This is a genomic window from Altibacter sp., assembly GCF_019913785.1.
Lineage (GTDB): Bacteria > Bacteroidota > Bacteroidia > Flavobacteriales > Flavobacteriaceae > Altibacter.
In genome coordinates this window covers 1-57671 of record NZ_JAIOHK010000026.1, presented here as the reverse complement: position 1 = coordinate 57671, position 57671 = coordinate 1, and the positions used below count along the sequence as shown (strand labels likewise).

At 42.6% G+C, this 57671-nt stretch carries 50 protein-coding genes and 3 tRNA genes (1 of these 53 running past the window's edge); 34 read left to right on the top strand and 19 right to left on the bottom strand.

The window, feature by feature from the left end; all coding sequences use genetic code 11:
* A protein-coding gene (locus tag K8F54_RS03465) for a hypothetical protein (protein ID WP_290787057.1) crosses the window boundary here: on the bottom strand, positions 1-2223 show its 5' portion. It extends 516 nt beyond the left edge of the window; the window shows 2223 of its 2739 coding nt (coding positions 1-2223); it begins with the start codon at positions 2221-2223; its stop codon lies beyond the left edge, outside the window.
* A gap of 569 nt (positions 2224-2792) precedes the next feature.
* On the opposite strand from K8F54_RS03465, the gene K8F54_RS03460 reads away from it, so the two are divergent.
* From K8F54_RS03460 to K8F54_RS03450, 3 genes are all read left to right on the top strand, one after another.
* Positions 2793-2876, top strand: a tRNA-Ser gene (locus K8F54_RS03460).
* A 35-nt stretch (positions 2877-2911) separates the two neighbouring features.
* Positions 2912-2986 (top strand) — tRNA-Pro (locus K8F54_RS03455).
* Positions 2987-3035: 49 nt separating this feature from the next.
* A tRNA-Arg gene (locus K8F54_RS03450) sits at positions 3036-3109 on the top strand.
* Between the two features lie 143 nt (positions 3110-3252).
* Here K8F54_RS03450 and K8F54_RS03445 read toward each other — a convergent pair.
* The 7 genes from K8F54_RS03445 to tsaD form a co-directional block, all read right to left on the bottom strand.
* On the bottom strand, positions 3253-4425 hold the full coding sequence (locus K8F54_RS03445; RefSeq protein ID WP_290787054.1) for a class I SAM-dependent methyltransferase: 1173 nt from the start codon (positions 4423-4425) through the stop codon (positions 3253-3255).
* On the bottom strand, positions 4418-4939 hold the full coding sequence (locus K8F54_RS03440) for a TrmH family RNA methyltransferase (RefSeq protein ID WP_290787050.1): 522 nt from the start codon (positions 4937-4939) through the stop codon (positions 4418-4420). Before K8F54_RS03440 ends, K8F54_RS03445 begins: the two co-directional genes overlap by 8 nt.
* 2 nt (positions 4940-4941) lie before the next feature.
* A complete protein-coding gene (locus K8F54_RS03435; RefSeq protein WP_290787047.1) occupies positions 4942-5586 on the bottom strand; it encodes a DUF4159 domain-containing protein in 645 nt (214 codons plus the stop codon).
* A gap of 46 nt (positions 5587-5632) precedes the next feature.
* Positions 5633-5857, bottom strand: coding sequence for a hypothetical protein (locus K8F54_RS03430; protein WP_290787044.1), 225 nt, complete (start codon positions 5855-5857; stop codon positions 5633-5635).
* Positions 5858-6160: 303 nt separating this feature from the next.
* On the bottom strand, positions 6161-6874 hold the full coding sequence (locus tag K8F54_RS03425) for a 16S rRNA (uracil(1498)-N(3))-methyltransferase (RefSeq protein WP_290787041.1): 714 nt from the start codon (positions 6872-6874) through the stop codon (positions 6161-6163).
* Between the two features lies 1 nt (position 6875).
* Entirely contained in the window at positions 6876-7208 is a 333-nt protein-coding gene (locus tag K8F54_RS03420; protein ID WP_290787038.1) for a TfoX/Sxy family protein, read from the bottom strand.
* Complete coding sequence (gene tsaD / locus K8F54_RS03415) at positions 7208-8230, bottom strand: tRNA (adenosine(37)-N6)-threonylcarbamoyltransferase complex transferase subunit TsaD (protein ID WP_290787036.1); 1023 nt, start codon at positions 8228-8230, stop codon at positions 7208-7210. Before tsaD ends, K8F54_RS03420 begins: the two co-directional genes overlap by 1 nt.
* Before the next feature lie 105 nt (positions 8231-8335).
* Here tsaD and K8F54_RS03410 point away from each other — a divergent pair, with 105 nt between their 5' ends.
* On the top strand, positions 8336-12721 hold the full coding sequence (locus tag K8F54_RS03410; RefSeq protein WP_290787032.1) for a translocation/assembly module TamB: 4386 nt from the start codon (positions 8336-8338) through the stop codon (positions 12719-12721).
* A 1-nt stretch (position 12722) separates the two neighbouring features.
* Here the strand turns inward: K8F54_RS03410 and K8F54_RS03405 are convergent, their stop codons facing one another.
* Both K8F54_RS03405 and K8F54_RS03400 read right to left on the bottom strand, forming a co-directional pair.
* Positions 12723-13103, bottom strand: coding sequence for a RidA family protein (locus K8F54_RS03405; RefSeq protein ID WP_290787028.1), 381 nt, complete (start codon positions 13101-13103; stop codon positions 12723-12725).
* 13 nt (positions 13104-13116) lie between these two features.
* Positions 13117-15885: a putative LPS assembly protein LptD gene (locus tag K8F54_RS03400; protein WP_290787025.1), complete on the bottom strand. Its 2769-nt coding sequence runs from the start codon at positions 15883-15885 to the stop codon at positions 13117-13119.
* Between the two features lie 68 nt (positions 15886-15953).
* Here K8F54_RS03400 and K8F54_RS03395 point away from each other — a divergent pair, with 68 nt between their 5' ends.
* Genes K8F54_RS03395 through K8F54_RS03355 form a run of 9 tightly spaced genes read left to right on the top strand, consistent with a single transcriptional unit; the run spans position 15954 to position 25668 of the window.
* Entirely contained in the window at positions 15954-17075 is a 1122-nt protein-coding gene (locus K8F54_RS03395; protein ID WP_290787022.1) for an N-acetylmuramoyl-L-alanine amidase, read from the top strand.
* Between the two features lie 54 nt (positions 17076-17129).
* Positions 17130-18080: an MlaD family protein gene (locus K8F54_RS03390; RefSeq protein WP_290787020.1), complete on the top strand. Its 951-nt coding sequence runs from the start codon at positions 17130-17132 to the stop codon at positions 18078-18080.
* A gap of 3 nt (positions 18081-18083) precedes the next feature.
* On the top strand, positions 18084-19406 hold the full coding sequence (locus tag K8F54_RS03385) for a (Fe-S)-binding protein (protein ID WP_290787017.1): 1323 nt from the start codon (positions 18084-18086) through the stop codon (positions 19404-19406).
* Positions 19407-19841, top strand: a complete 435-nt coding sequence (locus K8F54_RS03380) for a phosphoheptose isomerase (RefSeq protein WP_290787014.1) — start codon at positions 19407-19409, stop codon at positions 19839-19841.
* A 9-nt stretch (positions 19842-19850) separates the two neighbouring features.
* The gene (locus K8F54_RS03375) at positions 19851-20642 is read left to right on the top strand and encodes a (Fe-S)-binding protein (protein WP_290787011.1); all 792 of its coding nucleotides are present in this window, start codon (positions 19851-19853) and stop codon (positions 20640-20642) included.
* A 3-nt stretch (positions 20643-20645) separates the two neighbouring features.
* Positions 20646-21131, top strand: a complete 486-nt coding sequence (locus tag K8F54_RS03370) for an ABC transporter ATPase (RefSeq protein ID WP_290787008.1) — start codon at positions 20646-20648, stop codon at positions 21129-21131.
* Positions 21132-21150: 19 nt separating this feature from the next.
* The gene (locus tag K8F54_RS03365; protein WP_290787005.1) at positions 21151-24069 is read left to right on the top strand and encodes a glycoside hydrolase family 3 N-terminal domain-containing protein; all 2919 of its coding nucleotides are present in this window, start codon (positions 21151-21153) and stop codon (positions 24067-24069) included.
* An 8-nt stretch (positions 24070-24077) separates the two neighbouring features.
* On the top strand, positions 24078-25208 hold the full coding sequence (gene bshA, locus K8F54_RS03360) for an N-acetyl-alpha-D-glucosaminyl L-malate synthase BshA (RefSeq protein ID WP_290787002.1): 1131 nt from the start codon (positions 24078-24080) through the stop codon (positions 25206-25208).
* Positions 25180-25668 carry a protease complex subunit PrcB family protein gene (locus K8F54_RS03355; RefSeq protein ID WP_290786998.1) on the top strand — a complete coding sequence of 163 codons (489 nt, stop codon included), beginning with the start codon at positions 25180-25182 and terminating at the stop codon, positions 25666-25668. Before bshA ends, K8F54_RS03355 begins: the two co-directional genes overlap by 29 nt.
* A gap of 92 nt (positions 25669-25760) precedes the next feature.
* On the opposite strand, the gene K8F54_RS03350 is transcribed toward K8F54_RS03355, so the two are convergent.
* On the bottom strand, positions 25761-26246 hold the full coding sequence (locus tag K8F54_RS03350; RefSeq protein WP_290786995.1) for a hypothetical protein: 486 nt from the start codon (positions 26244-26246) through the stop codon (positions 25761-25763).
* A gap of 142 nt (positions 26247-26388) precedes the next feature.
* Here K8F54_RS03350 and K8F54_RS03345 point away from each other — a divergent pair, with 142 nt between their 5' ends.
* The 7 genes from K8F54_RS03345 to K8F54_RS03315 all read left to right on the top strand — a co-directional run bounded on the left by K8F54_RS03345 (position 26389) and on the right by K8F54_RS03315 (position 35793).
* Complete coding sequence (locus tag K8F54_RS03345; RefSeq protein WP_290786992.1) at positions 26389-29298, top strand: FAD-binding and (Fe-S)-binding domain-containing protein; 2910 nt, start codon at positions 26389-26391, stop codon at positions 29296-29298.
* 100 nt (positions 29299-29398) lie between these two features.
* Positions 29399-30463 carry a chorismate synthase gene (gene aroC, locus K8F54_RS03340; protein ID WP_290786989.1) on the top strand — a complete coding sequence of 355 codons (1065 nt, stop codon included), beginning with the start codon at positions 29399-29401 and terminating at the stop codon, positions 30461-30463.
* A 15-nt stretch (positions 30464-30478) separates the two neighbouring features.
* A complete protein-coding gene (locus K8F54_RS03335; RefSeq protein WP_290786986.1) occupies positions 30479-31786 on the top strand; it encodes a dicarboxylate/amino acid:cation symporter in 1308 nt (435 codons plus the stop codon).
* A 121-nt stretch (positions 31787-31907) separates the two neighbouring features.
* Positions 31908-32696, top strand: a complete 789-nt coding sequence (locus K8F54_RS03330) for a hypothetical protein (protein ID WP_290786983.1) — start codon at positions 31908-31910, stop codon at positions 32694-32696.
* Between the two features lie 72 nt (positions 32697-32768).
* The gene (gene gshB / locus K8F54_RS03325; protein ID WP_290786981.1) at positions 32769-33797 is read left to right on the top strand and encodes a glutathione synthase; all 1029 of its coding nucleotides are present in this window, start codon (positions 32769-32771) and stop codon (positions 33795-33797) included.
* Complete coding sequence (locus tag K8F54_RS03320) at positions 33797-34633, top strand: N-formylglutamate amidohydrolase (RefSeq protein WP_290786978.1); 837 nt, start codon at positions 33797-33799, stop codon at positions 34631-34633. The genes gshB and K8F54_RS03320 overlap by 1 nt, the downstream gene beginning before the upstream one ends.
* Positions 34630-35793 (top strand): tyrosine/phenylalanine carboxypeptidase domain-containing protein, encoded by a 1164-nt coding sequence (locus K8F54_RS03315; protein WP_290786976.1) that lies wholly within the window; start codon positions 34630-34632, stop codon positions 35791-35793. The genes K8F54_RS03320 and K8F54_RS03315 overlap by 4 nt, the downstream gene beginning before the upstream one ends.
* On the opposite strand, the gene K8F54_RS03310 is transcribed toward K8F54_RS03315, so the two are convergent.
* On the bottom strand, positions 35794-36201 hold the full coding sequence (locus K8F54_RS03310; RefSeq protein WP_290786973.1) for a thiol-disulfide oxidoreductase DCC family protein: 408 nt from the start codon (positions 36199-36201) through the stop codon (positions 35794-35796).
* On the bottom strand, positions 36201-38360 hold the full coding sequence (locus tag K8F54_RS03305; protein ID WP_290786970.1) for a DNA mismatch repair protein MutS: 2160 nt from the start codon (positions 38358-38360) through the stop codon (positions 36201-36203). Before K8F54_RS03305 ends, K8F54_RS03310 begins: the two co-directional genes overlap by 1 nt.
* Positions 38361-38410: 50 nt before the next feature.
* Between K8F54_RS03305 and ung the strand changes: the two genes are divergently transcribed.
* A complete protein-coding gene (gene ung, locus K8F54_RS03300; protein ID WP_290786967.1) occupies positions 38411-39076 on the top strand; it encodes a uracil-DNA glycosylase in 666 nt (221 codons plus the stop codon).
* 224 nt (positions 39077-39300) lie between these two features.
* Here ung and K8F54_RS03295 read toward each other — a convergent pair whose 3' ends face one another.
* The 4 genes from K8F54_RS03295 to K8F54_RS03280 are packed head-to-tail and all read right to left on the bottom strand — an operon-like array spanning position 39301 to position 42305.
* Positions 39301-40155, bottom strand: coding sequence for a substrate-binding domain-containing protein (locus tag K8F54_RS03295; protein WP_290786965.1), 855 nt, complete (start codon positions 40153-40155; stop codon positions 39301-39303).
* Complete coding sequence (locus tag K8F54_RS03290; RefSeq protein WP_290786962.1) at positions 40152-41039, bottom strand: nucleoside phosphorylase; 888 nt, start codon at positions 41037-41039, stop codon at positions 40152-40154. Before K8F54_RS03290 ends, K8F54_RS03295 begins: the two co-directional genes overlap by 4 nt.
* Positions 41029-41355, bottom strand: coding sequence for a translation initiation factor (locus K8F54_RS03285; protein ID WP_290786959.1), 327 nt, complete (start codon positions 41353-41355; stop codon positions 41029-41031). The genes K8F54_RS03290 and K8F54_RS03285 overlap by 11 nt, the downstream gene beginning before the upstream one ends.
* The gene (locus tag K8F54_RS03280) at positions 41355-42305 is read right to left on the bottom strand and encodes a 2-oxoglutarate and iron-dependent oxygenase domain-containing protein (protein ID WP_290786956.1); all 951 of its coding nucleotides are present in this window, start codon (positions 42303-42305) and stop codon (positions 41355-41357) included. Before K8F54_RS03280 ends, K8F54_RS03285 begins: the two co-directional genes overlap by 1 nt.
* 123 nt (positions 42306-42428) lie before the next feature.
* On the opposite strand from K8F54_RS03280, the gene K8F54_RS03275 reads away from it, so the two are divergent.
* The 12 genes from K8F54_RS03275 (at position 42429) to K8F54_RS03220 (ending at position 53712) form a co-directional block, all read left to right on the top strand.
* Entirely contained in the window at positions 42429-44435 is a 2007-nt protein-coding gene (locus K8F54_RS03275; protein ID WP_290786954.1) for a dehydrogenase E1 component subunit alpha/beta, read from the top strand.
* 98 nt (positions 44436-44533) lie between these two features.
* Complete coding sequence (locus tag K8F54_RS03270; protein WP_290786951.1) at positions 44534-44695, top strand: DUF1328 domain-containing protein; 162 nt, start codon at positions 44534-44536, stop codon at positions 44693-44695.
* A gap of 38 nt (positions 44696-44733) precedes the next feature.
* On the top strand, positions 44734-45213 hold the full coding sequence (locus tag K8F54_RS03265; protein ID WP_290786949.1) for a lipocalin family protein: 480 nt from the start codon (positions 44734-44736) through the stop codon (positions 45211-45213).
* Positions 45213-45923, top strand: a complete 711-nt coding sequence (locus K8F54_RS03260) for an OmpA family protein (RefSeq protein WP_290786946.1) — start codon at positions 45213-45215, stop codon at positions 45921-45923. The genes K8F54_RS03265 and K8F54_RS03260 overlap by 1 nt, the downstream gene beginning before the upstream one ends.
* An 84-nt stretch (positions 45924-46007) precedes the next feature.
* Positions 46008-47132: an NAD(P)/FAD-dependent oxidoreductase gene (locus K8F54_RS03255; protein ID WP_290786943.1), complete on the top strand. Its 1125-nt coding sequence runs from the start codon at positions 46008-46010 to the stop codon at positions 47130-47132.
* On the top strand, positions 47133-47852 hold the full coding sequence (locus K8F54_RS03250; RefSeq protein WP_290786940.1) for a methyltransferase domain-containing protein: 720 nt from the start codon (positions 47133-47135) through the stop codon (positions 47850-47852). It abuts the gene before it with no gap.
* Positions 47849-48901, top strand: coding sequence for a type III polyketide synthase (locus K8F54_RS03245; protein WP_290786937.1), 1053 nt, complete (start codon positions 47849-47851; stop codon positions 48899-48901). The genes K8F54_RS03250 and K8F54_RS03245 overlap by 4 nt, the downstream gene beginning before the upstream one ends.
* Positions 48902-49678 (top strand): SDR family oxidoreductase, encoded by a 777-nt coding sequence (locus K8F54_RS03240; protein ID WP_290786934.1) that lies wholly within the window; start codon positions 48902-48904, stop codon positions 49676-49678.
* Entirely contained in the window at positions 49678-50112 is a 435-nt protein-coding gene (locus K8F54_RS03235; protein WP_290786931.1) for a hydroxymyristoyl-ACP dehydratase, read from the top strand. Before K8F54_RS03240 ends, K8F54_RS03235 begins: the two co-directional genes overlap by 1 nt.
* A 148-nt stretch (positions 50113-50260) precedes the next feature.
* Positions 50261-51532: a beta-ketoacyl-[acyl-carrier-protein] synthase family protein gene (locus K8F54_RS03230; RefSeq protein ID WP_290786928.1), complete on the top strand. Its 1272-nt coding sequence runs from the start codon at positions 50261-50263 to the stop codon at positions 51530-51532.
* A gap of 7 nt (positions 51533-51539) precedes the next feature.
* Entirely contained in the window at positions 51540-51794 is a 255-nt protein-coding gene (locus K8F54_RS03225; RefSeq protein ID WP_290786925.1) for a phosphopantetheine-binding protein, read from the top strand.
* Positions 51795-52491: 697 nt separating this feature from the next.
* Positions 52492-53712, top strand: a complete 1221-nt coding sequence (locus tag K8F54_RS03220) for a class I SAM-dependent rRNA methyltransferase (protein WP_290786923.1) — start codon at positions 52492-52494, stop codon at positions 53710-53712.
* Here the strand turns inward: K8F54_RS03220 and K8F54_RS03215 are convergent.
* Positions 53709-54668: a TerC family protein gene (locus K8F54_RS03215; protein ID WP_290786920.1), complete on the bottom strand. Its 960-nt coding sequence runs from the start codon at positions 54666-54668 to the stop codon at positions 53709-53711. The two genes, K8F54_RS03220 and K8F54_RS03215, sit on opposite strands and share 4 nt — an antisense overlap.
* Before the next feature lie 226 nt (positions 54669-54894).
* Here K8F54_RS03215 and K8F54_RS03210 point away from each other — a divergent pair, with 226 nt between their 5' ends.
* A complete protein-coding gene (locus K8F54_RS03210) occupies positions 54895-55275 on the top strand; it encodes a hypothetical protein (RefSeq protein ID WP_290786918.1) in 381 nt (126 codons plus the stop codon).
* Positions 55276-55648: 373 nt separating this feature from the next.
* Here K8F54_RS03210 and K8F54_RS03205 read toward each other — a convergent pair.
* A partial coding sequence (locus K8F54_RS03205; RefSeq protein WP_290786915.1) for a choice-of-anchor D domain-containing protein occupies positions 55649-57671 on the bottom strand: 2023 nt, incomplete at its 5' end.

Below are 57671 nucleotides of genomic sequence, written 5' to 3'. Positions count from 1 at the left end.
ATTGGCAGTACCGTCGGTGGCTGGGAGTTGATATCCTGTTGCAGCAGGATTGTTAATTTGTAAAGCACCATTTACCCGAAGCTGGTTGGCAGCAAAGTCTCCCCAGACAAGTGGAGTAGCTGTATTTGTATTGTCGATAAACAGTTGATCATTATATACTTGTCCACTTCCGGCTTGATAGCCTATTGCAATACTTCTGGAATTGGTTGAAGCACTGCCCGAATTTCCAGCGTTGAAACCAACAAAAACATTATCACTTCCGTTTACGTTTCTTCCAGCGCCACCACCAATCGCAATATTGTCATCTCCGGTAGTATTATCGGCCATGGCAGAATGTCCCATCACCACATTACCTGCCCCAGATATGTTATCTTCTAGTGCATACCTTCCGAAGGCATTATTGAAAAAACCATTGGTATTACTTCGCAATGCATAAGAACCAACAGCCGTATTTTCTACACCGGTAGTATTGGAATACATTGTGTCGTATCCAATCCCCACATTATTATTTCCGGTAGTATTTGTATAGAACGTATGAAAACCAATTCCTACATTGGAATTCCCTGTAGTATTGTACATAGATTCATAACCAATAGCGACATTTGAGAACCCCGAATTAAGCAAGGCAAGCGCATTTCTGCCAATGCCTATATTGTATGCGCCAGTTGTATTGGAAAAAAGACTACTTCGGCCAATCGCAACATTAGAACTACCGGTGGTATTTCCAATAAGTGCAGATCTCCCAACGGCAACATTTGAATTTCCATCTGTATTAGCAGCTAAAGCATTTATGCCCATGGCTGTATTGGCATATCCAATGGTGTTATTTTGTAAGGCAGCATAACCAACAGCAGTATTTTCAATTCCGGTGGTGTTGTTTCGCAGCGCACTATATCCCACTCCCGTATTGTTATCCGCTGTGTTGTTTTCCAGTGCGAACCTACCTACGGCACTGTTATACGATCCTGTGCTATTATTGCGGAGTGCATAGGACCCAATTGCGGTGTTTTCAACTCCGGTAGTATTGGCATTCATAGTATCATATCCAACAGCGGTATTGTCATTTCCGGTGGTGTTCGAGAATAGTGTGTGAAATCCAATGCCAATATTGGCACTTCCGGACGTATTATACATTGATTCAAACCCAATGGCGACGTTTGAAAAACCACCGTTAAGTAGTAATAACGTATTTCTTCCTATTCCTACATTATAAGCTCCGGTAGTATTAGTAAACAAACTACTCCGACCAATCCCGATATTGGACTGTCCCGTAGTATTTCCATAAAGGGCGGTCCTTCCCAGCGCAACATTGGAGTCTCCCGTCGTATTTCCAGCCAAAGAGTTTATACCCAATGCCGTATTTCCAAACCCACTACTGTTGTTTAACAATGCGTAATTTCCAATAGCGGTGTTTTCACTTCCTGAGGTGTTATTTGTAAGTGACATATATCCAGTTGCTGTATTATCTATGCCATCAATATTGTTTTCAAGTGAATATCTACCATAGGCATTATTTCGTGTCCCAATGGTGTTTAATCGCAGTGCTTGTGAACCCATGGCAGTATTACTACCGCCAGTTGTATTATTGCTCATTGCATCAAAGCCAATTGCCATATTGTCGTTCCCACTTGTATTCGAAAATAATGCGTGAAACCCAATACCTACATTGCCATTACCAAGATTGTTATATAAAGTTTCCCGACCAATCCCAATATTTGAAAAGCCTGAAATATTTGCGGCAAGTGAATTATTTCCAATCGCAATATTATCGGCGCCAGTTGTGCTTGACATAAGGGCTTCCCAGCCAATGCCAATATTTCTGTTGTCGGTTCCATCATCATTTGTTCCGGCATTTATCCCTAAAAAGATAGAAGACCCATCATTAGTACCGTCCAAGTCACTTTTCCCGTCACTCAACTCGTTAATCGATTTAGCCCCACCTACTGTTGTCCAAGTAGTATTGCTGTTATCCCAAAAATAGAAACCCTTGGCTGGTGCTCCGTTCCCGGTTGCAAAGACCATCATACCATCCTGAACAACGGTTGGATCAGTAACAGGAAAATCATCCACTTTAGGGATTAGAATACCATCGGTATTGGCGGGAGTGGCGACGTTGCTGGAAGTAATTTCCAATGATGCATTAGGGTTGGTATTTCCAATGCCTACCTGTGAAAAAGACATGCTAAAACAAAGTAGTAGCATTCCAATTAATAAACTTCTCATAATTTTATTTTTAAAGCGTTCATAGAGTACTTAGTTTTGAACCACAATTTTTATTCATATTGTTGTTGTCCATAACTTTTGCAGGCTTTAATTAATTGGGATGTGTAAATATAAATGTCACTAAGAAGGAAGAATAGAACGCATGTAACAAATGATAACACTGGTGTAACCGATTGAAGTGTTTCACCATTTTTAAAGGTCGCCGGTATCGTATGGGAAGATGGACAGAAGGCCTTTAACAGTATATAGTCCAATGCTACAAGCTATTTTGGGATAGCCCTTCCCGCACCATATATCTCAATGTTATATGTTTTTTAACCTGTGAAAAGCTAAAAGGTGAAACACATAAAAGAAGTATAAAAAATAAGCGTCTCTAGTTGGGGAAGTAAGGTATTTCTGTCTTATGGATTTAATAAATTAGTTTTTAGTCACTAGCCAAAACGCAACATATTATATGGTTAGCATTTTGTTATCATTATGTTTCTAAAAAACAAGTTATTTTTTTGCGTTATAACAATTGAAAAGTTACATTTGCATCCGCATTAAAAAAGGAATGTTCTTAACAAATTGGAGAGGTGCCAGAGTGGTAATGGAGCAGATTGCTAATCTGTCAACGGGTAACCGTTGCCGGGGTTCGAATCCCCGTCTCTCCGCAGTGTTGACATTGTAGTACCTCTGCAATTGTTTACGGGGTGTAGCGTAGCCCGGTTATCGCGCCTGCTTTGGGAGCAGGAGGTCGCAGGTTCGAATCCTGCCACCCCGACAAAAACCGGACAATTTGTTCGGTTTTTTTTATAATTTAGAGACTCAAGGGTCGCATAGCTCAGCTGGATAGAGCACCTGCCTTCTAAGCAGGCGGTCCCAGGTTCGAATCCTGGTGCGATCACGGATAAATAAAAAACGTACGTCAAATCAAACTTGTTTGAATTTGTTAGTGCGTTTTTTTATTTTCAAAACGGAGCGCTATCAGGAGCAACGATGTTAATCTTCAGAGGATTATATTCAACACTTCCTTCTAATCTTTGTTTTTTATAACTCTCGCTTGCTACAAACAAGCATGACTTTCTTATCATCCAATATCTTTGTAAAGAAAAGATATAGCGTGCCGCCATCCTTTAATTTCCACTTTTTCCGAAGTGAGGCCACCGATTCCGGAAAATTTCGTGTGGCAATATGGGCTTTTTCAAAAGTGAGCGCCTGCTTTATCGCTTTCTTGGAATAGGACACAACATTTTCGATTTTAAAACAGCGCCCCGGAAAATCAACGAATGCATCGCTGGTATACAGATGCGAATTTTGATGCAACTTGTCAACGCTGAAGGCCGTTGAAAGCTCATTGAAACCACCGCTTTTCATTAGTGCGGCATTGGGTTCATACAAAAACTGCCGCGGCAGGCTGTATGTAGCCGAAACAGCAGCATCCCGTGAAAATTCAAATACTTGATGCCCCAATTTAGAGAAGTTAATGGTTTTTATCACAGGGGCCTCAGAAAAACCGCTCCGAAGTAACCACAACAACTCTTTAACCTCATTGTCCACCGCCACAATATGGATTTCATACACGGAAGCTAATTCAGACAAGCCCACCGAAATATCCAACATAGGCGATGTTTTTAGTAACAAGATCTTACATCGAGCGAGTAAAAAGGGCAAATGAGTAGGTACGTTGGGTTCACAATCGGCCAAATAAAAAACCTTACCCTTGCTGTCATGCCGTCTCGAGGGGTCTATATAGAGTATGTCGAACTCTTTATCGGCCACAGCATCTAACCCATTCTGCGGAAAACAGTGGATATTCTGAGCATTGAGTATTTCAAAATTATGCTTTGCAATGGCCGATAGTTCTTCGTTCTTCTCAAAATGGTATACCCATGCCATTTGCTTCGAAAAGTAATACGTATCCACACCAAAACCACCTGTTAGATCGGCAAGACTGTCGCCATACACGAGTGTAGCTTTATAGCTCGCGGTAATTTCGGAAGAAGTTTGTTCCAGATTTATCTTGGGAGGATAATATATACCCGTTTTATGATACCAAGAAGGAAGTTTTTTTTCAATCCTTCGTCTGCTTTCAATCTGTTGTAACAGCTGCTGGGTGCTAATGGTTGGAAACGGACTTCCGGCAAAAGCAAGTTTCGAGCTGTCTTCTTTAAAATTAATTATAAACTCCTGTGTTTCTTTATGTAAGATGTCTTTATTCAACTAATTGCTTTAAAGTATTTGTCATCGAATACAAGGCAATTCCGGTTGCTTGTACTACATTCATACTGCTATTTTGCCCATACATTTCAATATGTACTCTATGGTCTGCCTGTTCTAAAAGCGCATCGCTAATACCCACTTGTTCATTTCCAATAATAAGCAGCGTTTGCTTGACTTTTGAAAGCGTTAGTGCTTCTAATGGGATGCTGTCTCGAGTCACTTCCAATGCTATTACAAGTGTGCCTTTCGCTTTTAGTTGTTGTATTTCTGAAAGCACATCGTGCGTCTCTCTAAAGGCCGTCTTTGCCACAGTTCCACGTGCGGTTCGGAGCAATCTATTGGATGAGAAGTCAATCTTTGAAGCACTGAAAATTATTTCAGCAACACCAAATGCATCACTTATTCTGAATAAGGCACCAATATTAGCCGGAGACTGCAAGCCGTCACAAATGATAGTTATTGGAAATTTTTTAGAAGTGAAAGGTATGGTGGTATGCGAATGTTGTTTTGTCATGCTTAGTTTTCAAAAACATACTTCACAATATTTGCTCCCATGCGCAGGGCCTTTAATCGCACTTCGGCCGGATCGTTATGAATTTCGGGGTTTTCCCAACCATCTCCAAGATCACTTTCGTAGGTATACAGCAAAACCAATCGTCCTTCATGTATGATCCCAAAAGCCTGCGGTCTTCCACGATCGTGTTCGTGGATTTTGGGCAATCCTTGCGGAAATGGAAACTGATAATTAAAAATGGGATGATTCCCCGGTAATTCCTTTAATTCTTTGTCGGGAAATATTTTAACGAGTTCCTTTCGTAAATACTCGTCCATCCCATAATTATCATCAATATGTAAAAACCCACCGCTGAGTAGGTAGTTTCTTAGGTTTCCGGCTTCTTCCGAAGTAAAGAACACATTGCCATGCCCGGTCATGTGAACAAAGGGGTAATCAAAAAGGTCTACACTGCCCGGTCTTACCGTTAGTGGTTTCTCATTGATAGTAGTATTGATATGTTGATTACAAAACCGAATGAGATTGGGAAGTGCCGTGGGATTACTGTACCAATCACCGCCACCGCCGTATTGCAAAACGGCTATATCTTGGCCAAACAAAGGGGAGGCGGAGCATAATACCAATAGAATGATTCCTTTTAATCGCATAGCAATCAAAAGTACAAAAACAACCTCTTAGATAAAGAATTAGTGACTAGGAAATTTTGGAAAGGATCCCGTTACCCAGAATATGAGTGAATTCCATCCAATCCTTAAGTAGATTAACCGAAACCTTCGCGCTATGCGCCACCGTCATCGGACTGGTACGAAGATTTTCAAAATGAAAATCGGGTGTAGCGATATGCTCCACTGCCATAAGGCCGGAAGCGATAGTAGGTAGGTTTAACGCATGCTCAAATTTTCTTGCTGCTGGTGACATATTGAAAATTAGTATTGATTTGGGACCGGAAAACTAAGTAATAATTTTCATATAATCTATAAAAAAACACAATAATTTACGATTATCGGTAATTAGCATCGACGAAATGCACTTTTCTTTAAGATATTAGCATTTTGCACGGAAACTTTTCCATGCGCAAAAACATTTGGCAGTATCCGGCATGGAAATGCATTGAATTAATTCGCAGAAGCTAGCTCTCGGAAGACCTCTTTTCCTCAAAATATAGTTAGAAGAAATTGAAAATGCACTTGATTCGAAACTAAGCCGTACCAAATAGGATAACTACAGCTCATTTGTAAAAGCCACGCTATGACATGCAACAACAGCAGCCGTTTCGGTCCGCAGTCGGCTTCGCCCCAAACTCACCGGTAGAAATCCAATACTTTTAGCCAAGGTGATTTCAGAAGTAGAGAAATCGCCTTCAGGTCCTATTAAAATAAGGATTGAACCGCCAGGCTGAAGTTGCGATTTTAGCGAGTATTTTGACGTTTCCTCGCAGTGGGCTATGCATTTAATTGTTTCTGAAGGTATTTCAGCGTGCATAAAATCCTTTAAGGAAATTGCAGCGTTCAATTTTGGAAGATAGGCCTTAAGTGATTGTTTCATGGCGCTCTGAATGATTTTCTCATAGCGTTCGGGCTTAATCACCTTTCGTTCGCTATGCTCACAAATAATAGGAGTAATCTCCGAAACTCCTATCTCGGTCGCCTTTTCCAAGAACCATTCGTAGCGGTCGTTCAGTTTGGTAGGGGCAACTGCCAAATGCAGCCGGTAGGGTAGTGGTAGCTGCTTTTCCCAATTTGTAATTGTTGCAAGGCACTGTTTCGGGTTGGTACTAGTCAAAGCGGCTTCGAAGAAAGTTCCTTGACCGTTGGTGAGCTGCAATAAATCGCCTGCCTGCTTTCGCAATACCTTCGAAATATGTCTGCTTTCTTCTTTGTCGAATACAACCTCTTTGGAAGCTTCAGAAATGGAGGGATGGAAAAAAAGCTGCATATTACTTGCTTTTAAACTGCGCATGTTCAATTCCAAGCTCAATCCATTGTTGTAGTTTTTCTTCGGTATCGAATCCTTCTTCAGAAACAAAAATAAATTCCTTCAGGGGTTTGCCTGTAAAATCCATAGGAGAAACATGAGGATTCGCCATGAGCTCGTCTATTTTTTCGGGAACAACGCGTACCATTAGGCGCTCTTTAGTTTCACCCACACACATTTTCCCATTGTACAAAAAACAGGAACCCCCAAACATCTTCTTTTCAGTGACATGTGCGGTCCAAGGTAGGGTGGCAACCCGTATCCTACGAACGATCTCTTCCGATTTTTCTTTCATTATAATTTCATTCTTGCTTTTGCAACAACATCGTTCTTGGCGAACAACTGCTGTTTGTATTTTAATTCACCCACAATAGCGATCATTGCCGCATTGTCTGTACAAAACTCAAACTTTGGAATATGTGTTTTCCAACCGTATTTTGACTGTGCATCCTGCAAGGCCTTTCTAATGCCACTATTTGCCGAAACACCCCCGCCCATGGCAATTTCCTTTATGCCGGTTTGTTTGACGGCGTTTTTCAGCTTATCCATCAAATAATCAACTATGGTATGTTGCAAGCTTGCACAAATGTCGTTTATATTCTCCTCTATAAAGTTAGCATTTTTTCCAACTTCTTTTTCCACAAAATACAAGACAGCCGTCTTTAAGCCGCTGAAACTGAAATCCAACGGACTTACTTTCGGTTTTGGGAATTTAAATCGTTTGGGATTTCCCTGTTGGGCATAGGTGTCAATTTGTGGTCCACCGGGATAGGGGAGTCCTAGAATTTTTCCGGCCTTATCGAAGGCTTCTCCAACCGCATCGTCAATGGTCTCGCCAATTACTTCCATTTCAAAATAATCGGTCACTTTCACAATCTGTGTATGGCCGCCGCTTATCGTCAAGGCCAAAAAGGGAAAGTTGGGAGCAGTTTGCCCTTCGGCCTTTATAAAATGTGCCAGAATATGCGCTTGCATATGATTTACATCGATCAATGGAATGCCTAATCCCATAGCCAAAGACTTTGAAAATGAGGTACCTACCAATAGTGATCCCATCAATCCGGGCCCCCTTGTAAAAGCTATGGCACTTAACTGTTTTTTGTCGATATTTGCTTTGCGCAGTGCTTGGTGAACGACCGGAACAATGTTTTGTTGATGTGCTCGCGACGCTAGTTCCGGAACAACGCCACCAAATTCCTCGTGAATTTTTTGAGTGGCAACAACATTAGACAGGATAACGCCGTTGTTTATCACAGCTGCAGCGGTATCGTCGCAGGAGGATTCAATACCCAGTATGTAGCAATTTTTTTGATTCAATGTAAAGAGGCATATTATTTGAAGTCAAAATTAAAACATTAAAAGCGTATCAAAAAATTAAGGAAAATAATAGTTCGCACTTTCGCAATCTTAGTATTGCTGATCGTGATTTTGATTATTATTTTATCCATCCCTTCGGTACAAACCTATATTGCAGAGAAAGTAACACGAGATCTAAATAATACCTATGGCACCTGTATCGATATTGAACGCATTGGCCTTAATTGGAAGGGGGAAGTAGATATACGAGAGGTCTATATTCCCGATCACCACGACGATACACTTATTTACGCAAAATCCTTGCAAACTAACATTTTAAGTTTTCAGAATTTAATAAATGGCAAACTCGGATTTGGAAACATCGACCTTACCGAAGCCAAGTTATATGTGACTACCTATAAGGATGAGGCGACCGATAATCTTTCCATTTTTGCTGAAAAATTTGATACCGGAGCTCCCAGTACCACTCCTTTTTCACTTTTTAGCAATGATGTTAGCATGTTGGATAGCAAAGTTAGGATCACCGATTATAATCTGGAAAACCCGGAGGTCTTTAATCTGAGTGGTGTAAATCTAATTGCTGACGATTTTAAAATTTTAGGTCCCGACATAACCGCCCATATAGAATCATTGTCGCTTATAGCAGATAGAGGCTTTGAAATTCATCACATGGAGGCAGCCTTTTCCTACACACCGGAAGCCATGGAGTTTGTCAATTTAAATCTTCAAACCGAGAGTTCTAAGATCGCAGGGGACATTGTGCTTCACTATGGTGAAAAAGGAATGGGCGATTTTATGAACAATGTAACCATCAATGCATACCTCAAGGAAACGGAGCTGGCTACGAACGATCTAAATGGTTTTTATAATGAATTTGGCCCCGATCAAATTATTCATATCGATGGTGAGTTTAATGGAACACTAAACAACTTTTCGTTTACAAACACCAAGCTTGCCACCGGAGATACCCGTATAACGGGGGATTTTACTATAAAGGGTATTTTAAGCGAAGAAAATTACTATTCGATTGATGCGGAGAATCACAGTATTAGTACCAGTTATTACGAATTGCGAAGATTTATGCCGAAGATATTGGGCGAAGTCGTCCCGGTTGAATTGAAAGATGCCGGTAAATTTACGTTGAGCGGAAACACATCGATTACGACAACCGACTTGATCACAAAAAGTTCCCTAGTAAGCAGTATCGGAAATGCTGAAATTGATTTTTCAATGGGTAATATCAATAATTTCGACAATGCTTTTTATAAGGGAAATATTATTCTGAAGCGATTTAATCTGGGCAAGATTGCGAGAACAACCTCCCTTGGCAACACCACAGCCAACCTGAATTTTGACGGCAGAGGTTTTACACAACAGACAGTAAATACCCAGATAAAAGGTACCATTTCGTCATTTAATTTCGAGGGGTATAATTATCAGAAGATCAAGGTCTCCGGAAATCTGAAAAACCCGCTCTTTAATGGAGAATTAAGTATTGACGACCCAAATTTAAAATTGAATTTTAAAGGGCTAATCGATGTGTCCAAAGATTTTAACCAATATGATTTTGAAGCCGATGTTGAATTTGCTGAATTAAATAAGCTTAAGCTTATCACGCGAGATAGTGTTTCGGTATTTGCCGGAAAGGTGATCATGGACATGAACGGAACTACCATTGATGATGCCTATGGAACCATTACGTTTCAACAAACATTTTATCAGAATGAAACAGACGATTTCTTCTTCAACGATTTTAAGGTAACCTCTTCATTTAATGACAAGGTACGAACTATCGAAATTAATTCTCCGGATATAATAAACGGTAAAATTTCGGGTGAATTTTTGGTGGAAGATATCCCAGACCTGTTCCGAAACGGAGTAGGGAGTAACTACGCAAACTACATACCACAAGAAGTCACAACAAACCAATATATAGATTATGAGTTTCAGGTTTTTAACAAGATTGTAGAAGTTTTTGTACCCGAACTGCAATTGGGTGAAAATACCAGAGTAAGAGGTTCGGTTTCTTCGGATGAATCTAAATTCAAATTAAATTTTAAGTCTCCCGAAATAATCCTCTTTAAAAATTACCTATCCAAGGTCAATATTCAAGTGGACAATGACAACCCTATTTACAACACTTATATATCGATTGATTCTATCGATGCCGGATTTTATGATGTAACAGAGGTCAATCTCATTAATAAGACCATCAGCGATACGCTGTTTATCCGTTCCGAATTTAAAGGGGGAAAAGAAAAGCAGGATCTTTTCAACCTTTCGCTATTCCATACAATCAACCCTGAAGGTAAATCGGTAGTAGGTGTTAAGAAATCGGATATAACCTATAAAGACAACGTCTGGTTTATCAATAAGGAAAATAACAATTTGAATAAGGTGACCTTCGACGATAACTTTAATCAAATTAGAATCGATTCTTTAGTATTTAAACATGAGAATGAGGTAATTCAATTGGCTGGATCATTACGCGATTCCACCTATAAAAATGTACAACTGCAGTTTAAAGATGTTAATATTGGGAATCTTGTGCCACCGGTGGATAGTTTAAGGCTTGCCGGTAATGTCAATGGGAAACTGAGTTTTGTTCAAAAAAACAAAGCCTATTATCCCAATTCGAATGTAACCATCGACGGAGTTGTTATTAATGATATTGCATTTGGAGATTTGCTTTTGGATATTTCAGGAAATGAAGATCTTACCAAATATTCCATCAATACGTCGCTGACCAACAACAATGTGAAATCGATCAATGCCGTGGGCGAAATTGATGTCTCGGAAGCCATCTCTCGTATTCGTATGGATGTAGAGCTCAATCAATTCAATATGCAAGCTTTCAGTCCGTTTGGAGGTGATATCATCACCAACATACGCGGAAGTGCTTCAGGAAATGTCCGAGTTAGTGGAAATTATAAGTCACCCAATATGCTAGGCCGGATTAACTTAGACAATAGCGGCTTAAAGATTCCGTATCTCAACACCGATTTCAAACTAGGTGAGGGAACACAGATTGTGGTGACCACCAATAAATTCGATTTGCGAACCACGACCATCACCGATACCAAATACGGTACCGAAGGAGTGCTCTTCGGAAATGCTACCCATACCAATTTTGGCGATTGGGAATTGAACTTGAATATCGAAGCCCCGGAGCGTCTGTTAGTACTTGACACGCCTCCCAATGAAGATGCGCTGTACTACGGTACCGCCTTTATTAGCGGAAATGCCGACATTAAAGGCCCGGTAGACGAATTGGTGATCGATGTGGTTGCTACTACCGAAGAGGGCACTACATTTAAAATTCCGATTAGTGATATGGAGTCTATTGGTGACGACTCGTTTATCAAATTCTTGTCGCCTGCCGAAAAAGAAGCCCGAATTAGCGGAGAAACCATTGTTTCGGAAGAGGTGAAAGGCCTATCGCTAAATTTCGAATTGGATATTAACGACAAGGCCGAAGTAGAGGTAGTAGTGGATCCGATAAATAATTCTACCCTTAAAGGTAGGGGAGCAGGAATACTGTTAATAGAAATCAACACCCTGGGCAAGTTTAGAATGTGGGGTGACTTCTTGGTTATAAAAGGTGAATACGACTTCCGATATGGTGGGATCATCCAAAAAAATATCGAAGTGGTACCCGGCGGTAGTGTCACCTGGGATGGTAGTCCGGAACGCGCTCGTTTAAATCTGAGCGCAAGGTATACAACCCAAGCTAATCCGTCCATATTACTGGATAATCCTTCTATCAACCGCAAGATGCCCGTAGAGGTTTTGGTCGATCTCACCGGAGAACTGACCCACCCTGAGATCGCATTCCGAATTGAATTTCCCAGAGTAAGTTCAATTGTTAAGAGCGAGTTGGAATATAAATTACAGAGTGAAGAACAACGTGAAAAACAAGCACTTTTTCTTTTAGCTACCGGTTCTTTTGTGAATGATAATTATGAAGGATCCAACGCCTTTACAGGTACTTTGGTTGAACGAGTTTCGGGACTGGTTAACGAACTGTTTGCAGATCAAGACGGGAAATTTATAGTCGGCCTCGACTATTCACAGGGATCTAGGCTGCCGAATCAGGAAACAGCTGATAGATTCGGAATTACCTTGTCCACACAAATTAACGAACGCATTCTTATCAATGGAAAAGTTGGTGTCCCTGTTGGAGGTATAAACGAATCTGCCATAGCGGGTGATATTGAAGTACAATGGTTGGTCAATGAAGATGGTAGTTTGCGCATCAACTTTTTCAACAGACAAGCCGATGTACAATTTATCGGGGAAGATCAGATATTTGAACAAGGGGCCGGCCTATCCTACTCGGTAGACTTTGATACATTTAAAGAATTGGTTCAGAAATTATTCAACAGAAAGATTACCCTGGAGTCGGTAGATGAAATGCCTATAATACCGGAAGACAGTACATTTCCTGAGGATTTTAACACACAGGGAACCAAAGAGAATAATGAGGATTGAATTATAAGGATGCGATCATCGAGATCTCCACATTTACATATTTTGGTAGATTAGCCACTTCTACAGTCTCTCGTGCAGGTGCCGTTGCTTCATTGAAATAAGTGCCATATACCTCATTAATAGCTGCAAAATTTTTCATGTCGCTTATAAAGATGGAAGTCTTTAGTACATGCTCAAAGGTCATTCCTGCTTCGGTCAAAACGGCTTTTAAGTTTTCCATGACCAATTTGGTCTCAGCCTTGATATCCCCCAAGACCAATTCACCGGTCTTAGGATCTAAGGCAATTTGTCCCGAAGTAAATAACATCGTTCCTTTTAATACGGCCTGATTGTATGGCCCAATAGGGGCAGGAGCGTTCTTGGTGGTTATAATCTTTTTCATTTTTCTGAAGGGTTTAAATTTGTTTATCCGGTTCTCTTCGTTTGTCGTATTTTATATCGCTAAGAACCGAAGATTTTATTCCTATAAAGAAATACCAGGCGGTATTTATACTGCCAATGGGCGTCCAATTGAAGCTCATTTGCCAACTTTCCAAATCTCTCTGGAATCTGAATTGTGTTAAAGTAACGCCCTTGTTTTTAAAATCATAACCCGAAGAGGCACCAACCCGCCATCTCGGCGATAACTCGAAATTGGCACTCATCATTAACGACTGTGAAGAAATTTCGCTTTGTCGTTGTCCGTTGGCGTACGACATGGTATAGGCCAATCGCAGGTCCCAAGGAATTTTGTAATTGTACCAGGCGATATTTTTATTCGATTTCTCTTTATCGTCTTCTTTATAAAGGTTTCCATCATAAATGTCGGTGGTATCTCCAAACAGGTCGTCCGGTCGGCCACCATTTCGAAACGTTTCCGTGTCGAAATCATCTTTTTCTTCTAGTCCTCCTTCGAGATCCTTACTCGAAAAGGTGTAGTTCACACTTATGTTGGCATTGGTTAGTCTGAAGAGGCTTCCGCCATTATCAATATTAAATACGTCGATACGTTGATTGTTGCTGTTAAGAGCATAAGGATCTAAGGTGCCGCTGAAATTAAAGTCCAATTTCTCAACAACAGGAATACTTCCCGTAAAATTAACGGGGTTCCAACGCAGTGAATCTCCCGCAAGGTTATAACCGGTTGAAAAGTTAAGGTTGTTTAATAACGAAACCTTTTTCGGCTCGGTAAGCGTTGTATCCCTACTTCGCACCTTGGCCTCAATGGTATTGCTAAGCGACATCCCAATACTACTGGAAAAGACACGGCTGGGAGCGCCGTAAATGGTATTCTGAAAACGCGAATACGAAACAATCTCTTCGTTGACATCCGGATCTGCTGTTGCCGGAATAACATATTCATCATAATATTGATCGAAACCCGGATTAATATTATAACTAATAGAAGGTCGCATAACATGTCGTAGTGCTTGAATCTTTTTGTCGTCTCCAAAATTGAAAAGACCATAGACCGTTGTCCCAAGACTCGTAGAGAAATTATACGTCAAATATCTGTCATAACCGGGGATGGTGTCTTCTACGACGCCTCCCACACCCTCATTCAGGGTCTCATCGTAAGTTCGTTGTATCGTTTTCAACACCCAAGTTTCGCGTAGACTGGTACTTGCCGAAGCACTTAGGTAGTTAAATACTTTAAAATTGGTACTAATTGGGATATTGTGCTGAGCCCCGACCTGCGCCTTTTCAAACATTTCTTTTTTAAAGAACAGTGAATCTATTGTACGGAATCTATTTTCGGCAGTTACATCGTACTGGAAGTTAATGTTTTGCAAGGCTCCTTTTTTGGTGCCAATTTTTGGCGCAAACGGGAAAATACGTGACACGCTGGCATTGATATTTGGCAGCGACATATTTATTTCTTGAGAATTGGTGTTCTGCGAATGCGTCCCTGCTACGGTAAGATTTACCTGCGGCTCACCTTCAAAAGTCCTTGCATAGGATATCGAAGAACTCAAGGTGTTTACCAATGCACTCGCGTTGTTGGTCTGATTGATAGATTGTTGAAAATATTTGCTGCTTCCCAAATTTACCGAAGCTGAAAATCTGGCTAAGGGGTTCGATTTGGCATCCTGATTATGGCTCCAGCGAATATTATAGACCGAACTCTGACTAAAATCCGGGAAGCCCCTTTCGCTATCGATCAGGTTCTCGTATCGTATGCTTATGTTCCCGCGAAATTTATAACGCATTACATAGGAAGATTCCCCCCGTAATCCATAGCTTCCGTTGGTGTAATAATCTCCTAAAACCGTAAGGTCCAAATAGTCGTTAATAGCAAAATAATAGCCTCCATTTTGAAAGAAAAACCCTCTATTGCTATTCTCCCCAATGGTGGGAATGATAAAGCCCGAAGTGCGATCCTCTGTCAATGGAAAATAAGCAAATGGGAGTCCGATAGGAGTAGGGACATCGGCTATGTACATATTGGTTAATCCCGTGACAATCTTTCGTTTGGGGACAAATTTTGCCTTTCGCGTATAAAAATAATATTCGGGGTTTTCGATATTGGTGGAGGTGGTAAACCTTACATTCCGAAGAAAATAAACCGAATCGTTTTCCTTTTTGGTGGCCGAAGCAAAGACTTGAAACCCATTCTGTTCCGTTCGGGTATTATAGACAATTGCCTTCTTCGTCTTAGTGTTGAAACGCAACGAATCGGGTTCGGCCTTATTGCCACCTTGTACAAAAACAGGCCGCTGCGAATAGATGCCGGCACTGTCAATTCCCTTGGCAGTAACTTCATTTTTATTGTAGTCTAAAATAATAAGCCCTGCGTCTATCCGCATGTCACCGTAGACTATATACGCCTTGTTGTACATATATACCTTGTTGGCCTTGCGGTCCAAATACACATAGTCTTCTCCGTAATAATCAACAATACCATCCAAGAATTCCTTTTGCGGTTTAATGGTATCTGTTTTAACCGTATCGACAATTACTTCATTGATCTCAGATACAATTGGTTTTATAGGTACGGTAATGGTGTCGGCCTTGGCAGGAATGTTTACGGCATCTTTTGGAGGGATATCTTGTGAATATACGGTAACACCACAAAAAAGCAGAGAAAATATATAAATCCAATAAAATTGCCGTTTCGTTTGCAATGCTACGATGCTATTATTTTGTAGTTTTGGCTTAGTTTTTGAAACCTCAAAATTAAGCATATTTTTTGTGCTATGTTTTTTAAAATCGTTTTTTTAAAATATCACTTGTTAACGACCGTTATTGCTATATGAAAACGAAACTTTTCTCTCTTTTCGTACTTGCCATAGGCATCCTTCTCATTTCGTCCTTTAATAAGAACACCGTGTACCCTTCAAAACCCTTTGTGGTAGTTTTAGATGCAGGACATGGCGGAAAGGATCCCGGGAATAGGGGGAACGGTTATAAAGAGGCCGAAATAGCCCTTAATATTGTTTTAAAAGTAGGAGCCGAACTCGAAAAGAATCCCGATATAAAGGTCATCTATACCAGAAAAAAGGATGTCTTTGTAGAACTACGGGAGCGCGCCGCTATCGCAAATCGGGCCGATGCCGATCTGTTTGTATCGGTACACTGTGATGCCTTTAGTAATGATGCGTATGGAGCCGGAACCTTTGTTCTGGGACTTCACAAGAGTCAGGCTAATTTCGAGATTGCAAAAAAGGAGAATGAAGTAATCTTTTTGGAAGATAATTATCAGGAGACCTATGCCGGTTTCGATCCCAGTGCTCCGGAATCCCTAATTGGGCTAACGTTAATGCAGGAAGAATATTTGGATCAGAGTATTCTACTGGCGAGTCTTATTCAGAATAACTTCACCAACAATTTAAAACGAAAAGACCGAAGTGTAAAGCAGGCCGGTTTCTGGGTCTTACACAATACGTATATGCCCAGTGTGTTAATTGAAACGGGGTTTCTTACCAACAAAAACGAAGGCTCCTATCTAAATTCGTCTAAGGGCCAGTCCGAGATGGCCGCCGAGATTTCAAAGGCGATCTTGTCCTACAGGAACAGTCTGGCGATCACCACCAATAAATCTCAAAATCCAATCATTGAAGACGCCGAAATAGACAATGCGATCAAAACGACCGAAGAAAAGATCTATAAAGATGTTATTTTCAAGGTGCAATTGGCCGCCAGTAGTAAACGATTGGATACCAAGCCACAGAATTTCAAAGGGCTAAAGGACATATCAAGAAACAAAGAGGACGGACTTTATAAATACTATTATGGAGAAACATCCGACTACCATAAAATTGAGCTCATGAAGACCTTTGCTCGTGAAAAAGGCTATCCTTCAGCCTATGTAGTAGCCTTTAAAGATGGAAAAAAAGTGAAACTTTCGGAGGTGCTAAAATCTGAAGATAAATAACCTCCTTTTTTCTATATTTATTTCTAAATTTGTTGAGAACCTAAAAACTACCTTTTGAAACTATCTAGAGAAGTAAAAACCGGAGTACTGGCTATTGGTGCTATCCTACTGTTCGTCTTTGGTTACAGTTTTTTAAAAGGAACCAATATACTAGACAAACACCGTACGTTTTATGTGAAGTACCAAAATGTAGAAGGGCTGGCAAAATCGGCTCCCGTTACCATTAATGGACTGGATGTTGGGAAAGTACAAAATATCGGGTTTGCTAATAAATCGGGAGGACTTGTTGTTGAATTTACCGTTGAAGATGATTTTGAGTTTTCAAAAAATAGTATTGCCCGAATCTACAGCAGTGGCCTAATTGGTGGAAAGTCCCTTGGAATTTTCCCTCAGTACGATCCTAAGAATGTTGCGAAATCTGGTGATACGCTTTTAGGCGAAGTGGAAGACGGTATGCTAAGCGCGGTAACAAAGGCATTGGGTCCTTTAGAAAAAAAGGTAAATAACACCCTAGCTACAGTCGATACACTCATGCTGGCCTTTACAGATGTGCTGGACGATTCCACGCGTAATAACTTAAAACAGGCCATTGAAAACCTTAACCATACACTGTATTCTTTTCGCGGTGTTTCTCAAAAACTAGATGGGGTGCTCGGTGAAAATGGCGAAAAACTCAACAGTACATTTACCAATTTAGATGAAATGTCTGCCAATTTTGCAAAACTGTCCGATTCCTTGGCACAATTAGAACTGGGGCAATTGATGGGGGATCTTCAGAATGTAGTGACCCGTTTGGACGGTATTGCAGCCGGAATTGAAAATGGCGAGGGTAGTGTAGGCAAGTTGTTGAAAGACGATAAACTCTACGACAACCTAGAAGGCGCCTCCCGACAATTGGAACAACTATTACAGGATCTAAAATTGAATCCGAAACGTTACGTGAACATTTCGGTATTTGGAAAAAAACAGAAAGAGTACGTAAAACCGGAAGATTCCGATCAATAAACAATGCAGTATATTCCCAATATATTATTTCTGATCGCCCTTGCCGCCGGTATAGGTTACTTCACAATGAACATTCGCAAAGTAATCCGAAACATCAAGTTGGGATTAGCGGTAGATGCTTCCGATCACAAAAAAGAGCGCATGGGAAATGTGCTACGCATTGCGCTGGGCCAATCTAAAATGGTGGTTCGTCCTGTTGCCGGCTTATTGCATATCATTGTGTATCTGGGATTCATTGTAATCAATATCGAGGTGCTCGAAATCATAATTGACGGTCTCTTTGGTACACATCGAATTTTTTCAGGAATAGGGGCTGCTTACGATTATTTAATTGCTGCTTTTGAAATATTGGCACTGTTGGTATTGGTAGGAGTCATTTTGTTTTGGATCCGTAGAAATATTCAAAAAATTAAACGGTTTTGGTCTGCCGAAATGAAGGGTTGGCCTAAGAACGATGCCAATTACATACTGTATTTCGAAATGGTGTTGATGTTGCTCTTCTTAACAATGAATGCTGCAGATCTTCAATTGCAACACCTGGGAGCGGCACATTATGTTGAGGCCGGATCTTTTCCTGTGAGTCAGTATTTGTCACCAATTTTTGAGAACTTTTCAGAGAGCACCCTCATACTCATAGAGCGATCTGCATGGTGGTTGCATATTTTAGGAATCCTTGTTTTCTTGAATTACCTCTACTTTTCTAAGCATTTGCACATTATTTTGGCCTTTCCGAATGTGTACTTCGGAAGTTTAGCTCCAAAAGGAAAATTCAGAAACCTAGCATCTGTTACCAAGGAAGTAAAATTGATGATGGATCCCAATGCCGATCCGTTTGCTGCTCCAGCCGAAGGAGCCGAAGCTCCCGCAAAATTTGGAGCCAGTGATGTGATGGATCTAAGCCGAATTCAATTATTAAATGCCTATACCTGTACCGAATGTGGTCGTTGCACCAGTGAGTGCCCTGCCAATCAAACGGGGAAAAAACTATCGCCTCGTAAGATCATGATGGATACACGGGATCGATTACAAGAGGTGGGAAAGAATATAGATACCAACGGCGAATTCAAACCCGACGGGAAACAATTGTTAGACGATTATATTACCAGGGAAGAATTATGGGCCTGTACTACCTGCAACGCCTGTGTGGAAGCCTGCCCGGTAAGTATTGATCCGCTTTCCATCATTATGGAAATGCGGCAGTATTTGGTCATGGAACAATCTGCGGCACCCATGGAACTGAACGGTGCCATGACCAATATCGAGAATAACGGAGCCCCCTGGCCCTATAACCAAATGGATAGATTAAACTGGAAAAACGAAGGATAAATGAAAAAGGAGGAAGTAGAAAAATTATTGCATGACAAGGTAGCAGGAGGAAGCCACGTGAGCCCTGTGTTGCCGGAGGGTGTAAAAAATTATCTTATTGATATAGATGGCACTATTACCGACGATATTCCGAACGAGGAACCGGAACGTATGGCTACCTGCAAACCATTTCCCGATGCCTTAAAAACATTGAACAAATGGTACGATCAGGGACATATTATCTGCTTCTTTACGTCAAGAACGGAAGAACATAGAGAAGTCACCGAAACTTGGTTAAAAAAGTATAAATTTAAGTACCATTCTTTATTAATGGGAAAACCAAGAGGCGGAAACTACCACTGGGTGGATAACCATTTGGTAAAAGCAACTCGTTATAAAGGCAAATTTACCGATATGGTAGAAAAGGAAGAAATCATTGAGGTTTTTAAAGAGTAAAGAGACAGCATGAGTGATGCAATAAAAGTACCCACAATGGCCGAATACATGGCAGTAGGCAAACAACCCGAAGTATTGTTTTGGGTAGGCTGTGCCGGTAGTTTCGACGATCGTGCCAAAAAGATAACCAAGGCATTTGTAAAACTTCTGCACAATGCCAAGGTAGATTTTGCGGTATTGGGAACCGAAGAAAGCTGTACCGGAGACCCTGCCAAGCGCGCCGGAAACGAATTCTTATTTCAAATGCAGGCCATGGGAAATATTGAAGTGCTCAATGCCTATGAGGTAAAAAAGATTGTAACGGCTTGCCCCCATTGTTTTAATACCATAAAGAACGAGTACCCGGAACTGGGAGGAAACTACGAGGTGATGCACCATACCCAATTCTTAAAAACACTATTGAATGAGGGCAGGTTAAAAGTGGAAGGCGGCAAATTCAAGGGAAAACGCATTACATTTCACGATCCGTGCTATCTAGGGCGCGCCAACGGCGAATACGAAGCACCTCGCGAATTACTTCAGAAATTAGAAGTAGAGTTAGTGGAGATGAAACGCTGCAAAACACGTGGTCTCTGCTGTGGGGCAGGCGGAGCTCAAATGTTCAAAGAATCCGAAGCCGGCACCAAAGATATTAACATAGAGCGTACTGAAGAGGCATTAGAAATGCAACCTGACATTATCGCAGCCGGTTGTCCATTCTGTAATACCATGCTTACCGATGGCGTTAAAGGAAAAGAAAAAGAAGCAGACGTTCAAGTGATGGATGTAGCCGAAATGATTGCTAACGCTGAAGACCTATAAAAAATGCTGACAGACTTTACAAACCTACCCGATGACTCCCGAATTTGGGTCTATCAAGCCAATAGAAAACTAACCGACGAAGAGGTCGAACTTGTCGAAGCCAAAACAAAAGTTTTTTTGGAACGATGGACGGCCCACGGAGCCGATTTGGAAGCGGGCTTTGAACTAAAATACAATCGGTTTATTGTCCTGGGATTGAATCAGGAAAATGCTTCTGCCTCAGGTTGTAGTATTGATGCCTCGGTAAGTTTTATTCAGTCTCTTGAAAAAGAATTGGACGTAGATCTATTGGACAAGATGAACGTCACATTTTACTCGGGAGATTATATCGCTTACAAACCCTTGGCAGATTTCCGAAAAATGGCCAAGGCGCGTTCGGTCTCTCCAAACACGGTGGTTTTCAACAATTTAGTCAACACCAAAGCCGAATATTTGGAGAACTGGGAAGTTCCCGCCAAAGATAGTTGGCATAATCGATTTCTAGCATAGTTTTTGTATCTTTCCGTGCATGAAAAAACTGCTTGCAACCTCACTTTTTGCCCTCATACTATTTCCGGTATTTGCACAGCAAACCAACCCCTTACTCGTTGAAAAAGATTTTAAGAATCAGCAGAAATGGGTAGATAGTATTTATTCCCAAATGACACTTCAGGAAAGAGTGGGGCAATTGTTTATGGCCATTGCCATGTCCAGTGATAGTGAAGCACAATTGAACGCTGTCCGAAATCAAATTCGCGAACAGCATATAGGCGGAATTATTTTTTCTAAAGGAGGACCAATCCGACAAGCAAAATTGAATAACGAGTTTCAAGCACTTTCAAAGGTGCCGTTACTCGTTGGAATGGATGCCGAATGGGGACTCGCTATGCGCCTTGACTCCACCTTCGCCTACCCCTGGAATATGACGCTGGGAGCCATCAAGGACAACAGAATTATAGAAAAAGTAGGAAAGAGAATTGGGGAACACTCCAAACGTCTGGGCGTACATATTAATTTTGCTCCGGTAGTCGACATCAATACCAATCCAAAAAATCCGATTATCGGAAACCGATCATTTGGGGAAGACAAAGAAGATGTCACGCTAAAATCCCTCGCTTTTATGAAAGGAATGCAACAGGCCGGTATTCTAGCCAATGCTAAACACTTTCCGGGACATGGAGATACCGATGCCGATTCACATAAGACCTTACCCACGATTAGTTTTTCGAAGGAACGTATTGATAGTATAGAGCTGTATCCGTACCGAAGACTCATTCAGGATGGTTTGAGCAGCGTAATGGTCGCTCATTTGAACGTGCCTTCCTTGGAAGAAAAAACCGATTTTCCTTCTTCACTTTCAAAAACAATTGTGACCGATATTCTAAAGCGCGAGTTGGGATTTAAAGGACTTATTTTTACCGATGCCCTCAATATGAAAGGAGCGTCCAATTTTAAAGCACCCGGCGAAATTGACCTCGCCGCTTTTTTGGCGGGAAATGATGTACTATTGATTTCAGAAGATATCCCGAAATCACAGCAGCTTCTCATAGATTCGTATCATTCTGGGGTTATTTCTGAAGCCAGATTAGCTCTGTCCGTCAAGAAGATCCTAATGGCCAAGTACAAGGTGGGGCTTAACAAGTACAAACCGGTAGATACTACTTCGATCGTGGCGGATTTAAATTCGGTTATCGATGATACCTTGTATGAAGAAGCCATGGAAAACGCACTTACCGTGCTCAAAGACAAAAACAATAGTTTGCCCATTCAAGATCTTCAGAATAAAAAAATAGCCTACGTAAATTTTGGAGATGATGATGGTACCCATTTTTTAAAGCAACTTCAGAAATACACCAAGGTAGATTGGGTAAAGGCGGACGACCTCGGAGGATATATTGAAAAATTAGCCGCCTACGATCTAACTATTGTTGGTTATCACAAATCAAATGTCCATCCGTGGAAGGACCACAGTTTTACTGAAAAAGAAGTGGCTTGGATATATGAAATTGCAAGAACCAATACGGTAATCTTGGATGTATTTGCCCGTCCCTATGCCTTGTTAGACCTATTGAGCTCAGCCGATATGGAAGGCCTTATACTATCATATCAAAACAGTAAAGTATCTCAGGAGCTTTCGGCGCAACTCATTTTTGGAGCCAGAACTGCAAAAGGCAGGCTGCCGGTTTCCTTAGGAACTGATTTTCCATTGCACACCGGTATAGAAACAAAAGCACTAGGAAGGCTGCAATATGGTACGCCCGAAAGTGTTGGCCTGAGTAGTGAAAAGTTAAAAAAAGTTGATTCCTTGGCACTGGTTGGTATTCACGAAGGAATGCTACCCGGAGCGCAAATTTTAATCTCACGAAAAGGCAAGGTTGTCTACAGTAAGAATTTTGGCTACCATACGCAGGAACAGCTAAATTCGGTAAAGGACAACGACGTCTACGATGTCGCTTCACTAACCAAGATTTTAGCCACACTGCCTTTAGTGATGCAATTGGCAGATCGCGATGTTTTGTATATGGACACCAAGCTTTTTGAAATGCTTCCCGAATACGCCAATTCGAACAAGGCAAATATTTCGCTTCAGGACATGTTGATGCATTATGCACGCCTAAAAGCCTGGATACCTTTTTATACTAAAACCCTGGACAGTGTGACCAAAACGCCCGATACCAGATACTATTCAACCACGCGAAAAGGCCAATTCAATGTACAGGTAGCGGAAGACCTTTATATACGAAACGATTATAAGGACAGTATTTACGAAATTATTCGGAAGAGTGAGCTACGTGACAAGCTAGGGTATCGATATAGCGATTTGCCGTTTTATATTCTGAAAAAATACCTGGAAGAATTCTATGGAAATTCACTCGATGTCATTGTGCAGCGCAGTATTTATGAATCGCTAGGAGCTAATTATACGACCTACTTGCCGCTTCAGAAGTTTTCAAAAATAGATATTGTTCCCACCGAAGAAGATAAAACATTCAGGATGCAGAAAGTTCATGGCTTTGTCCACGACCAAGGTGCTGCGATGTTAGGCGGTGTGAGTGGCCATGCGGGTCTATTCAGCAATGCCAACGATGTTGCCAAAATTATGCAGATGTACGTATGGAAGGGATATTACGGCGGAAAACAATATTTTAAACCGGAAACCTTTGACACATTTAATACCTGTTATTATTGTGACAAAAAAATAAGAAGGGGTGTGGGTTTTGACAAACCACAATTGGGAGATTCCGGTCCTACCTGTGGCTGTGTATCCATGACCAGTTTTGGCCATAGCGGGTTTACGGGGACCTTTACCTGGGCCGATCCTGAAGCGGAAATCGTATACGTTTTCTTATCAAATAGAACCTATCCCGATGCAGAAAACAGAAAATTAATAAGTAGTAACTTGCGAAGTAATATTCAGCAGCTTATCTATGAAGCCATTGAAAAATAATTAAACAAATGAAAATAGCGATAGTTTGTTACCCAACATTTGGAGGAAGTGGCGTTGTCGCAACCGAATTAGGTATTGCCCTTGCCGAACGCGGACACGAGGTGCATTTTATTACTTATAAGCAGCCGGTTCGTTTAGACCTGATATCGCATAATATTCACTATCATGAAGTGACCGTTCCCGATTATCCGTTATTTCACTATCAACCCTACGAGTTGGCACTATCTAGCAAACTGGTAGATATGGTGAAGTTGTACAAGATCGACCTGCTGCATGTACATTACGCAATCCCCCATGCCTATGCCGGCTATATGGCCAAGCAAATGCTGGCCGAAGAAGGTATTTACATACCCATGGTGACCACCCTACACGGTACAGACATCACCCTGGTTGGCAGTCATCCTTTTTACAAACCTGCGGTTACTTTTAGCATCAATGAGAGTGATGCGGTTACTTCGGTTTCTGCAAGTTTAAAGGAAGATACGCTCCGCTTATTTAATATTACCAAGGAGATCGATGTGGTTCCAAACTTTATCGATGTGGCAAAGCATGCACATACTTATACCGATTGCCAAAGGGATCTCATGGCCGAAAAACACGAACGAATTATTACCCATATAAGTAATTTACGCCCCGTAAAACGTGTGACCGATGTCATTGAGATATTTGATAGGATTCAGAAAGAAATTCCTTCTAAATTAATCATAGTAGGCGAGGGACCCGAAAAAGAACTCGGCGAGGCACTCTGCATCAAAAAAGGAATTCAGCATAAGGTGATGTTTCTAGGAAACAGCAGTGAAATTGATAAAATTCTGTGTTTTAGCGATCTGTTCTTACTGCCTTCCGAAAAAGAGAGCTTTGGTTTAGCAGCACTTGAGGCGATGGCGAGTGGTGTACCGGTGATTTCGAGTAATACCGGAGGTTTGGCCGAAGTGAATGTTGATGGTGTAAGTGGTTTCTTAAGTGATGTAGGTGATGTGGATACCATGGCGAAACAGGCCCTCCATATTTTAAGAGACGATGCGGTGTTGCTGAAATTCAAACAGCAGGCTAAAGAAGCCTCCAAAAAATTTGATACCGAAAATATTATTCCCCTTTACGAAGAAGTATATGAAAAAGCCACAAAAAAAGTACTATAGTATCCTTGTAATTGCATTGGCCGGACTACTATTGGCCAGTTGTAAAACACACCCTAGCACCAGCGAGACACCTATGAAAGAAACACTGAGCTTTGAGGTCCTGTTAGCTGGGAACCATGGTAATTTGACAAGAGAGAATACAATCATTAACTCACAAGATGCGCTTGATGAAGTGTTCAAGACAATAACCAGTACTCAGGAACCGAGGGAAGAATTTCCTGAAATAGATTTTTCTTATTATCAGGTAGGATTGGCAAGTATGGGCGAATTGTCCTCGGGAGGGTTTTCACTTACGGTAGACCGCATCGAAAAGACCGAAGCGGGTGTAACTATCTATCTTGGAGGTACGTCCCCTAAACCCGGTGATTATGTGACAACTGTGATGACCTCTCCCTTCATACTTTTCAAATTCGAGAAGCAATCCTTGCCTGTAGCGTTCAAATATGCGTACGAAAAATAACCTCTTGTTAAAGGTGACCGAATTGGCATAATCATATCATTAAAAATGCCCCACCAAAAGTGGGGCATTTAATTTCTATTAAGTGTTCTAATCTAAAACTGGTATCGAACGCCCAAACCTATATCGAAATCGACATCGTCTCGGTAGTCACCAAATCCGAATTCGGGTCTAAAATCCAATGAAATCAGCAAAGGGAAATCAAAATCGTACTCAATACCAATATCTCCGGCGGCAAAACCAAATGTTTCATTGTCCGGGTTTCCGGGGAAATCATTATTAAAGTCAATCTGCCCCAATCCACCCCCGGCACCTACGTACCAGTTGAAATTTCCATCAAGCACCCAAACCCATTGATACAAGCCGGTAAGTTTATAGGCATTCACATGCTTATTGCTCCGCCAACCCAATGCAAATTCGAGACGGTTATTCTCGCTTAACGCGCGTTGATAATTTACTTCAGTTCCAAATCCATCACTATCACCCAGTCGCAAGCCAATGGCATTGTCGGCTATGTTTTGGGCCGCTGCGCTTGCAAATACTCCCAATGTAGCAATCAAAATAAAAAGGATCTTTCTCATAAATGTTTGATTTAAGTTTGTTAACGCTTTAAAAATAGAAGTATTATATACCGTTCCCTGTTAAGGGGCTGCCAAGATTGTTCCCACTTTGCCGAAAATTTTGTTAAAAAACACAAAGCGTTTGCTATTTTTACAAGAGATAATGGAACAAGCACTCGCCAATTTTAAATCTGTATTCGACGGTGACCTTTTTTATGATGTACTTCATAAAGGGATCTATGCTACAGATGCTTCCGTCTACCGAAAACTCCCCCTTGCGGTTGCTTATCCGAAAAGCACTCAAGCCATTCAACAGCTTATTCAATTTGCTACCCAAAATAAAACATCCCTTATCCCGAGGACGGCGGGTACTTCCTTGGCAGGTCAATGCGTGGGTGATGGTATAGTCGTAGATGTTTCCAAATATTTTACTGAAATTATTTCGTTGGACACAGCCGCTAAAACGGTCACCGTACAACCGGGCGTTATTCGTGATGAATTGAATATGTTCTTGGCAGCACACGGGCTGTTCTTCGGTCCAAATACTTCAACTTCCAATCGCTGCATGATAGGGGGCATGGTAGGGAATAACTCAAGCGGTACCACATCTATTCAGTATGGTGTGACAAGAGATAAGGTGGTAGGCCTCACCACACTTTTGTCCAATGGAGAAGAAGTACATTTTAAACCGCTTTCGAAAGCTGCCTTCATCACGAAGACAAAGTTGGATTCTTTGGAAGGTCTTATTTATAAAACACTCTATGAGGCATTGTCTCCCGAAGTGGTTCAGGAAGAAATTCGGAAAGAATTTCCCAAACCGGAAATACACCGAAGAAATACCGGTTACGCCATCGACTCCTTGCTTGATACCGCCGTTTTTAGCAATTCTGAAAAGCAGATAAATATTTGCTCGCTGCTCTGCGGAAGCGAAGGAACCCTCGCTTTTACTACCGAAATCACCTTGCAGCTGAACGAACTTCCGCCTCCACATACCGCTATGGTTGCTGCCCATTACAACAGTTTGAAAAACTGTCTGAACGATGTTAACAGAGTTATGGAACACCAATTACATACCTGTGAGTTGATGGACGACGTAATTTTGGCCTGCACCGCAAAGAACAAAAAATACGAATCCTATCGCTATTTCGTAGAAGGTACCCCCAAAGCTTTACTCTTGCTAGAATTAAAGGCTACTACCGAAGTTGAGCTGGAAAAACAATCCAATGCCTTACTCCAGACATTGTCAACATCGGGATTGAGCTATGCCACGCCCGTATTGAGAGGGGAAGGAATTAAAATGGCCCTAGAGCTGCGAAAGGCAGGGTTGGGTCTGTTGGGAAACATGGTGGGAGACCGAAAGGCGGTCGCCTGTATTGAAGACACCGCTGTGGCCTTGCCCGATTTGCCCCATTTTATAAATGAGTTCTCCGATCTGATGGAACGCTACGACCAGCAAGCTGTGTATTACGCCCATGCGGGGGCAGGCGAATTGCATTTACGACCTATCCTTAATTTAAAGAAGCGGCAGGACGTTGATTTTTTTAGGAAGATCACCACCGAAGTGGCGCTGCTAACAAAGAAATATAAGGGGTCTTTCTCTGGTGAGCACGGTGACGGAATTGTTCGCGCCGAATTTTTACCCATGCTTATAGGAGCCAACAATTACGCGCTTTTAAGGCGAATTAAATATACCTTCGACCCGAATAATATCTTCAACCCCGGGAAGATCGTAGACGCTTTTAAAATGGACGAATCGCTGCGCTATGAGATAGATCGGGAAGAGCCCGTCATTGAGACCCTATTAAATTTTAACGATTCGGAAGGGATACTGCGTTTGGCAGAAAAGTGCAACGGAAGTGGTGACTGCCGAAAATCTCCCGAAGCCGGGGGTGCCATGTGCCCCAGCTATCACGCAACCAAGAATGAAAAAGACACCACACGTGCACGTGCGAATGCACTGCGCGAGGTACTTACTAATAATGAGGCGGTCAATAAGTTTAATTCGAAGGAGTTAAAGGAGGTATTCGATCTGTGCCTTAGCTGTAAGGCCTGTGCTTCGGAATGCCCCAGCAATGTTGATATTGCCAGTGTAAAGGCCGAATTTTTATATCAATACCAAAAGGCAAATGGAGTTTCAAAAGCCGACGCATTCTTCGCGAACAGCAGTAAACACTACAAACTGGCCTCAAAGTTTCCCAAACTGGTCAATTGGGCTTTTCAGAAACCGTTTGTATCAAATTGGATCAAAAAGAACAAGGGAATTGCAAGAGAAAGAAGCCTTCCGAATATTTCAATTAAAAGTTTCAGTAAGCTATTACAAGAAGCTACATATCAAGAATATATAGAAAAAAATAAGTTGTATTTATTCGTAGATGAGTTTAGCAATTATTTGGAAGCCAACATTGCTCAGGACAGCTTTGAATTGTTAGTCGGTTTGGGATATAACGTTGGTGTGGTAACTCATTTGGACAGTGCCAGGGCCTTACTTTCAAAAGGATTTTTAACAGCGGCCAAGCAGCATGCTAATAACAATATTGATTACTTAAAGGAATTAATTTCTGAAAACAACCCCTTAATAGGTATAGAACCTTCGGCTATTCTTGGGTTTCGAGATGAATTCCTGCGGTTAGCCGACAATGTGGAAGCGGCTACTGTTATTTCAAAAAATACCTTTTTAATCGAAGAGTTTTTGGCTTCGGAAATAGAAAAAGGACATATTACAGCCTCGCAATTCACTTCAGAAAAAAAACAAATTAAGATACATACACATTGTCACCAAAAGGCATTGAGCAACCAGAAGGTCACCTTTGATATCTTAAACCTCCCTAAAAACTATACACCCACCATCATTCCGGCGGGTTGCTGTGGGATGGCAGGTAGTTTTGGTTATGAAAAGGCACATTACGAACTGAGTATGCAAATTGGGGAACTTAAATTGTTGCCGGCAGTACGAAAAAGTGCGGAAAACACGCTAATAGCGGCCAACGGAACCAGTTGTAGACATCAAATCAAAGACGGAACCGGGCGGGACGCCTTGCATCCTGTTACTATTTTAAGAAGGGCATTGCTGTAGTTGAGGGGAGTATTTAGAATTTTAAGTGGTGTAAAAAGATTAACCAATTTGTTATTTTTAGGAGTCGATTTTTAAATTTACATTTGTTGAAAACAGGTCTATGGCAGGAAATTCCTTCGGAAGCATATTCAAACTTACCACCTTTGGCGAGTCACACGGCCAAGCGATTGGTGGGATTATTGATGGTTGCCCGGCAGGATTGTCTATAGATTTTAAAGCCATTGAAACTGAAATGGCCAGAAGAAAACCGGGACAGTCGGCTATCGTAACCCAACGTAAAGAATCCGATGCAGTCGAATTTCTCTCCGGAATTTTTGAAGGGGTGACTACCGGAACCCCTATTGGTTTTGTCATTAAAAATACAAACCAGAAATCCGCTGACTATACTCATATAAAAGATACCTACCGTCCATCCCATGCCGATTATACATACGATAAGAAATACGGCATTCGAGATTATCGAGGTGGCGGAAGGTCTTCGGCCAGAGAAACGGCCTGTAGGGTAGTGGCAGGAGCCATTGCCAAACAATTGCTGAAAGACATTAAAATCACTGCCTATGTTTCGGGCGTAGGAGAATTACAGCTTCAGAAAAACTATTCAGAAGTAGACTTTTCAGAAATCGAAAAAAATCCGGTACGCTGCGCCGATGCCGAAATGGCCCTTCAAATGGAGGCCTATATCAAAGAAATTAGAAAACAAGGTGATACTGTAGGCGGTATAGTGACCTGTGTGCTACAAAATGTTCCCCTAGGACTGGGGGAACCTGTTTTCGATAAACTGCATGCCCAACTGGGCAAGGCCATGCTGTCCATAAACGCGGTAAAGGGATTTGAATATGGCAGCGGATTTGCAGGTACGCATTTAAAAGGGAGTGTGCACAATGACCTTTTTAATGAAGATGGAAGCACAAAAACCAATTATAGCGGTGGTATACAAGGAGGCATCAGTAATGGAGCCGACATTTATTTTAAGGTGGCCTTTAAACCCGTCGCAACCATCATGCAGTCGCAAGAAACTATAAATTCGGAAGGCGAAAAGGTAGCAATGCAAGGCAGGGGGAGACACGATCCCTGTGTGGTTCCAAGGGCGGTACCCATCGTTGAAGCTATGGCAGCACTAGTGGTAGCCGATTTTTGGTTACTGAACAAAACAGCTAAATTGTAAATTCAAAATCTATCTATGAAAAAACTGGCACTACACTGGCAAATTTTATTGGGAATGGTTCTAGGGGTCATCTTCGCATTGATCATGACCAACTTTACCTGGGGAGCGGACTTTATAGGCGATTGGGTAAAGCCCTTCGGAACTATTTTTATAAATGCGCTGAAGCTGATTGCAATCCCCCTTATCCTAGCGGCATTGATCAAAGGTATATCCGACTTAAAGGACATTTCAAGCCTTTCAAAAATGGGGATTCGCACCATAATTACCTATGTACTTACCACGGTGATTGCCGTTTCAATAGGTATTGGGGTGGTGAGCACCATTAAGCCGGGGACGTCCATCAATGAAGATACGAGAAACGAATTAGTGGAGGCCTATGGTGGTGACGCCGAACAAAAAAGGCAAGACGCCCTTAAGCAAAAAGAAGCGGGGCCATTACAAGCTTTGATTGACCTGGTACCGGAAAATATTTTTAGTGCCGCTTCTAGTAATCGCAATATGTTACAGGTAATTTTCTTTTCCGTATTTTTTGGAATAGGACTGATTTTAATACCTGAGAAAAAAGCGAGAACGGTCAAAGAATTCTTTGACGGGTTTAATGAGGTGATTCTAAAAATGGTCGATCTAATAATGTTGGCGGCTCCCTACGGTGTGTTTGCTTTATTGGCGGCGCTGGTTGTAGAAGCCCCAAGTGCCGACTTATTTGCTGCACTTGGCATGTATGCCCTGTCTGTGGTTGTTGGTTTGACATTGATGATTGGCGTATACCTCTTATTAGTAAAAATATTTACTAATAAATCTCCCTTGTTTTTCTTAAACGGAATCGCTCCGGCGCAGTTACTTGCATTTTCTACCAGTTCGAGTGCTGCTACGCTGCCGGTGACCATGGAGCGTGTAACCGAACACCTTGGTGTTGACGAAAAAGTTTCCAGTTTTGTCTTACCCATTGGCGCAACCATAAATATGGACGGAACAAGTTTGTACCAGGCCGTAGCTGCCATATTCATTGCCCAAGCCTTTGGCATGGACTTAACTGTTGGAACACAACTCGGAATTATTGCAACCGCAACCTTGGCTTCTATCGGCTCGGCAGCTGTACCCGGCGCCGGCATGGTGATGCTTGTAGGAGTATTGGGCTATGCCGGTATTCCTGAAGCCGGACTAGCACTTATCTTTGCTGTAGACAGACCCCTAGATATGTGTCGTACGGTGATAAACGTAACAGGGGATGCAGCCGTTTCTATGATGGTGGCCAAGTCGCAAGGAAAACTGGGCGAACCGAAGGTGAAGGATTGGGATGATCATTATCCAAAGAAAAAATAAAGTCAGGTTTTACAACTAAATACTTTTTTTTGTACTTTTAAGCTTCTCACCAAAACTTAATGAATTCCTCAGGCAAGATTAACGTCTTAGCCTGAAAGGCTATGACCTAAATGCTCATAGTATGAAAAGAATTTATGTAGTGATCGTCACCCTGTTTATTTCGAATGTAAATGTATCACAGGTCGGAATTGGAACCACAAATCCGTCACATGCAGCCATGTTAGAAGTAAGTGCAATCTCCGGCACCGACTACAAAGGCTTGATGCCACCGAGGGTGGCTACGCAGACCGAACGCGATGCCATCAATGCTACCTCCATCGATAGCGGCCTGTTGGTTTTTGTAGAGAACACCGGAACCTTCGAAATATGGAACGGTATTTTTTGGGAAACCATCTACACACTATCCACACAGGCACAGACCTTGGCATTTCAGGATTTTGACACCAATCTGAGTTGGAATTACACCGTAACACCTGCGTTCTATAACACGGCCGGTGATATTTGGGATACCGTCGCCTCTTTAGGCAGTGGAACGAGTGCCATAGATCTTGTTTCCGGATACTTTTTGGGATGTAGAGATCTGAATAACCCAAACGGTGGAGGAAATATTTTCCACGAAATCGCCTTTGTCAATGTAGCTGTTTCCGGCGTTGTCAATGCCCGTATTGCATTCGATTATGACGTATTCGAATTTGACAACGGGGACGATGTGCGTTACGAATTGTTTTACGACGATGTAGGGCAGGGGCAGGTGGTTTTAATAAACGGTGCCGGCGATTATTCCGAAGAAGGCACCCTCATCCTCAACATTCCCGGTTCGGTAACCAATGTGCGCCTAACACTGGGAATTATTCAAAACGGGGATGCCGATTTCGCAGGCTTTGACAATTTTAGAGTTTATGGGCAGTGAAGTCTTAAAACCGGTATCACTTTGAAATTTCAGTAGAATTGCTATCTTTATTTCGAACAAATACCGGCCTTCATGAACGTTTGCTTTATCATGTATCCTTGGGAAGAAATTAAACCCGAAGACGACTCAACCTTAGCGATGATCCACGAATTTGTAAAACGCGGACATGGCGTAGCGATTACCACACCGGCTAATCTAACGATACGTGACAGTGTGGCGTTTGCCTTTTCGAAGTGTATCAAGCGAAAAGAAAAAATTTCGAGCAGCCTGAAGGCTTTTCATACCAGAACCGAGTTCTACGATGAAATGCTTCCCCTGGCAGGATTCGATGTTATTATATTGCGTAGCAATCCACCTCTGGATATGATTATGCTCAATTTCTTGGATTCGGTAAAGGACGATGTGTTTATCATGAACGATCTAGACGGTATACGACGCGCTAACAACAAGTTGTATACAGCTGTATTTGAAGACGAGAACAACGAAATGATACCGCGAACGCACGTCACCAAGAACAAGGAATACCTCAAAAAAACCATCAAAGAGGGGCCAGATAAAATGATCCTCAAACCCTTGAATGGCTTTGGCGGCTCCGGTGTTATCTTAATTGAAAAGCGGGCCATGCTGAGTATCAATTCGCTTTTAGATTTTTATATTGACAATGCCGATGGCACCTCAAATTATGTGATCCTACAAGAATATATTGAAGGAGCCGATCAAGGAGATGTGCGCATCCTATTGCTGAACGGGAAGCCCATAGGCGCTATGAAACGCGTCCCGGGTGAGGAAGATCATCGCTCCAATGTTAGTGCCGGGGGCTCGGTACAAAAACATTCCCTGAGCAAAAAGGAAAAGGAATTATGCCGACGTATTGGTCCGAAACTTGTAAAAGACGGTCTGTATTTTGTTGGTATCGATGTGATCAACGATATGTTGGTGGAAGTAAACGTAATGTCTCCGGGAGGCATCACCTATATGAACAGGGTATACAAAACCAAAGTACAGGAAAAGATCGTAGACTTTGTGGAGGACAAGGTATTGGAACGGGTGGCCGCCTTCGAAAGAAGACACAAACTGCGTAAACATGTGGACGAAGCCTAATGGAAAGACTTTCTGTTTCTGAAATAATGGGTCGAATTGAGGCGGAAGCCCATTTTGAAGCGATTGCTGAGGACTATTCCTTTACCCTTAAAATTGAAGAATACGTTCCCTATGTCTGTGGTGCGGTTCACGATGGGCATCAATTCAGAAAGGAACTCTGGGACAATTGCCTTCATACCGAATACGATCGCTGGTTTGAAGAAGATCCCTGTACCAAGGAATTCGTAAAAACACACCCCATTGTGATCGCCGGTTGCGACAGTCGGTTTGAATACGACCTAAATCGCGAACCCGAAAGTGCCATCTTCGATACGGCTTGGGGGAAACAACTTTGGAAAACGCCACTCGACAAAGAACAACACGAAAAAAGTCTGGCAAAGCACAGCAATTTCTACAAGGTAACGCACGCACTCATTAATAAACTAGAAGCGAAATTTGGTGTTGCTGTGGTCTACGATATGCACAGCTACAACTGGCGCCGTTGGGACAGAGAGGTGCCGGTCATTAATTTGGGAACGTCTAATATAGACAACGATCGCTTCGGAAGTGATGTAGAACGTTGGCGACAGTCGCTTTCAGAATTGATACTACCCAATCTCAAGGAGGTAAGTTCAAAGATCAATGACACCTTCTTCGGAAATGGATATTTTCTGAAATACATTACGCAGAACTTCAGAAATACCTTAGTTTTGGCAACTGAATTCAAAAAGATCTATTGTGACGAGTTACAGCAGCGTGTATTTCCGGAAGTAGTTGCGGCTATTGAGCAACAGCTTCAGAAAAAAATAGTGGAACACGCCAATTCGTTTTACAATATCCATAAAAAAGAGGCATGAGTCGTATCGACAGTCTAAGAAAAGAAAATCCGAATTTATTCCGAATTGACCACCAGTTAAACCTTTTGGTGCAGAAGATTGAACTCCTCAACTATATCAATCCAACCAATATTGAACAGGAAAAACGCAATTTCTTCTCGTCAAAATACAATATCAATCCCAACTTCAAATACCGGAAGATTGACTTCAACGCTCATAAGGTGCAGCAGGAATTGTTTTCACAGGATATTGATACCATACTGGATGACAGGTCCCGTGCATTCTACCAAGATGTGATCTACGATTATTCGGGACTGGTGCAGTGTATAGAAACCATTGGGCAGGGTAGGAAGTTCTATTACAATGCCCTAAAATCGTTTGGAACTCCGACACAGAAAGACGTAGAGAATGCCCAATTCATTTTGCATTTTGAAGACGATACCTACGATCAAGAAATGTTTCCAATCTTTAATGTGGATGAAGCGGAGGCCTATTTCCAGAAATTTACACAGCGCTACGACTTCCAACTAAAAATAAAACATTCTACCAAATTGGCTGCCGCAGCCATGGTGCTTAACAACACACAAACCCTATTACTCAAGAAAAACCACCGCTTTAGTACCAATCAGTTAAAGGTTTTGGCCAATCATGAGATTGGCGTGCATTTGGTGACTACTTTTAACGGACTCAATCAAGCCTTAAAAATATTTCACAACGGATTTCCAAACAATGTGGAAACACAGGAAGGGCTGGCGGTTTTTAGTGAATATATGAGCGGTTGTTTGACGCTACACCGATTAAAAGAGCTTTCGTACAGGGTGATAGCAGCCGACAGTTTGCACAAGGGTTTTAATTTTTGTGACACCTTTGATCTCTTGCACAATCAGTATAAGTTGAATCGGGAAGAGTCCTATAATATTAGCCTTCGAGCCCATAGAGGAGGTGGATTTACCAAGGATTATATGTACCTCACCGGACTTAAGAAGGTGTACAACTATTACCAGACGGAAGGCGATCTGGATGCGTTAATGGCGGGCAAAGTTTCCATGGAGCATGCCGATATTGTTACCAAATGGCAAACGGAAGGCTTGGCACAGCCTATACGCTATCGCAATTTGGCTTTTACTTCGAATGAGAATACAAATGCAAAACTGAATTTTATACTTCAGAACCTCAAATAGCTACAAAAATTTCTTTTTTAATTCGGGTGTTGGGATCATACAGCTTTCCTTTTTTCCGAACCATTTATAGCGGTTCTTGGCAATATAATCGTATACCCAATTTCGAATAAATCGCGGTACAATCATAAAGACATACAATAGGGGATAGCCTCCGGAAAGAGATTTGGCCGCCGTTAATGCAGCCGATGATTTTTCAAGGTGTTTGTCTCCATCAATCAGAATAATCGAATCGGTCTTGGAGGTATCAATTTGATGCTTTTCAACTAGTGAGGCACCAATTTCACTCTGCAAAGCGGCAAACCGAAAACGGTCCTTCTTGTCCCGCTTAATAATAAAGGTCACCGAAGCATTGCACAAATTGCAGACACCGTCGAATAGAATGATTTTATGCGTCTTTTCGGTTTCCATTATACCTTCTCCAGTTCTTCCATATTCACATTGGTGGTAAACATACCGTAGTTTACAATGGCCTTGTGCTTTTCAATGGTATCGATGGTGCCAATCGCCCTCCCATCGATCATACGAACACGGTCACCCACCTTAAGCACCACCTTTGGCTTTGGTGGCGGTGCTTTCTTCGCCTCCTCCTTTTCCTTCTTTTTCCGTTCTCGAATTACAGCCACCTTTTTTTCAACTTCTACTTCAACCTTTCGTTCCTTCTGTTTTACTGCGCGTTTGACCTTGGGTGCTAACTTCTTTCGCTTGCTGTTTTCCACCATCACCAATTTGACCAATTCGTCTATGAGTTCCTTTTTACGTTTGTTGTTAAAGTATTTTTCTGAAAGCGCATCGAATTTCTTGCCCAGGGCGATAAGCTTTTGGTTGGCATCGTACAATTCCTGATAGCGCTCCAACTTTTCCTGAACGCGAGCGTTCACTTCTTCCAGTTGCTTTCCTTCCTCACGTGCTTTCTGTTCTTCTGTCTTTAAACTTTCGGAGGTACGCCGAAGTTGCGAACGTTCCTTCTGTAAATTGGCAATGGTCTTGTCGAAGCGAATCTTCCCGCGCTCGATCTTTTTCTTCGCCTTATTGATCAAACTATAAGGGATTCCATTTTTTTGCGCTACTTCGAAGGTGAAAGAACTACCTGCCTCTCCTAGATGTAGCTTATACATGGGTTCTAGGCTTCGGCTGTCAAATTGCATATTGGCGTTCATGGCATGAGGTAATTCATTTGCCAACAACTTCAAATTGGTATAATGCGTCGTAATAATACCAAAGGCTTCGCGTTCGTAAAACACCTCCAAAAAAGTTTCAGCAAGGGCACCGCCTAATTCTGGATCACTTCCCGTTCCAAATTCATCAATTAAAAAAAGCGTGTTCTTGTTGCACTTCTTTAAAAACTGATTCATTTTTTTGAGTCGGTAACTATAGGTGCTCAAATGATTTTCGATGGACTGATTATCCCCTATATCGGTAAGGACGCGATCGAAAAAGCAAAGCTCACTCTGTGGCTCACACGGAATAAGCAGGCCACTTTGCAACATAACCTGCAGTAGGCCCACCGTTTTGAGGGTAATGCTCTTTCCACCTGCATTTGGCCCGGATATCACAATAATGCGCTTTTCGTGCTCCAATTCGATGGTCTGAGGATAGGTCTTTTCTTTTCGTTTTTTATTAGATACCCATAAAATTGGGTGGAAGGCTTTTTCAAGGTAAATCCGCTTTTCCTTTGTAATGACCGGCAGAATTCCGTTGATCTCACGCGCGTACCTTGCCTTGGCGTACAAAACGTCGATTTGGATTAGGTAGGACTGAAATTCTTTTAGCAAATCCTTATGCGGGCGGATAAACTCGGTCAGCGCTTTTAAAATGCGTTTTACCTCTTCCTGTTCTTCGTATTCCAGATTGCTGAGCTCATTGGTAAATTCCAATGTGTCCTGAGGCTCCATATATACGATACTACCCGTCTTGGAACTCCCCAGAACAGCACCGTTCACCTTTTTGCGATACATGGCCTTTACCGCCAACACACGTCGGTTCTCAACGATGGTTTCCTTGATATCGTCCAGATAATCGGCCTGCGCATAGCGAGACAAGGCCTTGGTAAAAGACGAATTGATCTGACCCTTTACCTGTTGTAATCGCCGTCTGATGCTCAAGAGTTCATCGGAGGCATCGTCTTTCACTTCACCGTATCTATCGATTACTTTTACAATAGCTTCGGAAAAGATTGGGGTATAATTTATTTCTGAAGAAAAGGCATGCAGGAACACATAGAATTCTTCGTACTTGGTAAAAAACTGAAGTAGTGTTTTGGTGGTTTCCGAAACACTTAGAATTCTCCGAAAACCGGCTACTTCCAAGGAGCTATTTTCAATGCCCAACAGCTTGAGCTCTTTAAAAATAGGTTCAAATCCGTGATTGGGAATAGGATTGTCTCCATGGAGTGATGCTGTAAATTCCTTTAGGCGGTATAGTTCGGGAATTATGGCGTCCGTTTCTTGAAACGGACCAATGGCAAGCACGCTTTCGGTTCCGGGCTCTGTGATACAGAAGTGAGCCACCTGCTGTAAGACAGTCGGAAATTCAAGGTCTTCTAAAGTTTTTTTTCCAATGCGAACCATTCCTTTTTATTCTTGTAATTTTACAAACTGGAAGCACAAAAGTACTAATAATGGATGTAAAAATTGAGCCGACATGGAAGGAACAATTGGGTGGTGAGTTTGGCGCAGCCTATTTTAAAAAACTCATTGCGTTTGTCAGAAGTGAATATAGATCGCAGCCTTGTTTCCCACCCGGAAATCGGGTCTTTGCAGCCTTTGATCATACCTCCTTCGAAAAAGTAAAGGTGGTGATCATAGGGCAGGACCCCTATCACGGACCGGGACAGGCCAATGGATTGTGTTTTTCGGTGGCCGATGGTGTTGCCAAACCTCCTTCATTACAAAATATTTTTCGGGAGATCAATTCAGACTTAGACATCCCCATCCCCAATACTGGAAATTTGGAACGCTGGGCAGAGCAGGGGGTATTGTTGTTGAATGCGACACTTACGGTGCGAGCCCATGAGGCAGGAAGCCATCAGAATAAGGGGTGGGAGCAATTTACCGATGCGGTGATTGATACGCTTTCCGCAAGACGAGATGGGTTGGTTTTTTTACTATGGGGTGGTTATGCAAAAAAGAAAGGTTCGAAGATAGACAGTAGGAAGCATTTGGTATTGAGCAGCGGTCATCCATCGCCATTAAGCGCCAACAGAGGCTATTGGTTTGGCAATAAGCACTTCAGTAAAACAAATAAGTATTTAGAGGAACATAAAAAAACACCAATTAAATGGTGATATAAATAGAACTGGGGAGATGTATTTCTATTCTTCTTCCGGAAAATCGTGTTCGGTGGCATCATTGCAACTAAACTGTAACAACAAGAAGTTTGTTACTAGTAAGCCCCCCAAAACAATAAAAAAAGTGGTCATAACTATTGTATTTATACAACTAAGATGCACAGGTTGATTTAGGGTTGCGTGATTTCTTAAAAAAATATTAATTTTTTTATGGGAGCTCGTTATTCAGTGAACAACAAGGCTTCGGAAGGCACAATCTTCTTGATAAGATCCAAGGAAAACAACTCTTTTTGTACACGTTTCGCTTCGAGCTCGGAAAGCTGTTGCTGACTCCAGTCTGTCAGGCTGAGCCATTGCTGCACGTCCTCGAGTTTCTGACCGTAGCGTGTAGCAATAAGGGCATCGATATCGGGAATACGCTTAAACGTCCGGGTTGTTTTGTTGATGATGTCCAAGATATTTTGAATCGCTTTCGCATCCCGCTCCAAAACTTCATTTCGCACCGCGATGACAAAACAAGGCCAGGGGGTAGGACATTCACCAACCATCCGAAAAAGACCTTCATCCACATAGGGCTTGGTAGTAAATTTTTCCCATAAAAAATAATCCCCTTTACCATTAGGCAAACTCTCTAGGGCACCTTCCAAATCTTTAATCACCTTAAACTTTAAGTCGGATTCTTTGTCCCAACCCTGATTTTCGGCATTGACATAGGCCATTAGGTGGGAGCCGCTTCCAAAGCGACTAATGGCAGCATAGGTTCCTTTAAGGTCGGCAACAGATTTATACGAAGCATTTTTAGCAACATGTATGCCCCAGATAAGGGGTGATTTCACAAATACTTGTACGATCTTAGACGGATTCCCTTTTATAATGTCCCGGATGATGCCTTCGGTCAAGATCACGGCCATATCGATCTCACCCTCCCTAAGGGCTTTGCACATCTGACCTGTCCCTCCATGGTAATCCTTCCACCGCAAATTCACACCTACCTCATGATATTCCTTATTCCGCAAGGTGAGATACCATGGTAAATTAAAATGCTCGGGTACGCCACCTATCTTTAAATTTTTCATCCTACTAAATGATCTAAGGTATATTGTATAAGTCCATCGACGGTAGCCATGGAATCTTTACTGAAAGTGCCCTGTGCTCTGTTGGCTATTATGGCATTGAGCGATACGGCTCGATGTCCGAGTAGTTTGGCCAAGCCATAGATTGCCGCGGTTTCCATTTCGAAATTGGTAAGCCGTATTCCCTTATACGAAAAAGATGCAATCTTATCTTGCAATGTTTCGTCTTGCAACGCAAGTCGCAACACACGTCCCTGAGGTCCGTAAAACCCCACGTTGGTTCCGGTTAATCCCTCGTGCATTTTTTCCGAAGAAAACAACCGCAGCAGTGCTTCATCTGCAGCTACCACATACGGCGTGGCATTGATTTTATTCCATTGCGTATGCTTTATAAAAGCTTCGGAAAGCGTTCGATTTAAAATATCTTCCGTGGCATAAAAATGAAGCAAATTGTCGAGGCCGATTGCAGAATGACTCATTAAAAATGAATCCACCGGAATAGTGGCTTGTATGGATCCGGACGTTCCAATTCTAATAATAGTTAAAGAAGATAGGTCTTTTTTGATGCTGCGCGTAGTAAAATCGATATTCACCAAGGCGTCCAGTTCATTTAAAACAATATCGATATTGTCCACGCCAATGCCACTGGAAATCACAGAAATCCGCTTTCCCTTATAGGTGCCGGTATGTGTGATGAATTCCCTATGCGCCGCTTTTACTTCAATGTGATCAAAATAGTTGGAAACCATGGCCACGCGATCTGGGTCACCTACTGTTATGATCGTATCGGCAATTTCACCGGGCAGCAACCGCAAATGGTAGATGCGTCCTTCGGGGTCGAGGATTAATTCAGATTCGGGGATTCTAATAGCTTTTTTATCCGCCAACACGTTTTGTTTTAAAACCTTTCTCCTTTAAAAATGCCATGATCTTATCGCGATAATCTCCTTGAATAATAATTTGCTCGTTCTTAAAACTCCCACCTACGCTTAGAAATTGTTTCAACTCCTTTGCCAGTTGCTTAAAGTCGCTATCGGCTCCGGTATATCCTTCGATAATCGTTATGGGCTTTCCCTTGCGCTTTTCGAACTTACAAATAAGCGGGTCGTCCTGCATCCAAATAGCAGGTTCGCCATGCTCCTCCGGTGTTTCGGAAGCCACATGCTCCGGAAATAAGTTCTTAAGCTGATCCTGTAAATCCATTACTTTTTAATAAGTCCAATTTCTACCAACCGCTGATGTAGGAAGTCACCTGCTGTAATATCATCGAATGCTTTGGGATGCTCTGCATCCACACATTCCGGTAGGCAATTGAGTTTCATATCACTTCGAGGGTGCATAAAGAATGGAATGGAATACCGCGGCGTGCCCCATTGTTCTTTGGGCGGATTTACCACACGATGGATGGTAGACCGCAGTTTATTATTGGTATGACGCTCCAGCATATCGCCCACGTTTATCACTAATTCGTCTTCTTCGGGGATGGCATCGATCCATTGACCATCGTTTCGCAGCACCTGTAATCCGCCGGAGGAAGCACCCATTAATAAGGTAATTAAATTGATGTCGCCATGGGCGCCTGCGCGAACCGCTCCTTTTGGCTCTTCGGTAATAGGAGGGTAGTGGATGGGCCGTAAAATGCTATTGCCATTGGTCACCCAATAATCGAAATAATGCTCATCGAGGCCAATATAAAGGGCCAGAGCTCGCAATACATAGACCCCTGTTTTTTCCAACATACGATAGGCCTCCATACCAGTGGCATTGAAGTTTGGTATTTCGGTGACGGTAACATTGTCCGGGTAGCTATCGGGGAGATTTGCATCGGAAGCAGGTTCTTGACCAAAATGCCAAAATTCTTTTAAATCGCCTTCCTTCTTGCCTTTGGCGTGTTCCTTTCCGAAGGAAACATAACCACGTTGTCCACCCAATCCTTCAATTTCATATTTTTTCTTGGCGCCTAGCGGTAAGGCAAAGAACGCCTTCACCTCCTTATATAGATTCTCAACCAGCGCATCACTCAGAAAATGATTTTTCAATGAGACAAAGCCAATTTCTTCGTAGGCCTTTCCAATTTCGTCAACAAACTTTTGCTTTCTATCCGGATCTCCCGATATGAAATCGGCTAGGTCAACACTAGGTATATTGTTCATAAGAATTGTATTTTAGTCTACAAATATACCAAATTCAGCCAGCAATTCCGAAGAGAAAAAAGTGGTATTATTTCTTTATTACACTGGGTTTTTTTCTACTTTTGGGCTATTCAAATTTTAAACATGGGCTCCAAAACTTTGCCAACAGTACATTTTAACTACCAAACCAAAGATCTTGATGATAATACGCTGATTTCCTTATACAAGGGAATGCTAAAACCGCGCCTTATCGAAGAGAAGATGCTCATTCTACTCCGTCAAGGAAAAATCTCTAAGTGGTTTAGCGGTATCGGTCAAGAAGCCATCGCTGTGGGAATAACCACCGTGCTGGATAAGGACGAATATATTTTACCCATGCACCGAAACCTCGGTGTCTTTACAAGTCGTGATATACCCTTATACCGCCTGTTCTCACAATGGCAGGGGAAGGCAAACGGCTTTACCAAAGGACGCGACCGCAGCTTTCATTTTGGCACCCAGGAATTCAATATCGTAGGGATGATCTCCCATTTAGGCCCTCAATTTGGCGTGGCCGACGGGATTGCTCTTGCCAACAAGTTAAAGGGCAATAATAAGGTATGTGCCGTATTTACAGGGGAAGGCGGTGCCAGTGAAGGCGATATACACGAGGCACTCAATGTGGCGTCGGTTTGGGACCTGCCGGTGTTATTTTGTATAGAAAACAATGGCTACGGACTTTCTACTCCAACAAAAGAACAGTACAACTGTGAGCATTTGGCAGATCGCGGGAAGGGCTACGGAATGGAGAATTACATCATTGATGGCAATAACATCATAGAAGTATACACCAAGGTAAAGGAATTGGTGGAAAGCATGCGTACAAATCCGCGTCCCGTATTACTAGAATTTAAAACCTTTAGAATGCGCGGCCATGAAGAGGCCAGTGGTACCAAATACGTGCCGCAGCAGTTGTTAGATGAATGGGGGGCTAAAGATCCGTTGGAGAATTATGCGGCCTACCTACGGGAAAATAATATCTTATCGGAAGAAGACGAGGTGCGCTTTAAAACAGAAATCGTACATGAAATAAACGAAAATTTAGACCTGGCTTTTGCGGAACCAAAAATTGAACCCAATGAAAGTGTCGAATTAAATGACGTATTTCATCCCTTTACATATCAGGAGATTACACCAAATGAAACCACAAAGGAGTTACGTCTTATTGACGCTATTTCTGAAGGCTTAAAACAATCGATGGAACGGCATGAGAACCTGATCTTAATGGGGCAGGATATCGCTGAATACGGAGGGGTTTTTAAAATTACCGAAGGCTTTGTGGAAGCATTTGGCAAGGCACGCGTTCGAAATACCCCTATCTGCGAATCGGCTATCGTTTCGGCCGCCATGGGACTGTCCATCAACGGTTTTAAATCGGTAGTAGAAATGCAGTTTGCCGATTTTGTTACATCGGGATTCAACCCTATTATTAATTATCTGGCAAAGTCGCATTACCGTTGGAATGAAAAGGCCGATGTCGTGGTGCGAATGCCCTGTGGGGCAGGAGTGAGTGCAGGTCCGTTTCACAGTCAGACGAACGAGGCTTGGTTTACACATACCCCCGGATTAAAGGTGGTGTATCCTGCGTTTCCCTACGATGCAAAAGGACTGTTGGCAACCAGTATTGAAGATCCAAACCCGGTATTGTTCTTCGAACACAAGGCCCTATACCGAAGTATTCGCCAGGAAGTGCCTACCGATTATTATACCCTTCCGCTTGGCAAGGCCGCACTGCTAAAGGAAGGTGGTGATGTGACCATCATAACCTACGGAGCAGGGGTACATTGGGCCCTGGAGACCTTGCATGAGCTTTCGGAGGTATCGGCAGATCTTATCGACCTTCGAACCCTGATGCCGCTAGATACTGAGGCAATTTTTGCTTCGGTAAAGAAAACGGGAAGAGTTGTTATCTTACAGGAAGATTCCCGTTTTGGAGGCATTGCCTCCGATATTTCGGCCCTGATTTCAGAAAGCTGTTTCGAACATTTAGACGCACCCATTAAGCGCGTGGCAAGTATGGAAACACCCATACCTTTTGCTGCCCAACTGGAAACGCAGTACCTGTCCAAAGGAAAATTTAAAGAGGCTCTATTAGATGTATTGCATTATTAATTCGTTAACATTTGTTGTTAAACTTAAAACAAACATTCGTTCCGGTGCCTGATTTCATTGTATCTTTAGACTAATACTAACCCTAAAATCAACTTACTATGGTACGCTGGATCATTACTTTTTTGGTCATTGCAATTATTGCCGCCATTTTCGGATTCGGGAATATAGCAGGCGCGGCAACCGGGATTGCAAAAATAATTTTCTATATCTTTATCGTATTACTTGTACTATCTTTACTCAAAAGATTGTTTAGCAGGTAATCAAATTTCAACTAATACTAACTAAAATCGAACCTCATATGAAAAAACTATTTGTATTTGCTGTATTTGCAGCAGTACTACTCTCGTGTGGTACTCCAAAAACCGTTCAAGAATCAAGAAAAATAATCAAGGGATATTGGTCTTTAGACGCTATATCATATAGTGAATCGGGCAAATTCAATGTCACCATGTTCAACGACACCTCCAAGGAGTGTTTTGAAGGCACATCATGGCGCTTTATCCCCAATAACAATACAGGTGTATATACCGTAAACAATGGAAATTGTCCAACCGGTGATCGCAACTTTATCTTCGATATTCAGGAGATGGATGTGAATTCGGGACTGTATGATTTCTTGCTGAAACCCACGAATACCAAAGGTAAGTCCGATGACAACCGAGGCTTCCGGGTGCGTTTGGCACAATTAAACGATGCTTCCATGCGCTGGGAGCAAACGGTTACCCTTGAGGGGAAACCTTTTAAAATAACTATGAACTTTTCAAAAATTAGCGAATAATGAAAACACTATTTAAATCAATCTCTTTAGGAATTTTGGCTGTAGCGCTGGTTACTAATCTATCCAGCTGTGAGGCCACAAAAAATGCAAATAACAAACAAAAGGGAGCCGTTATTGGGGTTGCCAGTGGTGCCATATTGGGTGCTATTATAGGTAACAACGTGGGTAAAGGCGGAAATGGTGAGATGGGTGCCGTTATTGGTGGTGTTGTTGGAGGTACCGCCGGTGTCTTAATCGGTGCTAAAATGGACAAACAGGCTCAGAAAATCGAAGAAGAAATCCCCGGAGCCCAGGTAGAACGTGTAGACGACGGGATTGTTATCACTTTCGATGAAAACAGCGGTGTGTATTTCGATACCGGAAAATACAATATCAACGCAGCCTCTCAGGCCAATCTCGATAAGCTAACCGGAATTCTGAAAGAATATGTAGACACCAATGTATTGGTGGTTGGACATACCGACAGCGTTGGTTCGGACGAATCGAATATGACACTTTCTAAGAACAGAGCCATGGCAGTGACCAACTATTTTACAGCCACCAAAGGACTTAGTGCCGGAAGATTTACAACCAATTGGTTTGGCGAGCAAAGCCCGGTGGGAGACAATGCTACTGCCGAAGGTAGAGCCCAGAACCGCAGGGTTAATATTGTAATTGTTCCCAACGAGAAGATGAAGCAAGAGGCGCAAAAGGAAGCCAATAAAGGCTAAGCCTGCGATTGACATAATAAATAGTCCCGTTTTCAATGGAAGACGGGATTTTTTTTTGCCGAAAAAAAGACCGAACTTTAAGTGATGACTACAAAAGGCCCTTGGGATGTATTAATAATAGGCGGCGGCCTCGCCGGACTTACATGCGCATTGCAGCTGTCCAAGGCGGGCGTACAGGTTTTGGTGATAGAAAAGCAACCCTATCCCCACCACCGGGTTTGTGGCGAATACGTTTCGAACGAAGTGCTACCCCATTTAAACTCATTGGGCATCGACCCTTTTGCCGCAGGGGCCAAGCCAATCACACGGTTCGAAATGAGTACCAAGAAAGGCGCACTGCTTTCCACCGAATTACCGTTGGGCGGCTTTGGCATTAGTCGGTATGCCTTTGACAATTTACTATACGAGGCGGTAAAAAATAAAGCCGACATCCTTTTTGAAACGGTTGAAAGCGTCACTTTTTCTAATGAAATGTTTTCGGTTAGTACACTTAACCGCAACACCTATAAGGCAGCCTATGTGGTTGGCGCCTTTGGAAAACGCTCTCAGCTAGATATATCACTGAAGCGGTCGTTTATACAACAGAAATCCCCCTGGCTAGGGGTTAAAATGCATTACCAAGCCGAATTTCCGGACGATTTGGTGGCATTGCACAATTTTGAAGGCGGGTATTGCGGCCTCTCCAAAACCGAAACCGATGTGGTAAACGCCTGCTATTTGACGACCTATGCCTCCTTTAAGCACCATGGGAATATAGCAGCCTTTCAGCAAAACGTACTAGCTAAAAATCCACATCTGGCCGCATTTTTTAGCGATGCCATCCCTGTATTCGAAAAACCCTTGACGATTAGTCAGATATCTTTTGAACAGAAAAAGCCGGTGGCCGATCATATTTTTATGATAGGGGACAGTGCCGGACTCATACATCCACTCTGCGGAAATGGGATGGCGATGGCCATCCACGGGGCCAAGCTGTTTTCGGAACGCTATTTAGCAGCCGGACAGCAGGGCGGTATCCATCGAGAACAATTGGAAATGGATTACACCCGAGCCTGGAAGACCACTTTCGAAAAGCGATTGCGGACAGGGCGACGTATACAGAGTGCGCTGCTGCATCCTATAGCAGCAAAGGTAGGACTGGGTTTGGTAAAATCCATGCCTTCGATCCTACCGCATATTATCAAGAAAACACATGGAACCCTGGTCTAAATGGTAGTTTTTTCAGCAAAATATCGCTCGGAGGCAGTGGAGATCATGGACGATTTCAACCTACAAGGAGGGGAAATGAAACGATTGCTTTCCGATTTGCGGTGGGTGAACAAATGGTTGGGTGGAACCGAGATTAGTCTGCAGGGAATTGGGATGTTGCTGAACGGCATTCCCAAAGAAAAAACAATTACCTTGCTCGATATAGGCTGTGGGGATGGGGAACTACTGCGGCAATGTGCGCGCTATGCACAGAAAAAAGGCCATCGCTTTCGGCTTATAGGCATCGATGCCAACGAACATATCTTGGAGGAGGCAAAAATTCGCTCCAAGGCGTTCCCAGCCATCTCATTTCAAAAAATTGATGTACTTTCAGAAGCGTATTTGTTGCCTGAGTTTGATATTGCGCTGTGTACCTTGTTCTTACATCATTTTAAGCATGAGGAGATCGTACAACTGCTTCAGAAAATAATGGAAAGGGCGAAGGTGGGGATGGTGATCAACGACTTAGAGCGCAGCCGAATCGCATTTTGGTTGTTCAAAGTCATAAGCCACTTGTTTTTAAAAACCAAAACGGCGCGTTACGACGGTTTGGTGTCTATCGCCAGCGGGTTTACAAAACAGGAAATAAAAAATATAGCACAACAGGTGAATGCCCCAAGTTCGACCGTAACATGGAAATGGGCGTTTCGTTACCAATGGGTGATTAAAACCAACATATGACAGTAAAAATTACATCGGTTGCCAAGCAACTACCTCCTTATACACGTACTACGGCAGAGATACTTCCGTATGTGGAAGCCTGGCTGGAAGGACAGGAGCCGCGGTTTAAACGAAAGGTCTTAAAAATATTTGAAGGTGCGGGCGTCGATAGACGCTATTCCATCATGGATGCCCATGAGGTCTTTATGAAGAATAGCTTCGAAGAGCGCAACGAGATCTATGTGCGAGAAGTAAAAAAACTGGGGCGTCAAGCTCTGGAAAAAGCCTTGGACAAGGCGCAATGGAAACCAACCGATATCGACTTCCTGATTACCGTAAGCTGCACCGGCATTATGATTCCTTCGGTGGATGCCTATTTGATCAATGACCTACAAATGCGGCAGGATGTGGTACGACTTCCGGTTACCGAAATGGGCTGCGCAGCGGGTGTTTCGGGGGTGATCTATGCGAAGAACTTTTTAAAGGCCAATCCCGGAAAACGAGCAGCGGTCGTTGCCTTGGAATCGCCTACGGCCACCTTTCAGCTAGACGATTATTCCATGGTGAACATTGTGAGTGCTGCCATCTTTGGGGATGGTGCTGCCTGTGTATTGCTGTCATCAGATCCACAGGATGACGGCGTCAAGATCATCGACGAGGCCATGTATCATTTTTACGACGCCACCCATATGATGGGTTTTAAATGGGTCAATACAGGTTTGCAAATGATCTTGGACAAGGATGTGCCCGAACAGATAGCGGCGCATTTCCCGGCCATTGTTCATCCCTTTCTGAAAAAAAACAACAAGACCATTGAAGAAATAGACCACCTTATCTTTCATCCCGGGGGTAAAAAGATTGTGCAAACGGTGGAAGAGCTGTTTGGAAGTCTGAATAAGAACATTGACGATACCAAAGAAGTTCTTACCTTGTATGGAAATATGAGCAGTGCCACCGTTTTATATGTTTTAGAGCGTTTTATGGAAAAGGAGATCCCGAAAGGAGAATTGGGGTTGATGCTTAGCTTTGGACCCGGTTTTTCGGCACAGCGGGTGTTATTAGAGTTTTAAATGAAAAAGGAATTTACAGATATATGGGGCCTTATCTTGGGCGGCAGTAGCGGGCTGGGACTCGCAAGTGCCAGAAAGTTGGCTGCCCACGGGATGCATGTTTGCATTGTACATCGCGATCGGAAAAATAATCTGGCTCAGTTTGAAGCCGAAGTAACCCAAATGAGATCTCAGGGGGTCCAAGTGCTCACTTTTAATAAGGACGCCCTTTCGGAAGCAACCATCCACGAGGTCGTTGCATCACTTCCGAAGAAAAAGGTTGGGCTAATACTACACAGTATTGCGAAGGGCAGCTTGAAAACTATGATAGGAAAGCCCGATCATGTGCTTACCAAGGGAGATATAGAACTTACAAGCCATGCCATGGGAATTAGTTGGTATGCGTGGATACGCGCCTTGCTGGATGCTGACAGGCTTGCGAAGGAGGTGTGTAATATTGCCTTTACCAGTGAGGGCAACGCCAAGGTATGGCCCGGTTACGGAGCGGTTTCCGTTGCCAAGGCAAGCTTGGAGGCCTTGATGCGGCAAATGGCCGTGGAACTGGCACCCTTGGGCATACGGTCCAATTGCATACAGGCCGGTACTACGCAAACACCCTCTTTTGAAATGATACCGGGAAGTGAACAACTCGCCGAAATGTCCAAGAAAAGGAATCCGTTTAGTCGCTTGACCACCCCTGAGGACGTGGCGAATGCGGTCTATTTGTTGTGTACTGCGGAAGCCCGATGGATCAACGGCAGCGTGCTAAAGGTAGATGGAGGGGAAAGTCTACGCTAATGGCCCATTTTCAACACATACTCGACCAATTGCCCTATTCGGAGCCGTTTCGTTTTGTGGATAGTCTGGAAGCTGTTTCTGAAAGTGGGGTGGAAGGGAGGTACCGCTTTGGTGAAGATGCCTATTTTTATAAAGGTCATTTTAAAGGGAATCCGATTACCCCCGGCGTTATTTTGACCGAATGTATGGCACAAATAGGTGTGGTGTGTTTGGGTATCTTTCTGTTGTCCGAAGCTGCTTCGGACGGCACTCAAATTGCATTGTCCCATCACGAGGTCGATTTCTACCTGCCCGTCTATCCGGGTGAAACGGTTAGGGTGATTTCAGAAAAGGAATACTTTCGGTTTCAAAAATTACAATGCAAGGTAAAAATGCTAAATGAAAAAGGGGAGTTGGTATGTAAGGGTGTAATAAGTGGCATGGTAGTTAAATAGCATTGTCAGTTCGAGTGATTCCTTTTTACAGCCGTAAAAAGGAATTGTATCGAGAATGAGTTGGGAAGTTTTATATAGTATTGAACATAAAATCACTTCTCGATACTATTTCGCTTTGCGAAATCACTCGAAGTGACAGAGAATAATTATGAAAAAAAGAGTGGTCATAACGGGATTAGGAATTGTGGCGCCGAACGGCGTGGGAGTGCCGCAGTTTACGGAAGCCATCAAAAAAGGGGTTTCGGGCATTGCCTTTTATCCGCAACTAAGGGCATTGAATTTTTCCTGTCAGATAGGAGGCATCCCAACGATTTCGGAAGAAAAGAAACGCGATTATTTTACCGAACTACAACTAAAGAATTTTAACAGCAGCGGTATCCTATACGGAGTGATTGCCGGAATGGACGCCATGCGCGATGCGGGCATCAGCCCTTCCGAAAAAAACAAGGCGCCCCTCTGGGATCTGGGCATCGTCTTTGGTACCGGCACCAGCGGGGTGGATAAATTCAGAGAAGCTATTTATAAACTGGACGAAGGCAATGTGCGTCGCTTGGGCAGTACTACCGTGGGACAGACCATGGCCAGTGGTATCAGTGCGTATCTGGGAGGCATGATAGGCGCCGGGAATGCAGTCACCACCAATTCATCGGCCTGTGCCACCGGAACCGAAGCCATTTTGATGGGCTATGAGCGTATTGCCTCGGGCCAGGCCAACCAGATGCTCTGTGGCAGTACTAGCGATGACGGTCCCTATGTTTGGGGTGGCTTTGATGCCATGAAGGTGATCACCTATAAACACAACGATACCCCCACCGAGGGATCGCGCCCTATGAGCGCTTCGGCCAGTGGCTTTGTACCGGGAAGCGGGGCAGGAGCGCTGCTGTTAGAAAGCCTGGAAAGCGCCCAAGAAAGAGGGGCGACCATTTATGCTGAAGTTTTGGGCGGTGCCATAAACAGCGGAGGCCAACGAGGCGAGGGGAGTATGACGGCGCCCAATAGCGAAGCCGTTCAAAAATGTATCAAGGAAGCCTTGGTAGCTGCCGGAATCGCGGCTTCGGAACTGGATTATATCAACGGACACCTAACCGCTACCATCAAAGATTCGGTGGAGATTGCCAACTGGAGCGAAGCCCTGGATCGCCGTGGCACCGATTTTCCCTATATCAATTCCCTGAAGGGGATGGTGGGACATTGCCTGGCGGCCAGTGGCAGTGTGGAGGCCGTTTCGGCTGTGCTGCAATTACAGCAGGGGTTTGTTTTTCCAAATGTGAATTGTGAGGACCTGCATCCCGAAATAACCCAACGCATTGCTTCAGAAAGGATTCCGCGGCAATTGATACAGACACCACTTCAAACGGTGGCAAAAGCGAGTTTTGGCTTTGGAGATGTCAATGCGTGTGTTATCTTTAGAAAAATTTAATACTGCTATGACTTCGGAAAGAATTTACGAAAAACTATTGCCTATAATTCAGACGTACTTACCCGAAGATGTTTCCAAGGAGGCGGTGAATAGGGAGAGTGACCTCACACGGGAGCTCAATATTAATTCGGCGCATTTGGTGGATATCGTATTGGATGTGGAGGATCAATTTGATATCGAATTTGCCAATGAAGACATGGAACAACTCCGAACCTTGAACGATGCGATTGGTATTATTATGAGGAAGGTGGGTGAGCGGTGAGCGGTGAGGAGAAAAGAGCCAAGAAGTGAAAAGTGAAAATGGATTCTTCGGCTTCGCCTCAGAATGGTGAGCCGTGAACAGTTAATAGTAAAGCGTGAGTAGAGAGGAGTGAGTGGCTGGAAGCTGGAAGCACGAAGTTTGCAGTTCTTGCAAATTCACTGTAATGTCACTTCGAGTGTTTTTGGGCGCGCAGCGAACAAAAATGTATCGAGAAGGATTGGCTAAATGGTTTGTTGGGAATGAGGGATTCTTCAGTCGATACGCTCCTTCTGAATGACAGGGAAGTGAGCGGTGAGAAGAAAAGGAGCCAAGAAGTGAAAAGTGAAAAGTGAGAAGTTAAAAGTGAAAAGTGAATAGTGAATAGTGAATAGTGAAGAGTGAGTGGCTGGAAGCTGGAAGCACGAAGTTTGCAGTTCTTGCAAATTCACTGTAATGTCACTTCGAGTGTTTTTGAGCGCGCAGCGAACAAAAATGTATCGAGAAGGATTGGCTAAATGGTTTGTTGGGAATGAGGGATTCTTCGCTCCACGTTGTTACACTCTGAATGACAGGGAAGTGAAGTATTTCGACAGGCTCAGTGTGACATGGTAGATGATAGCTAATAAACAAATCCATGTCGGTCTGAGCTTGTCGAAGACGTTTTTATAGTTGCCTTAGAAAGACTAGGTGCAACACTTTGCTAAATCAATATCCAACTATGTTCCGAACAAGTTTTCCAAAAATAATGCCGCAGCGACTGGCTGTAAAACTGACGGCAGTTGGTGAACGCAGTGTTCGCAGCGGACATCCTTGGATCTTTTCAGAAAGTATTGAGAAAATAAACAAAGAAGGAAAAGCAGGGGACATAGCGATTATTTTTAGTCATACCAAGAACAAGGTGATGGGCATTGGCCTGTACGACCCCGATTCGCCCATACGGATTAAAATGCTGCATCACGAAGGATCGGCCACGATTGATGCCGACTTCTTTTCAGAAAAGATATTTGCCGCATTTGCGCTACGGACTCCGCTTTTAGAGACCAAGACCAATAGCTACCGACTCCTGTTTGGAGAAAACGATGGCTTTCCGGGCTTTATAGCCGATGTCTACGACAAGGTGCTGGTGGTAAAATTGTATTCGGCGATCTGGATTCCCTATTTGGAATCGATATTGGAGGTGCTTTTGGCGGTTACGAACTGTGAAACGATCGTGCTGCGACTCAGTAGAAACCTACAAGCAAAGACAAAACTCGGATGTACAGACGGGCAGGTAGTATACGGTGAACTTGAGCACGAAGTGGTGCCATTTTTAGAGCAGGGGGTCCATTTTTCGGCCCATGTGATCAAGGGACATAAGACCGGCTATTTTTTGGATCATCGCCACAATAGGAAGCAGGTAGGACGCTATGCCGAAGGCAAGTCCGTGTTGGATGTGTTTGCCTATGCAGGGGGCTTTTCGGTACATGCCCTGGTGAATGGTGCCACGGAAGTCACCAGTTTGGACATTAGCGAACAAGCGTTAGAATTGGCCATTGCCAATGGAAAACGAAATACTTTTAAAGGGAAGCACCATACCATAGCGGGCGATGCCTTTAAGGAGTTACAGCAGTTGATCGCTGCCAAGAAAACCTATGATGTGGTGGTTATCGATCCGCCGAGCTTCGCCAAACGCCAGTCGGAAATAGAGGTGGCCAAAAAGAAATATGCGCAATTGGCCCAATTGGGAGCTGCTTTGACGGCTAAAAAGGGTTTGTTGGTATTGGCATCCTGCTCGTCGCGGGTGGCTTCGGAAGAATTCTTCGAGATCAATGAGACGGCCTTAAAGCACACACGTCGTCGCTACAAACTGCAATTAAAAACGGATCACGATATCGATCATCCCATCAGCTTTCCGGAGGGAGCCTATTTAAAATGTGGGTATTATCGGTTTTTAGATTAATTGTCTTCAGCAACCACTTCTTCCTTTACAGGAATATACAAAGAAGCCAGTACGCCCGCCAACAAGGACAGGGAGATTACGCTGAGCGACAGCCATTCGGGCATGGACACGTGATGTGCCAGGATCATTTTTATCCCAACAAAGCTGAGGATGACCACCAGGCTGTAGTTGATATAACGGAATTTCTGCAGCATTCTGGAAATAAGGAAATACATGGATCGGAGTCCGAGTATGGCCAAAATATTCGAGCTAAAGACGATAAAGGGGTCGGCGGTAATGGCGAGGATGGCCGGAATACTGTCCAATGCGAAAAGGACATCGGTGAGTTCGATGATCATCAGGGCCACGAACAGGGGTGTTGCCGCGCGAATTCCCATACGACGGATAAAGAATCGGTCGCCATCCATGATGTGGGAGACGGCAAAAAACTTACGGATTAGGCGATACATGGACGACTTTCGGGGATCGAATTTTTCGGAGGAGGAGGTCAGCATCTTATAGGCAGTATAGAGAAGGAAGGCTCCGAATACGTAGATGATCCAGTCGAATTTATTGATAAGTGCCACTCCGAAGAAGATCATAAGGCCTCTAAAAACGATGGCGCCTAAAATTCCCCAAAACAAGACGCGGTGTTGGTATTTGTCGGGGATGGCGAAGGAGGAAAAGATGACGGCGATTACAAAGACGTTATCGATACTGAGGGAAAGCTCGATAAGGTAGCCGGTAATGTATTTTAGAACGGCGTTGTGGGGGGTGAGGTTGGTAGGGTTTTCTACCAGTCCGTTGGAGAACACCCACCAGATGACTCCGGAGAAGGCCAGGGCTACCGAAACCCAGATAGCGGTCCAGATGGAGGCTTCTTTGGTTTTGATGACATGTGCTTTTCGGTTAAATACGCCTAGATCCAGTGCTAAAAAGAAGATAATAACGACAATAAAAACGATCCAGACGGCCATAGTTGAAAATTTGCACGAAAATAAAGAGGACGGAGGAATAATTACGATAATAAAATGTTAATATCTTGCAAATTGGCTGTGGAAAGTACAGTTATTTGTGGGATGTATAGAAAGCCAAAAAAGGGGTTTGAATTATTAAAAATAAACCGTAACTTGTTAACCCGACACCAGATAACCTTAGATATGATGGCGGAAATAGATCTACAAACCCTTAATTAAGTATACTATGCAGGCAAAACTTGGGCAGCTAAGCGATTTAAAGTTTAATTTAGAGACCTGGAGACGCGAATTGCGTTTCCATTTTGATGAAATGGATACCTTCCAGGAGAAGTTGGAAGAGATTTCCATTCGGGAATTTGGGCAGGAGGCCCGACAAGGCATTGAGAATTTCGAAAACCGTATCATGTTGGAGAAATCGGCTATTGCCAAATTAAGACACCGCTGCAAGGCGAAGATGCGTGAATTGGACACCACGCATTTGGACGAGTTGAATGTATCGAGAGTCTACCATGAACAGAGTCCGTTACGCGAGGATATGCGGATGTATATCAAGATGCATTACGACTTGAAGGAGGAGATGATGAATTTCTTTACAGAGTACCTGTAATACAAAGTACGGATGCTTGCTATAGAGTTACCCCTGGGGAAGATTCCACAAGATGGGGTAGTTCTCCAAAAACCCTATTTGACATAATATAAATTATAGTACATTTGGATTCCATAGCGAAAACGGCGAATACTACCGTATTTGATATAATTGTAGATATAACAACACCTAAGTGTTTTATATCGTCAACAATTATGTCACAGCCGTTTTGTTATAGTACATTTGATATATATGCGAATAGCGCGTTTACGCGCTATTTTACATAGTTCCAGATATGACACCTTTGGGTTCATATCGATATGTGAAAATTCTTTTGCGGAAGACCTTCCTACTTTACGTAATTCAGTTATAAGTTTTAAGACCAACCTAGAAACTAATATTGTATTCCTCTTCCGAGATTAGTACGGATAGATACATTTATATCCGTATTCTGTACTTGACCATTCATATCAGTATCAAGGTTAGAATAACCAGCGGTTCCTAATTGATCTATTACCTCAATAACATCAGAATTCTGTATTTGACCATTAGGCTGTGCATCTCCAGAAATCATGGCGAAAACACCACCTATATTTATTACCGCGTTGTTCCCGCCAAATACAAGTAGCGGGTCGGAACTAAGATCAATAGCTGTCTCAGTACTCATGGAAACGGGTAAGGCGCTCAGAATTGACAAATGATTTCTATGCTGAACAAGTAAGTAATAATCGTCTGCGGATGCATGAAAATTGACTGCAGAAACACCATCAATATTGACTATATCCCCGTCCCTCTGAAGCAAGGCCGAACGCCCTTCAACCACAATTGATCGATCTGACGAATCACGAAGTTCCAGCCACACCCAATCTACGATGGCATCATCGCCTGTAGCACTAAATACAGAATTATCGCAAAGTAATCCATCAGTATAGGGACTTGTAGTTGGTAAAAGTTCCGCCACACGCAAATCATCACGCATTAAGTCTTCCTCTCCAACAATAGGGTTAATTAATGACCCTTGCAGAAAAACAGTTGAACTAAGAACTAATGCCTCGTATAAAAATTCTTCAGTTAATACTGAACTCCAATTCCCATATATGTCCTTAAACTGAAAATGGATATGGTTAATCGAATTCACCTCAAGTCCAGATATATCAACATCCTCTGAAAAAACAATTGTTTCTTCGGGTGTAAAAGCCCCGGAAATTCTACCCGCAAAGTCATCATTAAACCAAAGCCTGTAAGCAGCTATCTTATTACTTCCCAATCCGATGGGTTTATCGTTATATATAAATTCAGAAACCACCGATGACCAAACACCTTTTTCGTCTTTAAATCTAATATGAAATTGATGCAACCCCGTTCCCAATGAACCAACGTTGTCATTTAAGCCTAATAGTAAAGGATTAGTGCCAGACCCGTTGCCAACGATTCTGCCAGCATAATCGTTATCATACCAGTATTCGTAGTCAACAACGTTATTTGTTCCTGAGTTTGATGTATTTTGAACATAAACAAATTCTGATAATACTGATGACCAATGGTTTTCTTCATCCCTAACTCTAAAGTGTAATATGTTTAAGCCATTAGTTAAACCTGTTGTTACAGCATCAAAATCTAAGCTTTCAAATGAGTTTGAAGCACTTAAACTTGTTGTTTGTTTTCCAAAATAATCATCATTGAACCAATACTCATAATTTGTTAGTTTTAGTGCATTTGGATTATCTATTGTAATTACTCCATTACCTAATAAGTTGGCTGTATCTAATATGGTATTATTCTGAAAACTTGCCTCTATTACTGCTGTTTTTTCTCCTACTGTATCTGGATCAAAACTTAAGACAACAATATCTGAATCACCAGGATTAAATAGCTTTGGTAAAACTGGTTGCTGGATAATAGAAAACAAGTCAGCATTCATGCCTGTTATACTTAAACCTGCCACTGTATAGGGTGCACTACTAGAATTTGAAACTGTAAGTGTAACAAGTACAGCACCTCCATAAATATAAACATCACCAAAATTATACTCTGCAGATATATTCGTATCATAATCTGTTTCTGCAGTTTCTACAGCTTCTCCTGTAAATGTTAATACTACTGAATTATTGTTGCTAGAAGTATTATTTATAATAAAATCTACTGTTTTATTACCTACGCTTAATGGTTCAAAATTAACTGAAACGTCAATAGTATCGTTTGGTAAAATATTAAATGGAACCGCAGGAGCATTAAAATGGAAATGATTATTATCTATACCGGACAACTGTAAACTTGTAATCGTTAAATCAACATCTCCAACGTTTTGAATAATCATATCTTTTGTTGTTGAATTGCTTAATGCAGTTTGAGGAAACTCCAACCCATTTAAAGAAACCAATATCTGAGAATTAGGTGGTGTTCCTAACAAATCATTT

Excerpts from the sequence above, each read along its gene's own strand:
- K8F54_RS03245 (WP_290786937.1), top strand. The coding sequence starts at position 47,849 with ATGACAGTAAAAATTACATCGGTTGCCAAGCAACTACCTCCTTATACA.
- K8F54_RS03405 (WP_290787028.1), bottom strand. The coding sequence starts at position 13,103 with ATGAAAAAGATTATAACCACCAAGAACGCTCCTGCCCCTATTGGGCCA.
- K8F54_RS03240 (WP_290786934.1), top strand. The coding sequence starts at position 48,902 with ATGAAAAAGGAATTTACAGATATATGGGGCCTTATCTTGGGCGGCAGT.
- K8F54_RS03430 (WP_290787044.1), bottom strand. The coding sequence starts at position 5,857 with ATGTCACCAGCAGCAAGAAAATTTGAGCATGCGTTAAACCTACCTACT.
- K8F54_RS03385 (WP_290787017.1), top strand. The coding sequence starts at position 18,084 with ATGCAGTATATTCCCAATATATTATTTCTGATCGCCCTTGCCGCCGGT.
- gshB (WP_290786981.1), top strand. The coding sequence starts at position 32,769 with ATGAACGTTTGCTTTATCATGTATCCTTGGGAAGAAATTAAACCCGAA.
- K8F54_RS03250 (WP_290786940.1), top strand. The coding sequence starts at position 47,133 with ATGGTAGTTTTTTCAGCAAAATATCGCTCGGAGGCAGTGGAGATCATG.
- K8F54_RS03220 (WP_290786923.1), top strand. The coding sequence starts at position 52,492 with ATGTTCCGAACAAGTTTTCCAAAAATAATGCCGCAGCGACTGGCTGTA.
- ung (WP_290786967.1), top strand. The coding sequence starts at position 38,411 with ATGGATGTAAAAATTGAGCCGACATGGAAGGAACAATTGGGTGGTGAG.
- K8F54_RS03275 (WP_290786954.1), top strand. The coding sequence starts at position 42,429 with ATGGGCTCCAAAACTTTGCCAACAGTACATTTTAACTACCAAACCAAA.
- K8F54_RS03285 (WP_290786959.1), bottom strand. The coding sequence starts at position 41,355 with ATGGATTTACAGGATCAGCTTAAGAACTTATTTCCGGAGCATGTGGCT.
- K8F54_RS03270 (WP_290786951.1), top strand. The coding sequence starts at position 44,534 with ATGGTACGCTGGATCATTACTTTTTTGGTCATTGCAATTATTGCCGCC.
- K8F54_RS03420 (WP_290787038.1), bottom strand. The coding sequence starts at position 7,208 with ATGAAAGAAAAATCGGAAGAGATCGTTCGTAGGATACGGGTTGCCACC.
- K8F54_RS03440 (WP_290787050.1), bottom strand. The coding sequence starts at position 4,939 with ATGACAAAACAACATTCGCATACCACCATACCTTTCACTTCTAAAAAA.
- K8F54_RS03320 (WP_290786978.1), top strand. The coding sequence starts at position 33,797 with ATGGAAAGACTTTCTGTTTCTGAAATAATGGGTCGAATTGAGGCGGAA.
- K8F54_RS03345 (WP_290786992.1), top strand. The coding sequence starts at position 26,389 with ATGGAACAAGCACTCGCCAATTTTAAATCTGTATTCGACGGTGACCTT.
- K8F54_RS03280 (WP_290786956.1), bottom strand. The coding sequence starts at position 42,305 with ATGAACAATATACCTAGTGTTGACCTAGCCGATTTCATATCGGGAGAT.
- K8F54_RS03370 (WP_290787008.1), top strand. The coding sequence starts at position 20,646 with ATGCTGACAGACTTTACAAACCTACCCGATGACTCCCGAATTTGGGTC.
- K8F54_RS03395 (WP_290787022.1), top strand. The coding sequence starts at position 15,954 with ATGAAAACGAAACTTTTCTCTCTTTTCGTACTTGCCATAGGCATCCTT.
- K8F54_RS03375 (WP_290787011.1), top strand. The coding sequence starts at position 19,851 with ATGAGTGATGCAATAAAAGTACCCACAATGGCCGAATACATGGCAGTA.
- bshA (WP_290787002.1), top strand. The coding sequence starts at position 24,078 with ATGAAAATAGCGATAGTTTGTTACCCAACATTTGGAGGAAGTGGCGTT.
- K8F54_RS03380 (WP_290787014.1), top strand. The coding sequence starts at position 19,407 with ATGAAAAAGGAGGAAGTAGAAAAATTATTGCATGACAAGGTAGCAGGA.
- K8F54_RS03235 (WP_290786931.1), top strand. The coding sequence starts at position 49,678 with ATGGCCCATTTTCAACACATACTCGACCAATTGCCCTATTCGGAGCCG.
- K8F54_RS03225 (WP_290786925.1), top strand. The coding sequence starts at position 51,540 with ATGACTTCGGAAAGAATTTACGAAAAACTATTGCCTATAATTCAGACG.
- K8F54_RS03365 (WP_290787005.1), top strand. The coding sequence starts at position 21,151 with ATGAAAAAACTGCTTGCAACCTCACTTTTTGCCCTCATACTATTTCCG.
- K8F54_RS03305 (WP_290786970.1), bottom strand. The coding sequence starts at position 38,360 with ATGGTTCGCATTGGAAAAAAAACTTTAGAAGACCTTGAATTTCCGACT.
- K8F54_RS03230 (WP_290786928.1), top strand. The coding sequence starts at position 50,261 with ATGAAAAAAAGAGTGGTCATAACGGGATTAGGAATTGTGGCGCCGAAC.
- K8F54_RS03265 (WP_290786949.1), top strand. The coding sequence starts at position 44,734 with ATGAAAAAACTATTTGTATTTGCTGTATTTGCAGCAGTACTACTCTCG.
- K8F54_RS03310 (WP_290786973.1), bottom strand. The coding sequence starts at position 36,201 with ATGGAAACCGAAAAGACGCATAAAATCATTCTATTCGACGGTGTCTGC.
- K8F54_RS03350 (WP_290786995.1), bottom strand. The coding sequence starts at position 26,246 with ATGAGAAAGATCCTTTTTATTTTGATTGCTACATTGGGAGTATTTGCA.
- K8F54_RS03210 (WP_290786918.1), top strand. The coding sequence starts at position 54,895 with ATGCAGGCAAAACTTGGGCAGCTAAGCGATTTAAAGTTTAATTTAGAG.
- K8F54_RS03335 (WP_290786986.1), top strand. The coding sequence starts at position 30,479 with ATGAAAAAACTGGCACTACACTGGCAAATTTTATTGGGAATGGTTCTA.
- K8F54_RS03260 (WP_290786946.1), top strand. The coding sequence starts at position 45,213 with ATGAAAACACTATTTAAATCAATCTCTTTAGGAATTTTGGCTGTAGCG.
- K8F54_RS03315 (WP_290786976.1), top strand. The coding sequence starts at position 34,630 with ATGAGTCGTATCGACAGTCTAAGAAAAGAAAATCCGAATTTATTCCGA.
- K8F54_RS03255 (WP_290786943.1), top strand. The coding sequence starts at position 46,008 with ATGACTACAAAAGGCCCTTGGGATGTATTAATAATAGGCGGCGGCCTC.
- K8F54_RS03400 (WP_290787025.1), bottom strand. The coding sequence starts at position 15,885 with ATGCTTAATTTTGAGGTTTCAAAAACTAAGCCAAAACTACAAAATAAT.
- K8F54_RS03425 (WP_290787041.1), bottom strand. The coding sequence starts at position 6,874 with ATGCAGCTTTTTTTCCATCCCTCCATTTCTGAAGCTTCCAAAGAGGTT.
- K8F54_RS03330 (WP_290786983.1), top strand. The coding sequence starts at position 31,908 with ATGAAAAGAATTTATGTAGTGATCGTCACCCTGTTTATTTCGAATGTA.
- K8F54_RS03435 (WP_290787047.1), bottom strand. The coding sequence starts at position 5,586 with ATGCGATTAAAAGGAATCATTCTATTGGTATTATGCTCCGCCTCCCCT.
- K8F54_RS03355 (WP_290786998.1), top strand. The coding sequence starts at position 25,180 with ATGAAAAAGCCACAAAAAAAGTACTATAGTATCCTTGTAATTGCATTG.
- aroC (WP_290786989.1), top strand. The coding sequence starts at position 29,399 with ATGGCAGGAAATTCCTTCGGAAGCATATTCAAACTTACCACCTTTGGC.
- K8F54_RS03215 (WP_290786920.1), bottom strand. The coding sequence starts at position 54,668 with ATGGCCGTCTGGATCGTTTTTATTGTCGTTATTATCTTCTTTTTAGCA.
- K8F54_RS03295 (WP_290786965.1), bottom strand. The coding sequence starts at position 40,155 with ATGAAAAATTTAAAGATAGGTGGCGTACCCGAGCATTTTAATTTACCA.